50 protein-coding genes and 1 pseudogene (1 of these 51 running past the window's edge) are annotated in these 56,087 nt (G+C 71.3%); 27 read left to right on the forward strand and 24 right to left on the reverse strand.

Annotation, left to right across the window (positions count from 1 at the left end; translation table 11 throughout):
* Nucleotides 1–180: 180 nt before the first annotated feature.
* The 3 genes from ACIBTS_RS19880 to ACIBTS_RS19890 form a co-directional block, all read right to left on the reverse strand.
* Complete coding sequence (locus ACIBTS_RS19880) at nt 181–1,518, reverse strand: ABC transporter substrate-binding protein (RefSeq protein WP_399320879.1); 1,338 nt, start codon at nt 1,516–1,518, stop codon at nt 181–183.
* Nucleotides 1,519–1,606: 88 nt separating this feature from the next.
* Nucleotides 1,607–2,530: a carbohydrate ABC transporter permease gene (locus ACIBTS_RS19885; RefSeq protein WP_399320880.1), complete on the reverse strand. Its 924-nt coding sequence runs from the start codon at nt 2,528–2,530 to the stop codon at nt 1,607–1,609.
* A 4-nt stretch (nt 2,531–2,534) separates the two neighbouring features.
* Entirely contained in the window at nt 2,535–3,461 is a 927-nt protein-coding gene (locus ACIBTS_RS19890; RefSeq protein ID WP_319670690.1) for a sugar ABC transporter permease, read from the reverse strand.
* 291 nt (nt 3,462–3,752) lie between these two features.
* Here ACIBTS_RS19890 and ACIBTS_RS19895 point away from each other — a divergent pair, with 291 nt between their 5' ends.
* The gene (locus tag ACIBTS_RS19895) at nt 3,753–4,745 is read left to right on the forward strand and encodes a LacI family DNA-binding transcriptional regulator (protein WP_399320883.1); all 993 of its coding nucleotides are present in this window, start codon (nt 3,753–3,755) and stop codon (nt 4,743–4,745) included.
* A gap of 626 nt (nt 4,746–5,371) precedes the next feature.
* Nucleotides 5,372–6,223: a hypothetical protein gene (locus ACIBTS_RS19900; RefSeq protein WP_399320884.1), complete on the forward strand. Its 852-nt coding sequence runs from the start codon at nt 5,372–5,374 to the stop codon at nt 6,221–6,223.
* A gap of 11 nt (nt 6,224–6,234) precedes the next feature.
* Here ACIBTS_RS19900 and ACIBTS_RS19905 read toward each other — a convergent pair whose 3' ends face one another.
* The 9 genes from ACIBTS_RS19905 to ACIBTS_RS19945 are packed head-to-tail and all read right to left on the reverse strand — an operon-like array spanning nt 6,235 to nt 17,468.
* Nucleotides 6,235–8,748 carry a glycosyl hydrolase 2 galactose-binding domain-containing protein gene (locus ACIBTS_RS19905; protein WP_399320886.1) on the reverse strand — a complete coding sequence of 838 codons (2,514 nt, stop codon included), beginning with the start codon at nt 8,746–8,748 and terminating at the stop codon, nt 6,235–6,237.
* Complete coding sequence (locus tag ACIBTS_RS19910; RefSeq protein ID WP_399320887.1) at nt 8,735–9,736, reverse strand: DUF1839 family protein; 1,002 nt, start codon at nt 9,734–9,736, stop codon at nt 8,735–8,737. The genes ACIBTS_RS19905 and ACIBTS_RS19910 overlap by 14 nt, the downstream gene beginning before the upstream one ends.
* Nucleotides 9,733–10,665 carry a hypothetical protein gene (locus tag ACIBTS_RS19915; RefSeq protein ID WP_399320888.1) on the reverse strand — a complete coding sequence of 311 codons (933 nt, stop codon included), beginning with the start codon at nt 10,663–10,665 and terminating at the stop codon, nt 9,733–9,735. The genes ACIBTS_RS19910 and ACIBTS_RS19915 overlap by 4 nt, the downstream gene beginning before the upstream one ends.
* Nucleotides 10,665–11,783 (reverse strand): acyl-CoA dehydrogenase family protein, encoded by a 1,119-nt coding sequence (locus ACIBTS_RS19920; protein ID WP_399320889.1) that lies wholly within the window; start codon nt 11,781–11,783, stop codon nt 10,665–10,667. Before ACIBTS_RS19920 ends, ACIBTS_RS19915 begins: the two co-directional genes overlap by 1 nt.
* A gap of 20 nt (nt 11,784–11,803) precedes the next feature.
* On the reverse strand, nt 11,804–12,079 hold the full coding sequence (locus ACIBTS_RS19925; protein WP_319670697.1) for an acyl carrier protein: 276 nt from the start codon (nt 12,077–12,079) through the stop codon (nt 11,804–11,806).
* On the reverse strand, nt 12,076–13,905 hold the full coding sequence (locus ACIBTS_RS19930) for a carbamoyltransferase (RefSeq protein ID WP_399320891.1): 1,830 nt from the start codon (nt 13,903–13,905) through the stop codon (nt 12,076–12,078). The genes ACIBTS_RS19925 and ACIBTS_RS19930 overlap by 4 nt, the downstream gene beginning before the upstream one ends.
* Nucleotides 13,902–14,846 (reverse strand): hypothetical protein, encoded by a 945-nt coding sequence (locus ACIBTS_RS19935; protein ID WP_399320893.1) that lies wholly within the window; start codon nt 14,844–14,846, stop codon nt 13,902–13,904. The genes ACIBTS_RS19930 and ACIBTS_RS19935 overlap by 4 nt, the downstream gene beginning before the upstream one ends.
* The gene (locus tag ACIBTS_RS19940; RefSeq protein ID WP_399320894.1) at nt 14,843–15,118 is read right to left on the reverse strand and encodes a hypothetical protein; all 276 of its coding nucleotides are present in this window, start codon (nt 15,116–15,118) and stop codon (nt 14,843–14,845) included. Before ACIBTS_RS19940 ends, ACIBTS_RS19935 begins: the two co-directional genes overlap by 4 nt.
* 7 nt (nt 15,119–15,125) lie before the next feature.
* Nucleotides 15,126–17,468, reverse strand: coding sequence for a WD40 repeat domain-containing protein (locus ACIBTS_RS19945; RefSeq protein WP_399320895.1), 2,343 nt, complete (start codon nt 17,466–17,468; stop codon nt 15,126–15,128).
* A gap of 229 nt (nt 17,469–17,697) precedes the next feature.
* Between ACIBTS_RS19945 and ACIBTS_RS19950 the strand changes: the two genes are divergently transcribed.
* Nucleotides 17,698–19,743, forward strand: coding sequence for an AAA family ATPase (locus ACIBTS_RS19950; RefSeq protein WP_399320896.1), 2,046 nt, complete (start codon nt 17,698–17,700; stop codon nt 19,741–19,743).
* Nucleotides 19,744–19,757: 14 nt separating this feature from the next.
* Here ACIBTS_RS19950 and ACIBTS_RS19955 read toward each other — a convergent pair whose 3' ends face one another.
* Nucleotides 19,758–20,411 carry a lysophospholipid acyltransferase family protein gene (locus tag ACIBTS_RS19955; protein WP_399320898.1) on the reverse strand — a complete coding sequence of 218 codons (654 nt, stop codon included), beginning with the start codon at nt 20,409–20,411 and terminating at the stop codon, nt 19,758–19,760.
* A 181-nt stretch (nt 20,412–20,592) separates the two neighbouring features.
* On the opposite strand from ACIBTS_RS19955, the gene ACIBTS_RS19960 reads away from it, so the two are divergent.
* The 4 genes and pseudogenes from ACIBTS_RS19960 (at nt 20,593) to ACIBTS_RS19975 (ending at nt 24,610) form a co-directional block, all read left to right on the forward strand.
* On the forward strand, nt 20,593–20,769 hold the full coding sequence (locus tag ACIBTS_RS19960; RefSeq protein ID WP_099935254.1) for a hypothetical protein: 177 nt from the start codon (nt 20,593–20,595) through the stop codon (nt 20,767–20,769).
* A gap of 113 nt (nt 20,770–20,882) precedes the next feature.
* Nucleotides 20,883–22,523: a phosphoglucomutase (alpha-D-glucose-1,6-bisphosphate-dependent) gene (pgm, locus tag ACIBTS_RS19965; protein WP_399320900.1), complete on the forward strand. Its 1,641-nt coding sequence runs from the start codon at nt 20,883–20,885 to the stop codon at nt 22,521–22,523.
* 205 nt (nt 22,524–22,728) lie between these two features.
* Nucleotides 22,729–23,256 (forward strand): annotated as a pseudogene (locus ACIBTS_RS19970) (HAD-IC family P-type ATPase); the annotation flags it as partial.
* A 238-nt stretch (nt 23,257–23,494) separates the two neighbouring features.
* Nucleotides 23,495–24,610: a substrate-binding domain-containing protein gene (locus ACIBTS_RS19975; protein WP_399320901.1), complete on the forward strand. Its 1,116-nt coding sequence runs from the start codon at nt 23,495–23,497 to the stop codon at nt 24,608–24,610.
* On the opposite strand, the gene ACIBTS_RS19980 is transcribed toward ACIBTS_RS19975, so the two are convergent.
* Nucleotides 24,567–25,046, reverse strand: a complete 480-nt coding sequence (locus tag ACIBTS_RS19980; protein ID WP_399320902.1) for a MarR family winged helix-turn-helix transcriptional regulator — start codon at nt 25,044–25,046, stop codon at nt 24,567–24,569. The genes ACIBTS_RS19975 and ACIBTS_RS19980 overlap by 44 nt on opposite strands.
* A gap of 220 nt (nt 25,047–25,266) precedes the next feature.
* Between ACIBTS_RS19980 and urtA the strand changes: the two genes are divergently transcribed.
* The 5 genes from urtA (at nt 25,267) to urtE (ending at nt 30,146) form a co-directional block, all read left to right on the forward strand.
* Nucleotides 25,267–26,523, forward strand: a complete 1,257-nt coding sequence (urtA, locus tag ACIBTS_RS19985) for an urea ABC transporter substrate-binding protein (protein ID WP_399320904.1) — start codon at nt 25,267–25,269, stop codon at nt 26,521–26,523.
* Nucleotides 26,524–26,636: 113 nt separating this feature from the next.
* Complete coding sequence (urtB, locus tag ACIBTS_RS19990) at nt 26,637–27,524, forward strand: urea ABC transporter permease subunit UrtB (RefSeq protein ID WP_399320905.1); 888 nt, start codon at nt 26,637–26,639, stop codon at nt 27,522–27,524.
* Complete coding sequence (urtC, locus tag ACIBTS_RS19995) at nt 27,521–28,666, forward strand: urea ABC transporter permease subunit UrtC (RefSeq protein WP_399320907.1); 1,146 nt, start codon at nt 27,521–27,523, stop codon at nt 28,664–28,666. Before urtB ends, urtC begins: the two co-directional genes overlap by 4 nt.
* Nucleotides 28,663–29,448, forward strand: coding sequence for an urea ABC transporter ATP-binding protein UrtD (gene urtD, locus ACIBTS_RS20000; RefSeq protein WP_399320909.1), 786 nt, complete (start codon nt 28,663–28,665; stop codon nt 29,446–29,448). Before urtC ends, urtD begins: the two co-directional genes overlap by 4 nt.
* A 5-nt stretch (nt 29,449–29,453) precedes the next feature.
* Complete coding sequence (urtE, locus tag ACIBTS_RS20005; RefSeq protein WP_399321088.1) at nt 29,454–30,146, forward strand: urea ABC transporter ATP-binding subunit UrtE; 693 nt, start codon at nt 29,454–29,456, stop codon at nt 30,144–30,146.
* Between the two features lie 49 nt (nt 30,147–30,195).
* Here urtE and ACIBTS_RS20010 read toward each other — a convergent pair whose 3' ends face one another.
* Nucleotides 30,196–31,374, reverse strand: coding sequence for an FAD-dependent monooxygenase (locus ACIBTS_RS20010; RefSeq protein WP_399320911.1), 1,179 nt, complete (start codon nt 31,372–31,374; stop codon nt 30,196–30,198).
* Between the two features lie 222 nt (nt 31,375–31,596).
* Here ACIBTS_RS20010 and ACIBTS_RS20015 point away from each other — a divergent pair, with 222 nt between their 5' ends.
* The 3 genes from ACIBTS_RS20015 (at nt 31,597) to ACIBTS_RS20025 (ending at nt 34,389) form a co-directional block, all read left to right on the forward strand.
* Complete coding sequence (locus tag ACIBTS_RS20015; RefSeq protein ID WP_399320913.1) at nt 31,597–32,445, forward strand: PP2C family protein-serine/threonine phosphatase; 849 nt, start codon at nt 31,597–31,599, stop codon at nt 32,443–32,445.
* Nucleotides 32,446–32,495: 50 nt separating this feature from the next.
* Entirely contained in the window at nt 32,496–33,485 is a 990-nt protein-coding gene (locus ACIBTS_RS20020) for an MASE1 domain-containing protein (RefSeq protein WP_399320915.1), read from the forward strand.
* A gap of 94 nt (nt 33,486–33,579) precedes the next feature.
* On the forward strand, nt 33,580–34,389 hold the full coding sequence (locus ACIBTS_RS20025) for a TetR/AcrR family transcriptional regulator (protein ID WP_399320916.1): 810 nt from the start codon (nt 33,580–33,582) through the stop codon (nt 34,387–34,389).
* On the opposite strand, the gene ACIBTS_RS20030 is transcribed toward ACIBTS_RS20025, so the two are convergent.
* The 5 genes from ACIBTS_RS20030 to ACIBTS_RS20050 form a co-directional block, all read right to left on the reverse strand.
* A complete protein-coding gene (locus ACIBTS_RS20030; RefSeq protein ID WP_399320918.1) occupies nt 34,383–34,955 on the reverse strand; it encodes a hypothetical protein in 573 nt (190 codons plus the stop codon). The two genes, ACIBTS_RS20025 and ACIBTS_RS20030, sit on opposite strands and share 7 nt — an antisense overlap.
* 406 nt (nt 34,956–35,361) lie before the next feature.
* Nucleotides 35,362–36,342, reverse strand: coding sequence for a phosphotransferase enzyme family protein (locus tag ACIBTS_RS20035; RefSeq protein ID WP_399320920.1), 981 nt, complete (start codon nt 36,340–36,342; stop codon nt 35,362–35,364).
* Between the two features lie 41 nt (nt 36,343–36,383).
* Nucleotides 36,384–37,190 (reverse strand): SAM-dependent methyltransferase, encoded by an 807-nt coding sequence (locus tag ACIBTS_RS20040; protein ID WP_319676928.1) that lies wholly within the window; start codon nt 37,188–37,190, stop codon nt 36,384–36,386.
* Between the two features lie 95 nt (nt 37,191–37,285).
* Nucleotides 37,286–37,504, reverse strand: coding sequence for a DUF397 domain-containing protein (locus ACIBTS_RS20045; protein WP_319676931.1), 219 nt, complete (start codon nt 37,502–37,504; stop codon nt 37,286–37,288).
* A gap of 74 nt (nt 37,505–37,578) precedes the next feature.
* The gene (locus ACIBTS_RS20050; protein WP_099935230.1) at nt 37,579–38,454 is read right to left on the reverse strand and encodes a Scr1 family TA system antitoxin-like transcriptional regulator; all 876 of its coding nucleotides are present in this window, start codon (nt 38,452–38,454) and stop codon (nt 37,579–37,581) included.
* A 314-nt stretch (nt 38,455–38,768) separates the two neighbouring features.
* Here ACIBTS_RS20050 and ACIBTS_RS20055 point away from each other — a divergent pair, with 314 nt between their 5' ends.
* The gene (locus ACIBTS_RS20055) at nt 38,769–39,209 is read left to right on the forward strand and encodes an ATP-binding protein (protein WP_399320922.1); all 441 of its coding nucleotides are present in this window, start codon (nt 38,769–38,771) and stop codon (nt 39,207–39,209) included.
* A gap of 31 nt (nt 39,210–39,240) precedes the next feature.
* Here the strand turns inward: ACIBTS_RS20055 and ACIBTS_RS20060 are convergent, their stop codons facing one another.
* Nucleotides 39,241–40,500 (reverse strand): PP2C family protein-serine/threonine phosphatase, encoded by a 1,260-nt coding sequence (locus ACIBTS_RS20060; RefSeq protein ID WP_399321090.1) that lies wholly within the window; start codon nt 40,498–40,500, stop codon nt 39,241–39,243.
* 425 nt (nt 40,501–40,925) lie between these two features.
* On the opposite strand from ACIBTS_RS20060, the gene bla reads away from it, so the two are divergent.
* The 8 genes from bla (at nt 40,926) to ACIBTS_RS20100 (ending at nt 49,159) form a co-directional block, all read left to right on the forward strand.
* The gene (bla, locus tag ACIBTS_RS20065) at nt 40,926–41,864 is read left to right on the forward strand and encodes a class A beta-lactamase (RefSeq protein WP_399321092.1); all 939 of its coding nucleotides are present in this window, start codon (nt 40,926–40,928) and stop codon (nt 41,862–41,864) included.
* Between the two features lie 310 nt (nt 41,865–42,174).
* On the forward strand, nt 42,175–43,101 hold the full coding sequence (locus ACIBTS_RS20070; protein WP_319677585.1) for a PmoA family protein: 927 nt from the start codon (nt 42,175–42,177) through the stop codon (nt 43,099–43,101).
* Complete coding sequence (locus ACIBTS_RS20075) at nt 43,095–43,856, forward strand: cupin (protein ID WP_399320924.1); 762 nt, start codon at nt 43,095–43,097, stop codon at nt 43,854–43,856. Before ACIBTS_RS20070 ends, ACIBTS_RS20075 begins: the two co-directional genes overlap by 7 nt.
* A 47-nt stretch (nt 43,857–43,903) precedes the next feature.
* Nucleotides 43,904–45,187 (forward strand): ABC transporter substrate-binding protein, encoded by a 1,284-nt coding sequence (locus ACIBTS_RS20080; RefSeq protein WP_399320925.1) that lies wholly within the window; start codon nt 43,904–43,906, stop codon nt 45,185–45,187.
* On the forward strand, nt 45,184–46,128 hold the full coding sequence (locus ACIBTS_RS20085; protein WP_399320927.1) for a carbohydrate ABC transporter permease: 945 nt from the start codon (nt 45,184–45,186) through the stop codon (nt 46,126–46,128). The genes ACIBTS_RS20080 and ACIBTS_RS20085 overlap by 4 nt, the downstream gene beginning before the upstream one ends.
* Nucleotides 46,125–46,997 (forward strand): carbohydrate ABC transporter permease, encoded by an 873-nt coding sequence (locus ACIBTS_RS20090; RefSeq protein WP_399320928.1) that lies wholly within the window; start codon nt 46,125–46,127, stop codon nt 46,995–46,997. The genes ACIBTS_RS20085 and ACIBTS_RS20090 overlap by 4 nt, the downstream gene beginning before the upstream one ends.
* 5 nt (nt 46,998–47,002) lie before the next feature.
* Entirely contained in the window at nt 47,003–47,596 is a 594-nt protein-coding gene (locus tag ACIBTS_RS20095; protein WP_319674635.1) for a hypothetical protein, read from the forward strand.
* A 138-nt stretch (nt 47,597–47,734) separates the two neighbouring features.
* Nucleotides 47,735–49,159, forward strand: a complete 1,425-nt coding sequence (locus ACIBTS_RS20100) for a hypothetical protein (protein ID WP_399320930.1) — start codon at nt 47,735–47,737, stop codon at nt 49,157–49,159.
* Nucleotides 49,160–49,206: 47 nt separating this feature from the next.
* On the opposite strand, the gene ACIBTS_RS20105 is transcribed toward ACIBTS_RS20100, so the two are convergent.
* Genes ACIBTS_RS20105 through ACIBTS_RS20115 form a run of 3 tightly spaced genes read right to left on the reverse strand, consistent with a single transcriptional unit; the run spans nt 49,207 to nt 53,385 of the window.
* Nucleotides 49,207–52,599, reverse strand: a complete 3,393-nt coding sequence (locus ACIBTS_RS20105) for a CHAT domain-containing protein (protein WP_399320932.1) — start codon at nt 52,597–52,599, stop codon at nt 49,207–49,209.
* 13 nt (nt 52,600–52,612) lie between these two features.
* On the reverse strand, nt 52,613–53,098 hold the full coding sequence (locus tag ACIBTS_RS20110; protein ID WP_399320933.1) for a hypothetical protein: 486 nt from the start codon (nt 53,096–53,098) through the stop codon (nt 52,613–52,615).
* Nucleotides 53,077–53,385, reverse strand: coding sequence for a hypothetical protein (locus ACIBTS_RS20115; protein ID WP_399320934.1), 309 nt, complete (start codon nt 53,383–53,385; stop codon nt 53,077–53,079). The genes ACIBTS_RS20110 and ACIBTS_RS20115 overlap by 22 nt, the downstream gene beginning before the upstream one ends.
* Nucleotides 53,386–53,458: 73 nt before the next feature.
* On the opposite strand from ACIBTS_RS20115, the gene ACIBTS_RS20120 reads away from it, so the two are divergent.
* The 3 genes from ACIBTS_RS20120 to ACIBTS_RS20130 form a co-directional block, all read left to right on the forward strand.
* On the forward strand, nt 53,459–54,217 hold the full coding sequence (locus ACIBTS_RS20120) for an IclR family transcriptional regulator (RefSeq protein WP_399320935.1): 759 nt from the start codon (nt 53,459–53,461) through the stop codon (nt 54,215–54,217).
* A 130-nt stretch (nt 54,218–54,347) separates the two neighbouring features.
* Nucleotides 54,348–55,496, forward strand: coding sequence for a PP2C family protein-serine/threonine phosphatase (locus tag ACIBTS_RS20125; RefSeq protein ID WP_399320937.1), 1,149 nt, complete (start codon nt 54,348–54,350; stop codon nt 55,494–55,496).
* Nucleotides 55,497–55,526: 30 nt separating this feature from the next.
* On the forward strand, nt 55,527–56,087 hold the 5' portion of the coding sequence (locus ACIBTS_RS20130; RefSeq protein WP_399320939.1) for a hypothetical protein. It continues 246 nt past the right edge of the window; the window shows 561 of its 807 coding nt (coding positions 1–561); it begins with the start codon at nt 55,527–55,529; its stop codon lies beyond the right edge, outside the window.

Below are 56,087 nucleotides of genomic sequence, written 5' to 3' on the forward strand. Positions count from 1 at the left end.
AGACGCGGAGCGGGGACACCGCCCCCCCCGCCCAGCATGCGGGACTGTCGGGTGCAGAACATGGCGGCCCTTCCGAAGGGGGGGCCGGGGGGCGGCGCGGCCCGGGTGCCGCGCCGCCCGGCGTTTTACTGCATGCCGACTTACTGCGTGCCGACTTACTGCGTGTCGACTGCTTCCCGACTACTTCTCGATCGTGAAGCCCTGCTCGTCGCCGTACTTGATCGAGGCGTCCTGCCAGGCCTTCAGACCGTCCGCCAGCTTGGTGCCGGAGACGTAGGCCTTGCCGACCGTGTCGTTGAAGATCGAGTTGGCGTACGGCTGGAACGGGAGGTAGGACCAGTCGCTCGCCACGTTCGCGGCGGACTCGGCGAAGATCTTGTTGGCTTCCTGGCCGCCGAAGTAGTCGAACTTCTTGTTCTGGAACGACGGCGACTGCAGCTCCGCCTTGGTGGCGGGGAAGGCGCCCTCGCTGACCCGGGTGGCGACACCGGCGCCGGAGTTCGCGTACTCGGTGAAGGCGTAGGCGAGTTCCTTGTTCTTGCTCAGCGCCGGGACCGTCAGCGAGCTGCCGCCGTTCTCCGCGCTCGCCTTGTCGCCCTTGGTCCAGGCCGGCATGGGGGCCGCGCGCCAGTCACCCTTCGCGTCCGCCACGCCGGTCACGAAGTTGGCGGGCATCCAGGCGCCGGTGGTGAGGGTGGCGAGGGTGCCGTCGCCGAGGCCCTTGTACCAGTCGTCGGTCCAGCCGTTGATGGGCGCGAGCAGCTTCTGGTCGATGAGCTTCTGCCAGGTGTCGGTGTACTTCTTGGCGCCCGCGTCCGCGAAGTCGATCTTCACCTTGGTGCCGTCGACCTTGTACGGACGGGAACCGGCCTGCCACAGCATGCTGGTGGTGAAGCCCGCGTCACCGGCGTCGTTGGCGATGTAGACCTTCGGGTCGGCCTTGTGCAGCTTGGCGGCCGCGTCGACGTACTCGTCCCAGGTGGTCGGGACGGCGATCTTGTACTTGTCGAAGACCGTCTTGTTGTAGAACATCGCCATCGGGCCGGAGTCCATCGGCAGGCCGTAGACCTTGGCACCGTCACTCACGGCGTTCCACGGACCCGCGGTGTACTTGGACGCGAGCTTGTCCGCGCCGTACGGGGCCAGGTCCGCGAGGCCCTTGGTGAGGGAGTACTGGCCCAGGGCGAAGTACTCGACCTGCGCGACGTCGGGCACGCCCTTGCCGGCGGATATCGCGTTGGACAGCGCGGTGTAGTGCTTGTCGCCGGACCGCTCGCCGACCAGGTTGATCTTGACCTTCGGGTACTTCTTCTGGAAGTCGGCGGCCACGGTCTTCAGGGTGGGCTCCCAGGCCCAGACCGTGATGCTGCCGCCCTTGTCCAGGGCCGCCTGGATGTCGCCGGCCGAGACGGCCTTCGTGTCGGAGTCGTCGTCCGAGCTGCCGCAGGCGGTGACGCCCAGGGCGAGGGTGGAGACGAGGGCGATGCCGCGCAGGATGCGGCTCGTTGTTCTGCGCATGGTGCTTCCACTTCTTCGTGGGTGGGACAGGTGAGGGGTGGGGGTGGTGCCGGTGTTGCTCACATGTGGGGCTCGGGGCCGCCGTACGTCACTCCTTGACACTTCCGGCGGCGAGGCCGGACTGCCAGTACTTCTGGAGGAACAGGAAGGCGGCGATCAGCGGAAGAATCGTGAGCAGGGAGCCCGTGATCACCAGGTTGAAGATCACGTCACCGCCGATGGTCTGGGCCTGGGAGCTCCAGGCGCTCAGACCCAGCGTCAGCGGGTACCAGTCCGGGTCCTTCAGCATGATCAGCGGGAGGAAGTAGTTGTTCCAGGTGGCGACCGTGGTGAACAGCAGCACGGTCACGATCCCGGGCGCCAGCAGCGGCAGCGCGACCTGGAAGAAGGTCCGCACCTCGCTCGCCCCGTCCATCCGGGCCGCCTCCAGCAGCTCGGTCGGGATCGCTTCCGCGGCGAACACCCACATCAGATAGAGGCCGAACGGCGACACCAGCGACGGGATGATCACCGCCCACGGGGTGTCGGTGAGCCCCATCTTGCTGAACATCAGGAAGGTCGGCACCGCCAGCGCCGTACCCGGCACGGCCACCGCGCCGATCACCACGGCGAAGATCGCACGCTTGCCGGGGAACTGGAACTTGGCCAGCGCGTACCCGCCCAGCACCGCCAGCAGCGTCGCGCCGCCCGCACCGAGCACCACGTACAGCAGGGTGTTCAGCAGCCAGCGGCCGAAGATGCCGTCGTGGTAGGTGAAGGTGTCCCGGATGTTGTCCCACAGGGCGAAGTCGTGGGCGAACCACAGGCCGCCTGAGTCGGCCAGGCCCGCCTGGGTCTTCGTGGAGTTGATGACCAGCCAGATCAGCGGCACCACGGTGTAGAGGACCATCAGGGCCATCAGCACCGTCAGCAGCCGACTGCGCTTCGGCTTGCTCGGGGTGTGCTTCTTACGGGGGGTCCGCAGCTTGGGCGCGGTGCTCTTCGCGGGGGAGGCGGTGACAGAGGTGCTCATCGGGTCACGCTCCCTTGCGCATGCCGCGCAGCTGGACGGCGTAGGCGACGATCATCGTGATGACGCCCATGATGATGGCGACCGTCGCGGAGTAGTTGTGCTGCTGGCCGTTGAAGGACAGCGAGTACGTGTAGAAGTTCGGCGTGTAGTCCGTGGTGATGGCGTTCAACGCCAGCGGACGCAGGATGCTCGGCTCGTTGAAGAGCTGGAAGCTGCCGATGATCGAGAAGATCGTCGCGATGACGATCGCGCCCCGGATCGCGGGCAGCTTGATCGAGCTGATGATCCGCCACTGACCGGCGCCGTCGATCTCCGCCGCCTCGTACAGCGAGGTCGGGATGACTCGCAGCGCCGAGTAGAAGATCAGCATGTTGTACCCGACGAACTCCCAGGTCACGATGTTGCCGATGGAGGCGAGCACCCAGTCGGGGGAGAGCAGGTTGGGCAGTGTGGTGCCGAACGCGGAGTTGATGTCCCCCACCAGGCCGTACTTGGTGCCGTACATGAAGCCCCACATCAGGGTGGCGACCACGGCGGGCACGGCGTACGGCAGGAAGATCGTGATCCGGAAGAAGCTCTTGCCGTAGAGCCGGCCGCTGTCCAGCGCCAGCGCCACCAGCAGGGCGATGCCCAGCATGATCGGCACCTGGACCGCCAGGAAGAGCGCCACCCGGCCGACGGCCGACCAGAACTGGCCGTCCTGGAGGGCCTGCGTGTAGTTGTCCAGGCCGACGAACTGGTTGCCGCCGATCAGCTTGTCCCGGAAGAGGCTCAGGTAGATCGAGTATCCGATCGGCGCCAGGAAGACCAGCGCGAACACCGCCACGAAGGGGCCGATGAAACCCCACCCCGTCCAGGAGCGGCGGTCCCGTTTCGCCGGAGGAGGTGCCGGCCGCGGCTCGGCGGCCACCGGCGGTTGCAGCGTCGTCATGTCGTTCCTCGCTCGTCCAGTCCTGGAACCGGCGGTGTTGCGCGGAGATTTCCGAGCACCCCACCGCCACCATGATGTTTGCGTAAACATCGGCCACGCAAGAGGCTGGGCAAGCTGTTATGTTTACGTAAACATCTGATGGCGGCATGTCTACACTGCCCCGATAACGATGGTCAAGGGTCCTCTGGGGAGACCGTGACACCTGAGTCGACAGAGAGGTGGGCACACCGAGTGGACATGGCTGAAAGAACACCCGCGAAGGTGCCGAGACGCCCCCGGGCGACGGCCTCCATGGCTGACGTCGCCCGGCTCGCCGGGGTGTCCTCGCAGACCGTCTCGCGGGTCTCCAACGGTTACGCGGGCGTGAACGAGGAGACCCGGCAGCAGGTGCTCGCGGCCATGCAGGAGCTCGGCTACCGGCCCAACAGTGCCGCGCGCGCCCTCAAGCGCGGGGAGTTCCGCACCATCGGCGTCATCACGTTCACGCTGTCCACCACCGGCAACGTGCGCACCCTGGAGGCGATCGCCACTTCGGCGGCCGCCGAAGGGTATGCGGTGACCCTGCTGCCGGTGGCCGTGCCCACCACCGACGAGGTGCGCGGCGCGTTCTCCCGGCTGGAGGAACTGGCCGTCGACGCGGTGATCGTCATCATGGAGGTGCACCTGCTGGACGCGGCGACCGTCAAACTGCCGCCGCACGTCCAGGTCGTGGTCGTGGACTCCGACGCCGGCGACCACTACACCGTCGTCGACACCGACCAGGCCAGCGGCACCCGCACCGCCGTCCAGCACCTCCTCGACCTCGGGCACCGGACCGTCTGGCACCTGGGCGGCCCCGACGGCTCGTTCGCCGCGCAGCGCCGCGCGGACGCCTGGCGGGCCGCCCTCACCGAGGCCGGCCGCACCGCACCGCCCCTCGTCAGGGGCGACTGGTCGGCGGAGTCCGGCTACCGGGCCGGCCTTGACCTCGCCGCCCGCGAGGAGTGCACGGCCGTCTTCGCGGCCAACGACCAGATGGCCCTGGGCCTGCTGCGCGCCCTGCACGAACGTGGCCGCCGGGTGCCGGAGGACGTCAGCGTCATCGGCTTCGACGACATCCCCGAGGCGAGCTCCTTCCTTCCCCCGCTCACCACCCTGCACCAGGACTTCGCCGAGGTGGGCCGTCTCTGCGTGCAGGCCGTGCTGCGCAAGATGCGCCCCGACGGCTCGGAACACGGAACGACGCTCGTGCCGACGCGCCTGGTGCTGCGGGACAGCACGGCACCACCGCCGGCGGCACGGTAGCGGCCGCTCCGGCGGAGTGCGGTCGCCGCTGACGCGTCCGGCGTTCGTCCATGGCACGGGTCGCCGCCCCGCCGGGCCGCGCCCGCCGAGCCGAACGAGCAGCCGGACGGCGAGCCGGACGCCGTCAGCCCGCGCTCCGTCTTCGCGTGGCCGCGGTGACCCGACCCACCGTGCCGGACGCTCCGACCCGGACCCCGGACCGACGTCATGCACGTGCCCGCCAGTCCCTTCGCGGTCGCCATACGGCGATGCGCCGGGGCCCCCGCGCTCCCACCGTGCCGGTCTGCCGCGCCGGACGGCCGAGCCCGGGGCAGAACGGCTCGGGCGGTACGGCGGCCGGTGTCTGCGGCGCCGTGGCCTGCCCTCGTCGCAGAGGTACGTGCCGCCCGGCGTCTCGGCGACGGCGCCGGTAACCGTCACGCGTGTGCCGGGCCGGCGGTGCACCGGGAGGTGTCCGTCGCGGCTCCCCACCCCGCGGCGTCTTCGGAGTGCGCCCGGTCACCGCCGTGCGGGTCGGGATCATGCGGAGCGCGTGGCGAGCAGGGCGGTGGCTTGCGGGCGGAACCAGGTCCCCGGACGGCTGCGATCGGCCACACTGAGGAGACTCTGCGGCAGAGAGGGCAGGCATGGCGGCTTTGACGGGCGTACATGGCATCGGTCTGCACCATCGTGGTCGACATCAGCTCCTGAGCACATGGGAGCCCGCACTGGCCGACGGTTTGGAGCGCGCCCTCGGGCAGCGCGTGGAACGCCCCGAACTGGATCTTGCTTTCTACGGGGACCTCTACCTGCCCGATGGCGGCGACCGTCTCAAGTCCGGGCACGGGTCTCTTCAGCCGGACCTCGAGGACCTGGCCGAGGGAGAGCTCGACGAAGTGAGCGCCTGGTTGTCCGAGGCGATGGATCCGCAGGACGGCCCGGCCGAGAGCGCCGGCGGGGACAAGGGTTACACGCGCGTTCCCCGCCCGCTGCAACAGCTGCTCAGGGCCTTCGACCGGCGCTTCGGGGCGGCGGCGGCCGTGCTGTACATCGGGGTTCTGCGGCAGGTACGCCGGTACCTCACCGACACTGAGCTGAAAGCGGCCGTCGACGCTCGCGTGCGTGAGGCAGTGGCCGACGACTGCCGGGTACTGGTCGGACACTCACTCGGCTCGGTCGTCGCCTACGAGTACCTCCGGCAGAATCCCGGGCACGGAATATCGATCTTGGTGACGGTGGGGTCGCCGCTCGGCCTCCGCATGGTGCGTGACCGCATTGCTGTACACGCTCTCGACGTGCCCGTGTGGGCCGCGGTGCGCGACGTGCGCGATCCGGTGGCCTGCGCCGGACCGTTGCGGGCGTGGTGGCCTCAGATCCGAGGCGATGACGAGCCGGAGGTGAACAACGGCGGTGATGCGCACGCGGCGGAGCGGTACCTCAGCCGTCGGGCGACGGGCGGCCTCGTGCTGCGCGGACTGCCGGGTCTCGTGGGCGGCTGACCCGCACCGGGTCAGGCATCGCGGTACGCGTCCGCCGACGCGGCGGACGTGGGCTGCACGTTGAGTGCGCGTACAACGGCGGCGGGAGGAACCGCGCTGCTGGGTTCCTCGGGGGTCAGACGCAGCGATCGCGTTGTTCCCGGAGCCATATGGAACCAGGAGTCCTCGGCACGGTAGCCGGGCGCGGACACCACGACCCACTGGGCCAGTTCGTCGGCTGTGACAGCTATCTGCCAGTTGCCGGAGACGTAACGCAGCGTGCCGCGCAGTCCCCCTCTGCGGGCAGGCAGCGCTCGTCCGTCCAGTAGGACCACTTGTTCCGCCAGCACGCTGTCGTCGGCAGCGGCGGTGAAAGCCAGGTGCAGCACTTCGCGGGTCCGGGGTCCGAACCGGTAGGCGTGGTTGACATCGGTGAAGACGCCCAGAAACCGGTCGAGGTCGATCTCCGTCGCGCCGCGTGCGGCCACGGTCAGTGCCGCCTGCCGGTCGTCCAGCAGCATTCCCTGAGCGGTCCAACTCCTGACCGTGAGGTTGCCGGCCAACGGGGTGGCAGTGTCGTTCACCACCGTCACGGTCGTTCCGTTCAGGCCCTCGTCGTGCACAAGGATCGCGGTGGGCGCCAGCACACGGCGCACGGCGTACCACGGGGCTTTGGGGCGGCCATATGCGTCGACCAGCCCCCAGCCCGCACCCGGGAGCAAGTCGCGCAGCGCCAGCACGACGGCACCGGAACAGGGGTCGCGGGGGCGCCGCCACTGGCTCAGGACCTCGGTCATGGCGGCGCACACAGCGGCCCGCCCCAGGTCGAGATAGCGCTCGGGATCAGTGCGGCGTACCTGGGCGGGGTCGACGCCCAGCAACGTGCCGACGTAGTGGTCCCGGACGTCTTCGAAGTCCCAGGAAGCCGTCCGGTCCCGGGGAACGGCGGCTTTCCACTCGGGGTGATGGCCGGCCACGTGCGCCCCGCCGAAAGCACGCAGTACGCTCTGTTCCTCGGGCGGGATGCTGAACGCGAGGCACTCGGCGGCGAAGCGTACGCCCGCGACACGGATGTCGGAGAGCGGACGCAGATACGCGCCGACGCCGAAGTAGTGGGCGATGCCGGCCCTGGGATGTGAGGGGAATCCTCCGCCCATGGGGGTCGAGGTGACGTACGGAACGTCCAACGCGCTGGAGCGCAGCACCTTCGGAATGATCTCGGTGACGGCCCGCACCTCCCAGCTGCTGGACGGAAGCCCCAGGAGGACGGGCTGCTGCTCGGTTTCGTTGCCCCCGCTGACGACCGCGGTGCTGGGCCTGCCGCCCAGTCTGTCCGCGAGTTCCGACACCTCGGCCGCGAGTTCTTCCGCGAAGTCGTCGTCGTCCGGGGGGTCCAGGGTGGCCAGCATGCAGTCCTGCCAGACCAGCATGCCGAGCTGGTCGCAGGCGTCGTGGAAGGCGGCTTCCTCGTAGAGTGTGCCGCCCACCAGCCGGATCAGATTGAATCCCGCTTCCCGGGCCTGCCGGACGCACTCCGCGGCCGTCTCAGGTGGGGTCTGCACCGAGAAGGGATCCGGAGGCATCCAGCAGGTACCCGCGACGAAGACCGGCACGCCGTTCACCCGCAGCCCGAACGCGCCGTCGCCGTCCGTCGCCTCGACGGTACGGAAGCCGACTCTGCCCAGAAGGACGCGCACACCGTCGGCCTCGACCTCGACCGGATAGAGGGGTTGGTCACCGTGCGAATGCGGCCACCACCGCCGCACTCCGGGCAGGCGCACGCTCACCGTGTGGTGCGTGGGCGAGGCCGCTTCGCAGTCCACCACGACGTCCTTCACGTGCACACGGCTGCGGGAGGCGGCCGTGGGGGCGGCGAAGAAGATGTCCGCATCGAGGATTCCGGTGCTCCCCTCCAACCGAGTCCTCAGTCTTCGTCCCACCACGACAGGTCGGTCCAGGGGAGCCAGAGTCAGCGGACGCCAGGGCCCCACCACCGCGACCCCACCCGGCCATCCAGGGGCGCGGCCGAGCAACGAGGTACGCAGGTGGCGCCATGCCTGGTGGGTGACGAGCGGGGACTTCCACCGCGGTCGCGGACGGCGGCGGCCCGCCACCACAGGTGTGCTGGCGGCGCATCGGACGACGACCTCGGTGGGCCCGGCCAGGCCTTCGAGCGGCACGCCCACCGACCGGAACATGTTCCGGCTGTGTGCGACGTGCTCACCGGCGACCCACACGTCGGCGATGGTCGCCAAGCCGTGAAGGGCGAGCCACCAGCCGGCCGGCCGCGGGTCGAGATCGACGACGCATCGCCACCACCAGTCCTGGCCGTCGTAGTCCTCCGCCCTGGCTTTCCGTTCGCCGTAGGCGCGACGGACGGCGTCCGCCGCGGTGCCCGGAACCCGGGCAGGGATCCACGCGGCTTTTCGGGGCAGCGAGTCCGGGCCCTCGACCACGCCTGGTGCGGTGCCGAGCAGAGTCCATCGAGCGGTGGCGAGGAGGTCCGGGGCCGCGCCGAACGGGTCCGGGGGCTCAGCCGGTGACATCGGCGCGCTCGTCGGCCGGATGCCGGGACCACACAGCCAGGTGCGCGGTGCCTTCCGCCCATGCTTCGGCCACCGTGTCCAGCACACCGTGCACATCGCGGGTGCCACGTCGCCCTGCGCGCGCCAGCTTGAACTGCGCGCTCTTGGCCGCGGCGGCCGCAGCGGCGAACGCCGCTGCGGCAGGGGACAGCCGACCGGCCCCACGGTCGGCCAGCCAGCCGAGAGCAGAGGCGGCCAGTTCCGCGGTCGCGCCGCACTGCCGAAGGCTGCCGAACGCGTACTGGTGGAAGGCGGCGATTCCCTGCCGGGCAAGCCACTGGGCATCGGCCTCGACCCGCCGAGCGAGCCGGACCACCGGGTTGTCGGGGGGCCGCCGGCCGATGTGCTCCCGTGCGAGCTGCTCGGCGCTCACGGTCAGGTCCGCGTCACGGCGCACCAGACGATCCAACGTCACGACCTCGGCGTAGGGCGGCAGCATCCAGCGGGAGTCGGCGACACCGCTCTGCAGAACGGCGTCGCAGTCGGCACCGGACAGCTCCCAATAGCCCGCTCCGTGAAAGTACGCCAGCCGCCGTCCCGCGATGTCCACGGCGTTGGCAACGATCGTGGACTTCATGTGCGTGCGTCGATAGGCGGTGCCCGCCGTGTCGGGGAGGAAGAACGCGTCGGCCTCCACGGTGACGAGCCGGCCAGCGGCGAGATGCTCCTCGATGTGTTGCCCCAGCGGGCGCCAGACGTTGATCTCCTCCACGTGGAGGCCGTAGAGCCGCCTGAGGTCCTCGACCGGGAATTTCAGAAAACGCCACTGATCGCCGATGAAATCCGCCGACAGGGCACAGACCGCCGCCGGAGTCGGGTCCAGCCCCAGGGAGTGGATGACCTCGATCCAGACGTCGAGACTGCAGTTGGTCTCCGTCCACACACGGTCGGGACTGTGCAGGGAATGCCGTGTGTAGGTCTCGGGGCGCAGGGAGATCACCGGTTTCACAGGAACAGCGCCTTCCGCACGGATACGGGCCACCGCACGGGATCCATGCCGTGCGTGCCCAACAGCGCCAGTGCCAGCCGCTCCAGCCCGAAGCCCACGCACGCGGTGTGGGCGGGGGCGCCACCGCTGCTGATTCCGAACGAGAGCCCGAAGTGGTCGCCGTGGTAGTTGCAGGAGGCCACCGCCCACGAGGTCCGCCGTCCATCCGTTCCGGTGGCGTGGAGCGGGACGGTCAACTCCGTTTTGGCGCCCGCGTCCAGTTGGTTGGCCGCGAGCAGTCGTCCCGCGCGTCCGAAAAAGGGGTCGCTGGCAGCCAGCGGCGAGGCCGCCAGACCCATCTCCCGCAGCAGTTCCACACCGCGCGCCCGCCATGTGTCGAGATGGGTGCGGGCGCCCGCGGCATCACCCAGATACACATACTCACGCTGGCGGAACGTCTGCATACGGAAGGGATCGCAGGACGGTTCCCGCCGGAAACACTGGGCGAGCACGTCGAGGACGCGTCCCCTCTCGGGCAGGTCGCCCCGCTGCAGGGCGTACACCGGCTGGCAGGCGGCGGGTACGAGCACCAGGTCGGAGGGGACCAGGGACGCCGTCCACTCGTCCCGCGCAGCCTCGTCCCCCGCGTCGGCCGACGCAGGACGGCGCCGTCGCTCGGCCTCGCGGAACGTGAACACCGCGCCGCCGAGGTGGGGAAAGGAGACGGGATACCCCGTTCTCGCGAAGTCCGCCGCAGGGTAGACGGGTGGCAGGCGCATGCTGGTCGCCCGCTGATCGGCGCCCCGCTCGGTGATGGCGTGCTGGACGCCTTCCACGATCGCCTCGAACGCGGAGCCGTGGCCGTACACACCGTCGGCGCCCAACGGCAGCAGATGCCCGCTCTTCACCAGGGCCGTGAGAAAGGCCGAGGACGGCATGTCATCCGCCATCACGCCTCCCCGGCGGCCAGCAGGAGCAGGGCGGTGTTGGCGGCTATGCGGTCGTTGTTCACCATCACCAGACCGCCGTACGCATCCCGCAACAGGCGGCCCATCGAGTAGGGCCCGTCGTTCGCGTAGCCGGCCATACCGGTGACGACCAGCGCGCCATGGACGACATCCACCGCCAGCTCGGATGCCGAGACCTTCACATTGTTCGAGGCTGCCGCGGACCGGGGTTCGGCCAGTTCCTCCGCCGGCGTCTCATCGAAACGGCGTGCCTCGCAACGCACCAGAGCGGCCAGGCGCTGGTGCTGTCGCGCTACTTCGACCAGTCGGTACCCACCCGGCGGAAGGGCGCCGGACGAGCGTCGCGCGCTCTCCCGGACGAAACGTCTGGCCTTGCCGAGGGCCTGGGTCGCGAGGCCCAACCATACGCAGGCCCACAGCACATGGGAGACCGGCAACATGGTCCGCGCCAGGATGTCCGCGAACCCGTCCTCCAGGACGTGATCGAAGGGACCCTGACCGCGCAACCTGTACGGCGGTCCGCACGTGCCTCGGAAGCCGAGCGTGTCCCACCCGCCGGTTTGTTGCAGTTCGGGCCGTCGGCACAGCACGAGGACCTGGTCCGTGGGCGAGTTGGACGATCGGGCCGCGGTGACGAGGACGGCGTCGGCGTGGGCGCCGTAGGAGATCACCGGGACGCTCTTGTCCAACCGGAATCCCCCGGCTCGGCGTTCCAGCACGCATCTGCTGGAGGAGGCGTCTCCGCCCGTTCCCGTCTCCGACGTCGCGGACGCGATCAGGAGTTGCCGCTCGGCCGTCTCCTGGAGGAAGAGACGCAGGGCGGCGCTGCGCGCATGCCGAAGCAGGCACGCGACCTGGATCTGATGCATGGCGTAGATCAGCGCGGTGGAGGCGCACTGTTGAGCCAGCGCCTCCACAGCTCCTGCGATCTGCGCCACTCCGGCGCCGTCACCGCCCAGGTCCACAGGCACCATGGCGGACAGCAGACGCGCCTCGCGCAGACCTGCCAGGGCCTCGGAGGGAAGACGTGCGTGACGGTCGACGTCGGCGGCGGCCGGTCCCGCCCACGTCCGCGCCACGAACGCCGCCCGTTCGACCACATCCGCTCGGCACGGCGCCGTCACAGAACGCCTGCCGAGCGCATCTCGTTCACAGCGGCACGCATGGCTCGGATGCTCGCGAACGTACTCTTGCGCAGCAGATGGTCGGCGAACTCGATGTCGCAGGCGTTCTCCAGCGCCAGCATCACGGTGACGCTGGCAAGCGACGTCATCCCCCGCTCGTACAGGTCGTCGGAGTCGGCGAGTTTGTCCACCGGCACTCCGAGACGCGCGTGTTCCTGGAGTACATGACGGATGACCGCGTCGTCGTCCGGCGCGGCTGCGGTCTGCGTCACGACGTGCTCTCCCCTCTTGCGCCGAGGTGCGTCTGCGGCCGTGGAACGTCGTTCCACGGGGTGAAGGAGAGCGCACGTGGCCGCCGCTCCCGCGCTCGGGCCGGTACCGCTCTGTCGGGCTTTCGGATCAACAGGTCGTCCATGACGAGGACGTCCAGTGCGCTGCGGGCGAACGTCTCGAGGGCGTCGCCGCGAGACAGGACCATGGGGCGGCCCGCGAGATTGAAGGAGGTGTTCACCAGACACGGAACCCCGGTCAGTTCATGGAAGGCCCGCAGGATCGCGTGGAACAGTGTTTGCCGCGCGTGGACCACCTGTGGCCGCGTCGTTCCGTCGACGTGAACACCGGCCGGCACACCGGCCCGCATGGATTCGCGCACCGGCACCGCGACCAGCATGTAGGCGGAGGGCGCGGGAGCCTCTCCCTCGAAGTATTGTCCCCAGTGCTCCGCGGGGACCGCGAGCGCCAACGGGCGCCAGCCCTCACGCCCCTTGAGTTCGTTCACCCGGGTCAGGGCTTCTCTGCGACGCGGATCGCACAGGATGCTGCGTGCGCCCAGGGCCCGTTGTCCGATTTCCGCACGGCCCTGCCACAAGGCGACCACCAGCCCGTCCGCGAGGTGCTGCGCCGTCTTCCGCGCCAGGAGTTCCTGCGCGCACTGCTCCACATGCCACTTCGACAGTCCGGTCCGCTCCTCGTCGCGCAGCGCGGCGGACCGCGGCGCCCGGAAGGCGTGGCGCATCCTTTCGGGCGGCCGCCACCGGGGGCCCCGCAGTTCCCGGTCCGCGAGGAGGGCGGCGCCCAGGCTGACGCCGGCGTCGTTGGGCACCGGGGGTATCCACAGGTCCGCGAACAGCCCGGACCTGCTGAGCCGGCCGTTGGCGGCGCAGTTCAACGCGACTCCACCGGCCAGCGCCAGCGTGTCGGCCCCGGTGATGCGTCGTGCGGCGCGAGCCAGGGCGAGGAGGGCCTCCTCCAGTCCGTCCTGGACGGATGCCGCGAAGTCGGAGTACGCCATGACGTCGGCGACCTGGGCTTCACGGAAGGGGAAGTTGGCCTTCCGGAAATGCGCCCGCAGGCGGCTCCTGCTCAGCGCGTAGTGCATCCGCACCGGTGCTTCAGCGGGCGGTGCGGCGCTGATGGCGTAGTCGTCGGCCTCGACGACCAGGGGTACGGACTGCCGGGGGCGGCCGTAGGCAGCCAGTCCCATGAGTTTGCCGGCCCCCCAGACCGTGAGACCGGCCCACTCCGCCGCCCAGCCGTAGAAATGGCCGAGTGAGTCCCGCGTACCCCAGGACTTGACCACGTCGATGCCTTCAGGAGTGCCCACCGCCAGCGTCGTTGCGGCCGACTCCCCACGGCCGTCCGCCACGATGACGGCGGCCGACGGCACCCCACTGGTGTAGAAGGCGCTGGCCGCGTGGGCGAGATGGTGGTCGTAGCAGCGGATGGGCACGGACCGGGACCGGTCGGCGCTCGCCGGACCCAACAGCCAGGATCTGAAGCGATCTTCGTCGAAGTCCGCGCCCTCGGTCGCGGAGAGCCTGGGCAGGTCCCAGCCCACGGCGATCACGTCGAGTGAGTCCGCCCGGAGGCCCGCGTCCGCCAGACAGGAGTGCACGGCCTCGCGGGGGGACTCACCCGGCGCATAGCGGTTCCGGCTCAGCCTCTCCTGTTCGACCATCGAGACGACAACCCCGTCCCGGAGCAGTGCCGCCGACCCGTCGTGGGGCCCGGCGTTCACCCCGAGGACATGGACGGGGCGCTGCGTGAAGCCCGCGAAGCCGGCCGACGCGGCCTCCGTCCCAGGGCGTTCCGTGCTCATCCGAGGACCGTCTCCGCGGCGGACGACTCCTTCTCGGCGAGATGCTGCAGCATCCGGATCAGCCTCCCGCGATGACTGGACCGCGCCGAGCCTTCGTGCTCGGCGAGCATGTGCAGCATGTACCAGGCGTCGGTCAGGTCCGTGAAGCACCCGGCCATCGAGCCGGCCGCACGGACGCCGTGAGCATGCAGGTACTCGAAGAATCGACTTGCCTGGTAACGCTCCCCGGCCACCCGGCACACATCGATGGGCGCGTCGCTCTCCCGCGCCCACGCCGTGTACGCCCGCAGCGCCTGTTGCGAACGTTCGTGGGTGCTTCGCAGCTGGGCGCGGACCAGGGTCAGCAATTGGGCGGGCGAGCCGCTTCGATCGGGGTCGCGCAGGAGGGCGTAGAGCTTGTACGGTTCGGCCCGCCCTTCGCAGGGGGCGGACCGCATCCGTTCGTAGCTCGGCGCGGGGAGGGCCATCACGTGCCTGCCCAGGTTCAGGTCGACGATGCGGACCCACTCGGGCCCCCGCTCGACCACCAGCACGGCGTGGACGACATGCCTGGAGCCGCTCTCGCCACCGGACGCGGGCGCAGGCAGGTGAAACGCGTCGACCTCCGTGAGGAACGGCACGCCCCTGGCCGACAGGTCGAGCTCTCTCGCCCTGGCAGCCTCAGCGGTGGCGAACGTCTGGATGGACACGACGATGCCGGTCGCCTCGGCCAGGACGTCGTTCCACGTCATGGAGCCGAAGAGCACCGCCCCTCCACGCCACCGCACTCCCCAGGCGAGACCGAGTCTCTCCCAGTACCCCGGGTGCCCCCGCAGGGCAAGCACGTTGGCGATCAACTGCCAGTGGCAGGTGGCGATCGGAGTGGTGTCGGTGTACGCCAGGTCGAGCGCGCCCTCGGCCTCGATCGTCGCGCCGAGCCGGTGTTCCTGACGACCGTTCACGACTCACCACGCTCCAGGAGATCCCAGACCTCTTCCCGCAGTCGTGTGACGGACAGGGAACGGGTGGCATTCGCCATTGTCGTGGCCGGCCACAGAAAGTTGAATTCCTCCTCCATATCCATCATCAATGCCAGGGTCCGAAATGAGTCCAGGCCTGCGTCGGCGAGGGTCGTTCCGTCCTCGGGAACATCCTGTGCGGCCAATGCGGCCGTCAGCAGGCGATGGAAAACGCGTTCGAACTGCGCCCGGGAGAGTGATCCGCCATTTTTCATCTGCGGCTCAATGGGTCATCTCGTCGAACAATTGGTCCTGCAGGCTCACGGCCAGCACATGGCGACCGGTACCGATGGCCATCTGTCCCTCCTTCAAGTCCACGGAATAGCCCGGAGAGGTTTGGGGAATCGCAAGTGACCGCTGGGTGGCGACATCCCACAACCGCACTGAGAGATCGTCACTGGCCGACGCAATGATCAGACGGTCCTGGAAGGTGTCCGCCGTAATGCCCCAGACGCCGTCGCTGTGTCGGCTCAGCGTCGCCAGTTGGCTGCCCGTGGTGTAGTTCCACACCCGGACCTCGCCGCTGGCGCTCGAGGCAGCCAGGACGGGCTGTCCGCGCAGCTCTCCGAACGCCACGTAGCGCACGCCGCGCGCGTGGCCGTAGAGGCGACGCAGATGCTGGCCGGTGTGTGCGTCCCAGATCCAGACGCTTCGGTCGGTGCTCGCGGCTGCGATGACCGTCCGGTCTCCGCGGGTGTCGCAGGCGACCCCCCAGATCCGCTCCTTGGACCCCTCCAGCACCAGCAGTGCCTCGCTGCTTGCCACGTCGTACACCCGGACGGTTCGGTCACGGCTGCCGGAGACCGCGATGGGCCGGCCGTCGACGACTCCTGCGGCCACGCCCCAGACGCTTCGCGTATGCCCGTGCAGCGCCCGGAAAGGTGTTCCGTCGCGCGCGTCCCACAACCGGACGAGACCGTCGTGGCCTCCGGATGCCACGAGCAGACGGTCACCGAACGGGAGGGCGGCCAGGGACAGTACGCCCCCTTCGTGCCCGTGCCACCGCATGAGCAGCTCTCCCGTGCCGGCGTCCCGCACATGGATGGAACCGTCGAGTGACCCGGAGATCAGCGTGCGGCGTCCGTCCACGTCGGCGAAGGCGACACCACGTACCGGTCCGGCGTGGGTGTCCTTCGCCAGGACGGTCGATTCGCTGTCTCCCCACAGCCAGACGCTGCTGACCGCGTCGTCCGTGGGGGACTCGGGCGCCAGGCTCTCCCGGGTCGCAGGGTCCCAGACCCGGATGGAGCGATCAGCGCTCGCGGACACCAGGACACCGCGGTCGTTGAGATTGGCGAAGGTGAGGGCACGGATTCCGCCGAGGTGCCCGGCGAGGACGGCCAGACGCTCGCCGGTGCGGCAGCTCCACAACCGAATCGTCATGTCGGCACTGCCCGAGGCGATGACGGGTTCCCCGTCGACCCTGCCGAACGCCACGCACGTGGCGACGGCCTGGTGTTCGGTGAAGCGGTGGAGCTTCGCCCCGGTCACCGCGTCCCATACCCAGACGGATTCGTCGGAGTTCGCCGTGGCGAGGATCGACCTGTCGTCGACGGTGCCGACGGCCACACCGAGGATGCTGCCCGTCGGGCCGGTGAGACTGAGCAGGTTCTCCTGGCTGACGCGATGCCACACGCACACCGTGCGGTCCATGCCGCCGGAGATCAGCGTCGGGACATCGCCGATGTCCGCCGCCGTGATACTCGCGACCGCGTCACGGTGGGCCCGCAGCTCCCTGATCAGGGAGCCCGTCGTGACGTCCCACGTCCGCAGGAAGCCGTCCTCGCTGCCGCAGGTCACGAGGGGACTGTCCCCGTCCGTGTCGAACGTCAGACAGGTCGGTGCGGAGGGCGCGGCGATGCGCCGGACCAGATTGCCCGAAGTCATGTCCCAGAGGCGGATCGTGGCGTCCGCGCCACAGGACACGATGTGGTGGATCCCCGCGAAGCGGCCGATCCGAAGACCTCGGATCGCACCGTGGTGGGCCTTGAACGCGAGTGAGACCCCACCGGTCGTGCCGTCCCAGACCTGAATGTGATGGTCGAGGGTGGCAGTCGCGATCAGCGGGCGGCCCTCGACCGGTGCGACGGCCAGCGCGGACAGGTCCTGTGAGCCGATACGCGGCCGGGCGGGATGGGCGGCTGGACGGCCCTGGGCGAACCGCAGGAGCCATGGCTGCAGCGCCTGGCTCAGGACGTCGGCGTGCCACTGCACCGTCGGCTCTTCACAGGCGCACTCGAGGGCCAGGTTCGCGATCCGCTGGGCGAATGTGCCGCCGACGCGGGACACGCCGAGCCGCATGTACGACCTGGCGATCCCGGCACTGACGGGGTCACCGTGTGCGGCAATGGGAAACAATTGCGGAATGAGGCGCTCCGGCTCGGCGGCGCCGAGAAAACCTATGTCCCGCATCAAATCACCGAGAAGCTCACCGAACGACGCATGCGTCGGCAAGTGCTGACGGATGTAGCTGTTGACCGTGAGCCAGCCGAGACTTCCCTGTCTTACATAGACGGCGAGTAACTCCGCGATGCGGCGCTGAACATCCCGCTCGGAGTCCACCATCCGCCGCCTCTCCACCTTAGGCGCACCCGTCGAATGAATCGGCAGCTACGCAGCAGCGACTGTTGCTCCGCCCGAGAGAGCATCGTACGATTCCCCGGCGTTGCCCATCAAGACGTGGTGCCACCCAGGCTTCCGAGTGGCTGATGCCGGATGTTCGAGGCACGGTTGATCGAATATGGAGGGGGCGTCGTATGGACCCTCTCGTTGACTGGAGGTATGGCGCCCGCTCATGACGGATATTGATCAAGAGGTCCTGCGGCGGCACTTTATCGCGATCACCACCGCCACCTACGGCGATCCGGTGTGGCCCGCGCTGCCCGGTGTGCGGGACGAAGTCGCCACCCTGAAGAAGTGGCTGTGTTCGGGCGCCCTGGCCGAACGTCGATTCCAGGAGCGCTGGCCCGAGTTGGCAGGCGACCCGCCCGAGGCCGAGGTGCGCGGCCGGTTGACGTCACTTGTCCGAGAACGCGCGTGGACCGACGCCGATGCCGCCGTCGTCTTCGTCTCCGGCCACGGCGTCCAGGCCAACGGCACGCACTATCTGGTCTTCAGCGACAGCGACAGCGACATGGTGTCGTCGACGGCGCTGCGTACCTCCGATCTGATTGCCTGGCTCGCCGACACTCCCGTCCAGCACCTGCTCCTCATCCTCGACGCGTGCTTCGCGGGCGAGGTCGCCGGTGACGCGCTCAGACTGAGCAATGGGTTGGGTCGGCAGTGGCTGGTGCTTCCCAGTGCCACACGCGAACAGCGGGCCGTGGAAGGCGCCCTGACCACCGCCATCGCCCGGTTCCTGAAAGAGCTGCGCGAACCGGAGGGCCGGCGCTACGGCGAGGGCCCTTACATCGACGTGGCCGACTTCCTCCAGGACGTGCAGAAGTTGCTGGGTGACGAGCAGTCACTCCATCCCCTGTACGGCAGCCGCCTTGCCGGGCCGCATGTGTGTCTGCCCAACCCTCACCACAAACGCGAATTCGTTCTCGAACTGGACGCCCACCACCAGGAACTGGCTCTGCCGCGGGAGGATTTGGAAGCCCACTGGTCGCCCCGCTCGCGGGGAGTGGCCACCGCAAAGGAGCCGGGATGGCTGTTCACGGGGCGCCGTGCGCTGATGCGCAAGCTCATAGCGGCGGCATCCGGCGAGCCCGGCGCGATGATCGTGACCGGCGGCGCGGGCAGCGGCAAGTCCGCCGCGCTGTCACGGCTCGTCACATTGAGCGACAAGCACTTCCTGGAGCGCTACACCCAGGAGGTCGAGCTCATCCCGGCGACTCTGCGGCCGCAGGTGGACGCCGTGGACGTGGCCGTCCTGGCCACCGGAAAGCTGCACAGTCGAGTTCTCTCACAGATCTGCAAGGCGCTTGAGGTGCCTGTCCACAGCGCGACCGAGCCCACTGTCGATGAGCTGCTCACCGCCTGGCACGGGTGGCTCAAGTCCCACGGCAGGCCCGTGACCATCGTCATCGACGCGCTCGACGAGGCGGCGGATCCGCAAACCCTGGTCCGGGAGGTCCTTGCCTACCTGGAGCCCGATCCGGCCGCGCCGCGGCTACGGCTGTTGGTGGGCGTTCGCTCGTTGGCCGCCACGGACGGCACGCGAACTGCCGGCACGGTGCAGCCCGAGGCGCAGGTGCTGGCAGATCTCACGGAGAAGCTGCTGGCCGCGAAGCGCGTATCCGTGGACGAGGAGCCCTGGTGGGATCAGCGTGACGTGGTTTCCTACGTACACGGGATCCTTCTGCGAACCCCCGGTTCCCCCTACGCCGAGGCCGAGGCGGAGATCGCGTCCTCCGTGGCTCACGCGGTGGGGGAACGGGCCGGACGATCGTTTCTCGTGGCGCGGATCACCGCCAAGTCATTGGCCGATCGCGGCAAGGTCGTTCTCGCCGACGACGAGACCTGGCTCAGGGCACTCAACGACGGGCTGGTCGGAGTCTTCCGGAACGACCTGCGCGACAGTCTGGGAAATCCGGCCGAGCGCCGCCGCGCCCTCGTCCTGATGCGCGCGGTCGCCTTCGCCCTGGGATCAGGCATTCCCTGGCGGGGGATCTGGCCCTTGATGGCGCACGCGGTGGACGACGACGGTGACCACTACGGTGACAGCGACATCGCCTGGCTGCTGGGCACCCGCCTGAGCGCCTACCTGGTCACCGACCGCAGTGACGGCACGACGGTGTACCGGCTCTTCCACGACCTCCTGCGCACCACGCTCAAGCACCGCTGGCAGGATCTCCTCACCGACCGCCTCCCCGCCGGCAGGGCCGTCGACGTGTAGCGCGGGTGATCCGGCTACTTCGGATGTTCGCCCACGGCGCGGGCCGCCGTTCGCCAGGCCGTCGTGACCGCGAGCCGGGCGGCCGTCGTCCCGCTCTCCGTCTCCGCGGGCAGGCGCATCGGGGCGCCGAGGTGGACGTGGCAGTGCGGGCGCCGGACCGGGGCCGTCAGTGTGCCCGCCAGTTGCTTGGCCGCCGAGCCCGACGCGATCCGCCGGGCGCCCGCGTGACCCACCGGCACGACCAGCGCGCCGGTCGCCTGCGCCAGGCGGGCGAGGCCGGTGCGGAACGGCTCGGGCGCGGTGGCGGCCGCGTCCCTGCGGCGCGGCAGCCCGCCCTCGCCGTAGAGGAGCACGTGTCGGCCGCCGGCCAGGGCCTCGGCGGCGGCGTGGAGGGCCAGCGCCGCGTGCGCCGTCCGGCGGTGGACCGGTATGTGCCCTTCGCGGGACAGCGCCCTGCCGAGCAACGGGATGCGCCACAGGCCCGCGGTCGCCATCACCACCGGCTCCAGCTCGTACCGCCGCAGGGCGGTCATGACGACGGCCGGGTCGGCCATGGAGTCGTGGTTGGCCACGAAGATGGTCCCCGCGGGCAGCCGCAGCTTGATCTCGCTGGTGACGGTGAGCCGCCCGAAGAACGGCGTCAGGGCGGTGACAGCACGGCTGAACACGGGAGCCTCCGGTATGGGCGGTCGGGGCCCCAGTCTCGTGCGAGGGGGACAGCCCACGCCTGAGTACGGCTACTCAGATCCCGGCCGGCGCACGACCGGTTCCGCGGTGTTCGGCGCCTGGTCGGGGGCATCCGCAGAACAAGAGACACCGAACGGCCCGACACCCGAAGGGACGGACCCCATGCTCGCCATCATCTCGGCGGTGCTGTTCTTCTTCGCCTTCCTGATCAACGCGGCGGAGATCTCGACCAACGACACCTTCACCTCCACCAATGTCATGCTCCTCGGCCTGACGGCGCTCGCCCTCCACCTGGCGGGAGTCGGCAGCGGCTGGTCGGTGCGCGGCCGCCGACGCTGAGCACACCTGCGGAAAACCGCCCCGTACTCTCGTCCCGTACTCGCGGACAGTCGCTCCCACAAGGGAAGATGGGACCGCAGGTCCATGGTCAACCGATGTGGAGGAGCGGGCACATGCAGCACGAGCGAGCGGGCCGGACGGCCGGCCCCGAGGATCTCGTCGACGTCGCCCGGCTGGTCACCGCGTACTACGCGCTGCACCCCGACCCGGCCGACCCGGGACAGCGCGTGGCGTTCGGCACCTCCGGACACCGGGGATCGTCGCTGAACACGGCGTTCAACGAGGACCACATCGCCGCGACCAGCCAGGCCATCTGCGAGTACCGCGCCGCCCAGGGCACCGACGGCCCCCTCTTCCTCGGCGCCGACAGTCACGCCCTGTCCGAGCCCGCCAGGGTCACCGCCCTGGAGGTGTTCGCCGCCAACGCAGTGACGGTGCTCGTCGACAGCGCCGACGGCTACACGCCCACGCCCGCCGTCTCCCACGCGATCCTCACCCACAACCGGGGCCGCACCGCCGCCCTCGCCGACGGCGTGGTCGTCACGCCGTCGCACAATCCGCCGGCCGACGGCGGCTTCAAGTACAACCCGCCGAGCGGGGGACCGGCGGGGTCGGACGCCACGTCCTGGATCCAGGACCGGGCCAACGAGATCATCGCGGCCGGCCTGAAGGACGTCCGGCGCGTCCCCTACACCCAGGCCCTCGCCGCGCCCACGACCCACCGCTACGACTTCCTCGGCACGTATGTCGCCGACCTGCCGAGCGTCCTCGATCTGGACGCGATCCGCGCCGCCGGCGTCCGGATCGGCGCCGACCCGCTGGGCGGGGCGTCGGTCGCCTACTGGGGCCGGATCGCCGAACAGCACCGCCTCGACCTCACGGTGGTCAACCCGCTCACCGACCCCACCTGGCGTTTCATGACGCTCGACTGGGACGGCAAGATCCGCATGGACTGCTCGTCGCCGTACGCGATGGCCTCGCTCATCGAGCGGCGCGACCGGTTCGACATCGCCACGGGCAACGACGCCGACGCCGACCGGCACGGCATCGTCACCCCGGACGCGGGCCTGATGAACCCCAACCACTACCTGGCCGCCGCCATCGCCTACCTCTACGCGCACCGCGAGCAGTGGCCGGCCGACGCGGGCATCGGCAAGACGCTGGTGTCGTCGTCGATGATCGACCGGGTCGCCGCCGACCTCGGGCGGCGGCTGGTCGAGGTGCCCGTCGGATTCAAGTGGTTCGTGGACGGTCTGGTCGACGGATCGCTCGGCTTCGGCGGCGAGGAGTCGGCCGGCGCGTCCTTCCTGCGCCGCGACGGCTCCGTCTGGACCACCGACAAGGACGGCGTCATCCTGGCGCTGCTCGCCTCCGAGATCACGGCCGTCACCGGGAAGACGCCCTCCGAGCACTACGCCGGGCTGACGGACCGTTTCGGCGCGCCCGCCTACGCCCGCATCGACGCGCCGGCCACGCGGGAGGAGAAGGCGCTGCTCGCCAAGCTCTCGCCCGCGCAGGTCACCGCCGACACCCTGGCCGGGGAGGCGGTCACGGGCGTGCTCACCGAGGCCCCGGGCAACGGCGCGGCCGTCGGCGGCATCAAGGTGACCACCGCCAACGCCTGGTTCGCGGCCCGCCCGTCGGGCACCGAGGACGTCTACAAGATCTACGCCGAGTCCTTCCTCGGCCCGGACCACCTCAGCCGGGTCCAGGACGAGGCCAAGGACGTGGTCGACGCGGCCCTCGCCGGCTGAGGGGCGGTCCGCCGGGTCGCGACGCAGGGACTCAGGAGCCTCACGTGACGCGGGCCGCACGTCGGCCACGGAACTCGGCTCCCGGCCGGTTCGACTACTGAACCGGTGCGGCGCGATTCCGGCGACGCCGTACGACGTGACCTGGAGACACGGTTGATGGACGAGTCCCGGCAAGCCTCCCTGCCCGGTACGGGCGCGGCCTTGCAGAAGGCGGGCCTGCCGCCCGCGCTCTGCGGGCGGCGACCGTGAGGCGCCCGCTCTGGCCGTCGCGCAGGCGCTCGGCATCGAGGAGGTGCACGCCCGCCGCAGCCCCGAGGACAAGGCCGACCTCGTACGGGAGTTGAGGGAGGAGGGCTACCGGGTCGCGGTCGTCGGCGACGGGGTGAACGATACGGCCGCGCTGGCCGGAGCCGACCTCGGCATCGCCATGGGCAGTGGCACGGACGTGGCCATCGGCGCGGCCGACGTGACCCTCGTCCGCGGTGACATCGAGGCTCTCGCGGACGCGGTCCGGCTCGCCCGGCGCACGCTGGGCACGATCCGCGCCAACCTGGTGTGGGCCTTCGGCTACAACATCGTCACCGTCCCCCTGGCCATGGTGGCTCTGCTCAACCCGATGCTCGCCGCGGCGGCCATGTCGGCCAGCTCGGTGCTGGTGGTCGCCAACAGCCGGCGGCTGTGCGCCTGGCAGCCCTCGGTGTCGCCCACGCCCGGGCGGAGGCACACGCGATGACCGAACGCGCTCTCCCGCGGGCCTCCCGCCGCCGGCTCACCGACACCCTGCTCGCCGCGCTCGCCCCCGTCGCCGCCTGCGCCCTCGCCCTCGGCGCGCTGAGCACCTGGACCGCCTACGGTCGTCGCGCCCGCCGGCCGGGTTCCCGAAGAAGCGGCCGGTCGCCGTATCTCTACGAATCGGTCTCGATCCGGGCGGCTGCTTGGGGGCCGCAACCGGGGCGGCAATCATGGGGGCCATGCACCGGCCCGTCCGCCTCCGCGCCCCCGAGTGGGTCACGGTCGACGACTCGACTCTGAACGTCGCGCTCGTGTACCCGATGCAGGGGCCCGCCGGCGTGTTCGGCCCCACCTGCGAGACCTGCGCCCGGCTGGCCGCCGAGGAGGTCAACAAGGCGGGCGGGGTGCTGGGCAGGGAGCTGCGGCTCCTGGAGGTCGACGGGGGCGCAGAGCCTTGGCAGGTCGCGCGGGACGTGGAGGCCCTGGTGGCCACGGGCGTGGTGCAGGGGGTCACGGGCTGGCACATCTCCTCGGTGCGGCAGGCGATGGCCCCACGGATCGCCCACCGCGTGCCCTACGTCTACACCGCCCTGTACGAGGGCGGCGAACGCACCGACGGCGTCTACCTGACCAGCGAGACCCCCGCCGGGCAGCTGCTGCCCGCGATGCGGCTGCTCACGGAGGCCCGGGGCGTGCGCCGCTGGTTCGTCGTCGGCAACGACTACGTCTGGCCCCGGCGCACCGCCCGGGCCGCCCGCCGCTACGCACGCGACTCCCGGGGCCGGGTCTGCGGCGAGGCGTACCTCCCGCTCGACGCCGACGACTTCCATGACGTGCTGCGCCGGATCGAGCGGACCGACGCCGACGCCGTCCTGATGCTGCTGGTCGGCAGCGACGCGGTCCGTTTCAACCGGGCCTTCGCCGCGGCCGGACTCGACCAGCGTTGTCTGAGGCTGAGCACGCTGATGGACGAGAACATGCTGCTGGGCAGCGGCGCCGAGGCCACCGCCGACCTCTACAGCACGGCCGGGTTCTTCGCCTCGCTGGCCGACCGCAACACCCTGGACTTCCACGGGCAGTACGCCGACCGCTACGGCGTGACGGCCCCGACCCCGGGCAGCCTCGGCGAGTCCTGCTACGAGGGTGTGCTGCTGCTCGCGGCGCTCATCGAACGGGCCCGCACGCTGGACGTGTCCGCCATCGGCGCCGCCGCCGGCACCGTCTCCTACGAGGGTCCGCGGGGCCTGCTGAGCCTGGACGGCCGGCATGTGCGCCAGCGCATCTACCTGGCGCAGGCGGACGGACTCGACTTCAACGTCCTCGCCCAACTGCGCGCTCCGCACGAGTTGTCGTGACGTCCCGGCCGTCCTCCAGGACCCCGGCCAGCCGGTCCAGCAGGCCCTCCAGCCGTTCGCCCCGCTCGTCGTCCACGAGCAGCGGCTCCAACTCCGCCCAGTCCGCTTGCACTTCGCGCACCAGCTGCTCCCGGCGCCGGGCGCCCCGAGGGGTGAGGTAGGCCAGCACGCGGCGGCGGTCGGCCGGATCGACTCTGCGGAACACCAGGTTCTGGTCGACGAGTTGGTCGACCAGCTTGGTGGCGCTCGGGGCCGGCAGGAAGGCATGGTCGGCGACGGCCGTCATGTGGTGTCCCTGGCCGTCCGAGAGCAGGTCGAGGACCCGCCACGCCTCCACCGAGCAGTCGAACTCGTCCAGTACGGACTGGACCCGGCGCACGGCGAGGCGCTCGGCGCGGGTCAGCAGCCGGAGCAGTTCCTGGGGCCGGCTCGCCATCGCACTCCTCCGCTCGAAGTCCTGTTTCCCGGTGCGGGGTTGGCGGGAGGGAGCCTACCGCAAAAGTCCTTTTCCCCAGGAAGTATCAATGCTCGCTTCATTACTTCCAGCAGAAACTATTCTTCAATTGCGTGGAAACGCCGGGGTAACACTCTCCTCGCAGGCTGAGCGCGCTTCATCCGTTCCTCTCGCACCGCCCTTCGGGCCATGGAGGTTTCGTATGTCCGGGTTCAGCATCAGCAGAAGAGGCCTGTTGGCCGGCATCTCGGCCGTCGGCGCCTCCGCCGCGCTCAGCGCCTGTGGCGCCAAGACCGGTGACGCCTCCTCCACGGACGCGGCCGGCGCCTCCGCCGACACCTCCGGCAGCACGGTCAAGGTGGGGCTGCTGAACTCGCTGTCGGGCACGATGGCCATCAGCGAAGTCACCGTCCACAACGCCCTGTTGCTCGCCATCAAGGAGATCAACGCGGCCGGCGGCGTGCTCGGCAAGAAGCTCAAGGCCGTCAGCCAGGACGGGGCCTCCGACTGGCCCACCTTCGCGGAGAAGGCCGAAGCCCTGATCAAGGACGACAAGGTCGCCGCCACCTTCGGCTGCTGGACCTCGGCCAGCCGCAAGGCCGTGAAGCCGGTCTTCGAACGGTACAGATCGCTGCTCTTCTACCCCGTGCAGTACGAGGGCCTGGAGCAGTCGCCGTACATCTTCTACATCGGCGCCACCACCAACCAGCAGATCGTCCCGGCTCTCGACTACCTCAAGAAGCAGGGCCTGACCAAGCTCTACCTCGTCGGCAGCGACTACGTCTTCCCGCGCACCGCCAACAAGATCATCAAGGCGTATGCGAAGGCCAAGGGCATGACGGTGGTCGGCGAGGACTACGCGCCGCTCGGCTCCACCGAGTTCGGCACCATCGTCAACAAGGTCAAGGGCTCCGGCGCGGACGCCGTGTTCAACACCCTCAACGGCGACAGCAACGTGGCCTTCTTCAAGGAGTACAAGTCCTCCGGGCTCACCGCGAAGAGCATGCCGGTGCTGTCGGTGTCCATCGCCGAGGAGGAGGTGAAGAGCATCGGCACCCAGTACCTCCAGGACCAGCTGACCGCGTGGAACTACTACGAGACCACGCCCGGCGCGGCCAACACCAAGTTCGTGGCGGCCTACCAGGCCGAGTACGGCAAGGACAAGCCGACCAGCGACCCGATGGAGGCCGCCTACATCTCCGTGTATCTGTGGAAGGCGATGGTCGAGAAGGCGGGTTCGTTCGACGTCGCCAAGGTGAAGGCGGCCTCGGCCGGCATCACCTTCGACGCCCCCGAGGGCAAGGTCACCGTCGACGGAGCCACCCAGCACGTGTACAAGACGGCCAGGATCGGCAAGGTCGGCGCCGACGGCCTGATCACCGAGGTCTGGAACTCGGGCGGCCCGATCAAGCCGGACCCCTACCTCAAGGGCTACGACTGGGCCTCCGGCCTGTCCTGATCCCCGGCCCCTCCCCGGCGGGACCCGGCCCCCGTCACCGGGCCGGTCCCGTCACCGGGCCGGGTCCCGCCCCTGGCAAGCCCGCACTCCCGTCCCCGACCAGGAGCCGCTTCATGACGGTCATCCTCAACCAGTCCTTCACCGGCATCAGCATCGGCGCCGTCCTCCTGCTCATCGCGCTCGGCCTGACCCTGACCTTCGGTCAGATGGGCGTGATCAACATGGCGCACGGCGAGTTCATCATGGCCGGCGCCTACACCACGTACGTCCTGCAGAAGTCCGTCAGCGACGCGGGCGTCTCCCTGCTCGTCGCCCTGCCACTGGCCTTCCTCGTCGCCGGGGCCATGGGCGCGCTGCTGGAGTGGCTGCTCATCCGGCGCCTGTACACCCGACCGCTGGACACCCTGCTGGTCACCTGGGGTGTCTCCCTGATGCTCCAGCAGCTCGCCAGGGACGTCTTCGGCGCGCCCAACGTCCAGACCCGCGCCCCCGACCTGCTCACCGGCAACATCTCCCTGGGCGGCGGCATCACCTTCGCCAACAGCCGGCTGTTCATCCTCGGCCTCGCCCTGCTCTGCGTCCTCGCCCTCACGCTCATCCTGCGGCTCACGCCGCTCGGCCGCCGTATCCGGGCCGTCGTGCAGAACCGCGACCTCGCCGAGGTGTCCGGCATCGCCACCGGACGGGTGGACCGCACGACCTTCTTCATCGGCTCGGGCCTCGCGGGCGTGGCCGGCGTCGCGCTCACCCTCGTCGGGCCGATCGGCCCGACCATGGGCACCAACTACATCGTCGACGCCTTCCTGGTCGTCGTCGTGGGCGGCATCGGGCAGCTCAAGGGCAGTGTGATCACCGCCTTCGCGCTCGGCGTGCTCCAGTCGGTCCTCGAGTACTCGACGACGGTCAGCGTCGCGAAGGTCATGGTGCTCGTGGCGATCGTCGCCTTCCTCCAGTGGCGACCCCAGGGCCTGTACACACTGCGCACCCGGAGCCTGGCATGACGACGACCCCCACCGTGACCCCCTCGACGGTCACCACGGTGACCCCCGCGCCCCTGCTGGAGCGCCTCCGCGTCCCCGGCGCCTTCGCCCTCGGCGCCGTACTCCTCCTCGGCGTCGCCCCGCTCGCCCTCTCCGACTTCCGCCTCTCCCTCCTCGCGAAATACCTGTGCTACGCGATCGTGGCCGTCGGCGTCAGCCTCGCCTGGGGTCGGGGCGGACTCATGGTGCTCGGCCAGGGCGTCTTCTTCGGCATCGGCGGCTACGCCATGGCCATGCACCTCAAGCTCGCCGACGCCGCCGCGACCGGCGAGACGCTGCCCGACTTCATGCAGCTGTACGGCACCGGCGACGCCCTGCCCTGGTGGTGGAAGCCCTTCGCGAACCCGGCCTTCGCGCTCGCCATGACCGTCCTGCTGCCCATGGCGGTCGCCGCGCTGCTCGGCTTCTTCGTCTTCCAACGCCGGGTCAGGGGCGCCTACTTCGCGATCCTCAGCCAGGCCCTCGCCGCCGCCCTGTCCATCTGGCTGATCGGCCAGCAGGCCACCACCGGCGGCACGAACGGCCTCACCGACATCCAGGGCTTCTTCGGCTACTCGCTGGACGACCCGGTCAACCAGCGGATGGTGTACTTCGTCATCGCCGCCGTCCTGCTCCTGCTGGTGGCCGCCGCCCGCCAGTTGTTCGTCAGCCGCTACGGCGAACTCCTCGTCGCCGTACGGGACTCCGAGGAGCGGGTGCGTTTCCTCGGCTACAACCCGGCGGTCGTCAAGCTCGTCGCGTATGTCCTCGCGGCCGGGATGGCGGGCCTGTCCGGAGCCCTGTTCGTGCCCGCCGTCGGGATCATCTCCCCGGCGCTGATCGGGATCGTGCCGTCCATCGGGTTCGTCATCGGCGCGGCGGTCGGCGGGCGGGCCTCGCTGGTGGGGGCGGTGCTCGGCGCGATCACCGTGGCCTGGGCGCAGAGCACGCTCTCCGACGCCTTTCCCGCCGCCTGGACCTACCTCCAGGGCCTGCTGTTCGTCCTGGCGGTCGGCTTCCTGCCCGGCGGCCTCGCCTCCCTCGGCGTGGTCCTGCGACGCCGCCGTACCCGTGCCCGTACCGGCATGCGTACCGGCATTCCTGCGACTGGAGAGACGGCATGAGCGGCGAGGGACTGACCGTCCGCGATCTACGGGTGACGTTCGACGGGTTCACCGCCGTCGACGGCGTCGACCTGGACATCCGCCCCGGCGACCTGCGTTTCCTCATCGGTCCGAACGGCGCGGGCAAGACCACCCTCGTCGACGCGGTGACGGGCCTGGTGAAGGCGGCCGGCTCGGTCCGCTTCGGCGACCAGGAGCTGCTGGGCAGGCCCGTGCAGAAGATCGCCCGGCTGGGGATCGGCCGCACCTTCCAGACCGCCACGGTCTTCGAGGAGCTGACCGTCCTGCAGAACCTGGACATCGCCGCCGGCGCGGGCCGCGGCGTGTGGACCATGCTGCGGCGCCGCAAGGACGTTCCCGAGCCGGTCGACAGGGCCCTGGAGACCATCGGCCTGACCGGGCTGCGCGACCGCCCCGCCGGGGTGCTGGCCCACGGGCAGAAACAGTGGCTGGAGATCGGGATGCTGCTGGTCCAGGACGTACGGCTGCTGCTGCTCGACGAGCCAGTCGCCGGCATGAGCCACGACGAACGCGAGGCCACCGGCGCGCTGCTGCAGCGGGTGAGCGAGGACCACACGGTCGTCGTCATCGAGCACGACATGGACTTCATGCGCTCCTTCGCCCGCAGCGTCAGCGTCCTGCACGCCGGCACGGTCCTCAGCGAGGGTTCCGTCGCCGAGGTCCAGGCCGACGCCAGGGTCCAGGAGGTCTACCTCGGACGCGTCTGCGAGCCCGCGCCGGAACCGGCCGCCGCTTCCGTACCCGTCGCCGAGGAGGCATGACGCCCATGCTGGAGATCAACGACATCCGGGCGGGCTACGACCGCACCACCGTCCTGCACGGAGTGACCGTGGCGGTGCCGAGGGACGGTGTCGCGGCCGTCCTCGGCCACAACGGCGCCGGCAAGAGCACCCTGCTGCGCGCCGCCATGGGCCTGATCAGACCGACCGGCGGGACCGTCCGGCTCGACGGCGAGGACATCACCCGCCTCGCCCCGCACCAGCGGGTCGCGCGCGGGATGGCGTACGTCCCGCAGGGCCAGCAGTCCTTCCCGCACCTGACCACCGCGGAGAACCTGCGACTCGTCGCCGACGGCCGGCCCGACGGGCGGGAGGCGATCGCCGAGGCCCTGGACCTGTTCCCCGTCCTGCGCGAGCTGTCCGGCCGCCGCGCCGGGCTGCTCTCCGGCGGGCAGCGCCAGCAACTCGCCGTCGCCCGGGCCCTGGTGACCCGGCCGCGGCTGCTCCTGCTCGACGAACCGACCGAGGGCATCCAGCCGTCCGTCGTCGCCGAGATCGAGGAGACGATCCTGGCCCTCGCCCGGCGCGGGGGACTCTCCGTCCTCCTCGTCGAACAGCACGTCGGGTTCGCCATGCGCGCCGCCCAGCACTACCACGTCCTGGAGGCGGGCCGGGTGACCTCCTCGGGCGAGGGCGGAACGGCCGCCGAGCAGAGGGTACGAGCGGCGCTCAGCGTGTGACACCGGCCGGCTGCCGGGGACCGCGCCGACAAGGTCGGTTCCGACGAGGTCAGTTGCCCCGGTCGGCGTCGGCCGCCCAGGTGGCCGCCAGCGGACCGAACTCGTTCTCGGCGGTCTGGGCCGCCATTCGGGCGTTGCGGGCCCGGGCCTCGGGGCCGTCCGGCAGATGGAAGTCCTCCCCGGCCCGCGCGGAACCGGCCTGCACGCCGGTGGCGGTCGTGAGCCGCCGCCGCACGTACCGGTCGAGCGCCTCGGGAACCTCGGCCGGCGTCGCATCCATGAGGGCGTCCCCGAGCACGGCCGCGTCCAGGATCGCCTGCGCCGCGCCCTGCGCCTGGAACGGCACCATCGCGTGGGCGCTGTCACCCAACAGGGTCACCCGCCCGACGTTCCACCGCGCGAGCGGGGCACGGCTGTAGATGCCGTGGCGGAACACCCGACCCGCCCGTTCGAGGACGCCGAGCACCCGGGGGTTCCAGCCGGCGAACGCGTGCAGTTGCTCCCCGGGTTCCGCCCGGGCCGTCCATGACTCCCGCGCCGCGGCCCGCGTCCCGAACACGGCGACGACGTTGAGCAGTTCCCCTCGGCGTACCCAGTAGTGGACGAAGTGCCGGCCCGGTCCGAGCCAGACCCCGGTGTCCGGCAGGCGCAGATCGGCCACCCGGTCGGCCGGGAGCAGCGCCCGGTAGGCGGCGGTGCGCGAGAAGACCGCCTCGTCGGCGCCGAAGAGCCACCGGCGGGCCGCGGACCGTATCCCGTCCGCGGCCACGACCAGGTCCGCGCGCAGCCGCTCTCCGCCCGCCGTGGTCACATACGCGCAGTCCTCGTCCTGGTCGATGCCCACGACCACGGTGTTCAGGCGCAGCGCCCCGGGTTCGGCCGGGAGCGCGGCGGCCAGGGCGTGGTGCAGGTCGGCCCGGTGGACCTGGAGATAGGGCGCCCCGAACGCGTCCTCAGCCGCGCGCCCGAGCGTCCAGCCGCAGATCTCGGCCCCGTCGGACCAGGTGCGGAAACTGAAGCGGGCGGGGCGGGCGGCCTGCCCGGCGACGGCGTCGAGGAGGCCAAGGCGGCGCAGCACGCGCGTGGCGTTGGGCGCGAGCTGGATCCCGGCGCCGACGTCGCCGAACCGGGAGGACTGTTCGACGAGCGTGACCTCGTGACCGGCGCGGCGCAGGCTCACCCCCGCGGCCAGCCCACCGATGCCCGCCCCCACGACGATCGCCCGCATGCCCCGCCCCCTTCGCCGTCCCGCCGGCATGGCGCAGACGCCGGTGACCGGACACCGCACCGCGTTTTCTCACGTCGATCCTGCACCAGGCGCCCGCACGCAGCAGCCACTGGGCGACCGCCCTCGCGCGTCCGGGCCGCTATCATCCTCTAAAGGTAAAATAAGTGCTTTGCCCGTTTGGGGCTACCCTTCCGACGAGTTGCCGTCCTGCCGGAGTGATCCATGTCCCGCAAGCGCCCCACGGACGACGGCGACGAGCTGCTGGCCAGACTCGGTTCGCTGACCGCCCAGGCGCGCGAGCGCGCGGAGCTGCAACGCTCCCGCGTCGAGCTGGCCCTCGCCCTCCAGCGCGGCATGCTGCCCAGGGACCTGCCCGTGGCCCCCGGCTACCGCCTGGCCGTGAAGTACGCCCCCGCCTGCCACGGCCTCAACGTGGGCGGTGACTGGTACGACGCCTTCACGATGCCGGACGGACGCATCGGCCTGTCCATCGGCGACGTCCAGGGCCACAACATAGAAGCGACCGCGTTCATGGGGCAGGTCCGGGTCGGCCTGCGCGCCCTCGCCTCCGTCACCGGCGAACCCGGCGAGCTCCTGGCCCGGACCAACGACCTGCTCCTCTCCCTGGGCAGCGAGCTCTTCGCCACCTGCACCTTCATGCGGCTCGACCCCGCCACCGGGGTCCTGGAGAGCGCCAGGGCCGGGCACATCCCGTGCGTGTGGGCCACGGCGGACGGCAAGTCCGGCGTCGCCGAGGACGAGGGCGGACCGCCCCTCGGGGTCCAGGAAGGCATGGACTACCCCGTCACCCGGTACCGGCTCACCAAGGGCGGAGTGTTCGTTCTGCTCACGGACGGTGTGGTGGAGGGGCCGACGCTGAGCGTCGAGGAGGGCCTGGACCAGGTCGTACGGCTCGCGGGCGGCGCAGCCGTCGCGGGCATGTCGGCGGGCTCGCTCGCCGCCGCGGTGATCAATGGCGCCGACCGTGTGGGGCACGAGGACGACGCCGCCGTGCTGGTCGTCGGACACGACGGGCTGGTGGGTCCGCAGGTCCCGCGGGTTCAGCCATAGGGCCGGACCTCGCCCCACTCGCCTCGCCGACAGTGCCGCACCGGTGTCTGATGGCTGCTGTGGTGGGTACCTCGGATCTGCGCCGATCAGCCGTCTTCGCCATCGAGACGCTGGCCGTCGCCCTCAGCTACTACGCGGCGGGGCGGCTGGGGCTCATGCGGGAGCTCGTCGTCGAGGGCGCCGTCTTCACCCCCATCTGGCCGCCCACGGGCGTGGCCGTGGCCTGTCTGCTGATCTTCGGGCTCCGCGCCTGGGCCGGCATCGCCTTCGGCGCCCTGCTCGTCATCATGTCCCTGACCTCGCTGCACCCCACCGTGATCGGCACCTTGGTGGGCAACACCGCCGCCCCCGTCTGCGCGTACCTCATGCTCCGCAAGGTGGGTTTCCGCAACGACCTCGCCCGGTTACGCGACGGCCTCGCACTGGTGTTCCTGGGCGCCCTCACCGCGATGCTGCTCAGCTCGACCGTCGGCGTCGGTCTGCTGGTCCTCACCGACAGGCTCGACGCGCGCAGCTTCTGGCCCGTCTGGTCGGCCTGGTGGGTCGGCGACACGATGGGCGTACTGATCGTCACCCCGGTCCTGCTCGTGCTGCACCAGGTGCGCAGGCCCCTGCGCCTGTCCCGTTGGAAAGAGGCCTCGGGCATGGCCCTGATCGCCTGCGTCCTCGTCCCGCTGGCCACGCAGAGCCCCGTCAGCCTGCTGTTCCTCGTCTACCCGCTGCTGATCTGGGCGGCCCTGCGCTTCCAACTCGCCGGCAGCATGCTGTGCGCCCTCTTCACCTCGGTCATGGCCACGGTCGCCGCGACGGACGCGGGCGGCCCCTTCGAACACCTGACCCGCGTCGAAGTGATGATCAAGCTCCAGGCCTTCAACGGGACGATGGCCCTCACCGCCCTCCTGCTCTCCGCGGTGATCACCGAGCAGCACAACACCAGACGCTCCGTGGAGCGCGCCTGCCAGGAACTGGTCGAGGTCCTGGAACACCTCACCGCAGGAGACGCCCCGCCCGGCCGGCCCACGAAGGACGCCGAGGACTGAACGACGGCGCCCGGCCCCTCCCGGAACCCGTCAACCGGGCCGTCCGCCGGCACCGCCTGTGTCACGCCGGCGCGCGAGCCTACGGCCGACGGCCGTGCCGACCGCATCGTCGCCCCGTCCCGCGACGGCGCCGGGCCGACCATCACCTTCGGCGTCGGTTCCGCACACGAAGCGACCGTCGGCGTACGCGCGCGCCGCCGTCGCGGGCTTCGACGGCGACGGATGGACCGACCTCGTCATCGTCGCCGGGGAACGACAGGCGGGCGACGACCCGATCCCGCCGAAGGTCTCCGAGTCGACAGGATCCCCGCGCAGACGTCGCCAAGGGGCCGAGTTGGAGGCCGCACTCCTGGAGGCGGTCTGGGACGAGCTGGTCGCGGTCGGCTACGAGAAGCCGACGTACGAGGCGGTGGCCGACCGGGCCGGCACCAGTCGGCCGGTGCTCTACCGCCGCCGGCCGTCGAAGCGGGAGCTGGTCCTGGCCGCGCTGGCCCGTCAGGCGCCTCCCCTGCCGGACGGGCCGCCCGACACCGGCGACCTGCGCGGCGACGTCCTGGCCCTGCTGCGTCTCGTCGTCGCAGGCACGCGGGAACTCGCCCCTGTGCGCGAGGTGCTCGCCGCGGAGGAGGGGCGGACGGCGGAGCTGTCCGCCTGTGCGGCGGCACGCAACCAGGGGCCGGGCCACGACTGGATGCGGACGATGCTGGAGCGGGCGGCCCGGCGCGGCGAGATCGACGCCGTCGAGTCCCTGCCCGACCGGCTGGTCACATTGCCGGTGGTGCTGGTCGTCCACGATCTCTTCATGGCCCGCCGCACGCCCGCGGACGACGAACCGGAAGAGATCGTGGACCGGTTGTTCCTCCCGCTGGTCCGCCACGGGAGGGGCCGCCCGACCGGTCAGTGACCCCCCGAGGGGCGGTCGCAGCCGGTGTGGTCGGGGTAGCCGTCGAAGGCGTCCGCCTCGGTGCTCGCGCGGTTCATGGTGCCTTCCAGGCACATCGGTTGGCCGTCGATGAGGAAGCTCACCCCGGTGGGGCCGTTCTGGTACGCCTGTACGCTCCCGGCGGAGTAGCCGAGGCCGGTCAGCGCGCCGCGCGTGCTGTCCGGGGCGAAGTCGCCGCGCTCCCGCAGCGGTTCGAGGGCGGCTTCGATCCGCCGGGCCGCCGCGAGCCCGTCGCAGCGCTGCCGGCCGTGCAGGGGGATGGGGACCATGAAGCCGTGGTTCTCGGCGTAGTGGTCGCCGGGCTCCGCGGCCGGGGCGGACGGCTCCGCCGAGGGCGTCGGGCTGGGACTCTCGCCGGGACACGGGAAATCCACCGGCGCGCTCGGCGTCCGGGCCGTGGCCCGCGCGGACGCGTCGGCGTTGGCGTCGTCCCCGGCCCGATCGGTTCCGCACCCCGCGGCGACCAGCGCCAGTACGGCCAACAGCGGCATACCGAGCCGGACTTGGGTCCGTCTGCTCTTCTTCATGTACTGATCCTCGCGCCCGTCGCGGCGGACGGCATGAGTATCCCTACTCATGGGACTGAACGGCCACACACCCGGCGCACGGCTCAGACCCGGATGAGCACCGGTACCCATTCCCGGCCGCCGGACCCCCGGAGAACGTGGAGCCGCCGCCTCCCCGCCGTTCCACGACGGCGGAAAGACAGCTCTCGGCCCCGACCGGCGAAGGACCGATCGCCCACGAGGTAGGCGAGGCGGACCTGCGCGCCTGTATCGGGGCCTCGACCTGCTGCCGGGGGCCGTCGAGACCGTCATCGGCACCGACAGCACCCTGGCGCAGACCGTCGACCGCATCGTGCGCGAGACGGACCTGGACCGCCTTCCCGCTCGGGAGTAACACGGGAAGACGGCCGGCGGGCGGCCTCACTCCTCACTCCTCGGCCTCGAGCACCTCCGCCAACCGCGAGACGGCCCTCAGGTCCGGCACAGCGTCCAGCGACGCGACGACCTGTTCGCTCGCGAACGCGCGCTGTGCCGCCGTCACGGCCGGATCGACGGCCTGCTCGGCCTGGACGCGAACGTAGTTCAGGGCCGTCGCGAAGAGCATCGAGAACGAGTCCAGGCCCTTGACGACCGGACCCCCTCCGGCATCCCGGTACGCCCGCATCAGCCGCCGGGCGGAGCCGGCGTCGAACCGGTTCCGGCCCGACCACACGTACACGGCCTGTGCGAGCTCTCGCCCCGCCGATGTCGGTCCGGCGTTGTCCCAGTCGAGGAGAACCGGTCCGGACCGGCCGACCAGCACGTTCTGGGGCTGCACATCGAGATGCGACGTCACCAGGTCTGCGGCGCCGGACGGAGTGACATGGGGCGCCAGTTCCACGGCCGACGTGGCGATGAACCGGCCCAGCGAGTCGGCCCACGGCAGGCCGGCGCGCCGGACCTCCTCGTGGAGCTTCGCCCAGTCGGCCTCCCCGGGACACTGTTCGTACCAGGAATCGGGCGCCTCCTCCGGGCCCGCTCCGGCCGTGTGCAGCAGGGCCAGGGTGCGGCCGCACCAGTTAAGGATCTCCGGATCGGACGCGTCCGCCCGACTCCCGTCGACCCACTCGTACAGCTTCACGGCGGACCCCTCGGGTGACGGGCCGAGCCATGAGACGTAGGCGCCGTCGCGGTTCGGCAGCAGCCGCGGCGAGGCGATTCCCCGCTGCTCCGAGGCGTTGCGCAGCGCGGCCTCCCGGAGCACCTGCCCTTCGTCACAGCCGAAGAGAAGCTCCTTCACCGCCCAGGAAGAACCCTTCCCGGACAGCTTCCAGATCTGCCCCAGCGCGCCACGGGTGACCCGGTCGACGGTCCACGGCCCCGCGCCGAGCGCATAGGCGTCCGCGATGCTGTCGGCCATGTTCTGCATGTATGTGCCTTTCCGGCCGTCGGCCACGTCAGGGGAGCTCTCTACGGCTTGATGCCGACCCCCGTCCAGAGGCTGACCTCGGCGTCCGTGGCCTCGACGGGGCCGTCCGGGCGCCAGCGGTGGCCGACCGAGACGCCGGGGTCGAGGAGCTCCAGGCCGTCGAAGAAGCGGGCGACGTCGTTCCGCGAGCGGAACTGCACCGGAGTGCCCGCGCCCGTGTAGATGTCGGTGACCTTCTGCCAGGTGCCCGGGTCGAAGTCGGGCGTGCAGTGGCTCAGGGCCAGCGCGCTGCCCGAGGGGAGCGCGGCCAGCAGCCTGCCGACGAGCCCGTACGGGTCCTGGGCGTCGGTGACGAAGTGCATGAGGGCGTTCAGCGACAGGGCCACTGGCCGGTCCAGGTCCAGCACCTCGGCGAGCGCGGGCGCGTTCAGCAGCGCGTCGGGGTCGTTGACGTCCGCCTCCAGATAGGTCGTGCGGCCCTCGGCGGTGCTGCGCATCAGGCGTTCGGCGTACTTCAGCACGAGCGGGTCGTTGTCGGCGTAGACCACCCGCGCCTCGGGGACCACCGACTGGGCGACCTGGTGCAGGTTCGGCTCGGTGGGAATGCCGGTGCCGATGTCCAGCCACTGGCGTATGCCGTGCTCCTGGGCGAGGACCCGGGTGGCCCGGTGCATGAAGGCGCGGTTCTCGCGGGCGCAGGTGAAGATGCCCGGGTAGGCCGCCGCGACGGTCTCGGCCGCCTGCTCGTCGACCTCGAAGTGGTCCTTGCCGCCGAGGTAGTAGTCGTACATCCGTGCGGAGTGCGGCCTGCTGGTGTCGATGTCCCGCGCGGCGTTCGAGGTGGTCATCCTGTGCCTTTCGGTGGGTCCGTGGGGGGTTGTCGGGCGGTCCCGGGGCCGTAGGTGGCCGGTTCCCGCCCGTCCGTGCTGGGGCGCGCCCGGTGTCAGCCGGCGGCGAGGTGGTCGGCGAGGCCCCGTTTGACGCCCGCGACGAACGCGGCGATCTCCTCGGGGGTGTAGATCAGCGCCGGACCGGCGGGATCGGTCGACTGCCGCATCGCCACGCGGCCGTCGGCGAGCTGTTTCGTCTGCACGCACTGTCCCCCGTTGGGGCCGCTCCACGGGGACTCCCAGCCCTGCTCGCCCAGGTCGGCCGCGGGCATCCCGTTGTAGACGTCGTGAACGTGGTGAGCGTGCGGAATTCGGTGGACGCGGCCGTCCTTGCCGCCGATGCCGGTCATGAGTACTCCTTGCGCATCCGGTTCAGGAGTGACCTGCTGTCCGTGTCCGAGGTCAGCAGGGACATGCGGTTGTGGGCCTCCAGATGCGCCGCGACGTCGGAGCGCTGGTCCAGGTACACGGCACCGGAGAGGATCTCGGTGTAGACGATGTCGGGCAGTTCCGGTTCCTCGAACCGGAAGTACGTGAACGGCGCGCACGCGCCCACGTGGGCGCCGGCGGTGAACGGCACGACGTCGACGCTCACGTGCGGGAGTTCCGAGACCTCCAGCAGCCGGTCGATCTGCTCCCGCATCACCTCGGGACCGCCCACCACCCGGTGCAGCACGGCCTCCTCCATGACCACCCACAGCGTGGGGGCGTCGGCTCTGTCCAGCAGGCTCTGGCGGCGCAGCCGCAGGTCCACGCGCCGCCGCAGGTCCTCGTCACGGTCGTTGGGGAAGCCCCCGCCGAGGACTCCGCGCGCATACCGGGGCGTCTGCAGCAGCCCCGTGACGTAGTGGGGTTCGTAGGCGCGCAGCGTCCTGGCAGCGGTCTCCAGGCTGACGTAGGCGCTGAACCAGTTGGGCAGCACATCGCGGTACGGGTGCCACCAGCCGGGCTCGTTGGCCCGCTCGGCGAGGGCGACGAACTCCTCGATCTCCTGCCGGCCGGCCCCGTAGAGCGCCAGCAGGATCTCCACGTAGAGCGGCTTGAGGCCGACCTCCGCCTTCTCCAGACGGCGGATGGTCAGGGGCTTCACCCGCAGGGCCTGGGCCGATTCCTCCAGCGACACCCCCGCGTTCTGCCGCCGCTCCTGCAGCCGTCGGCCGAGGATCATGCGCAGCACGGTGGGCGCGCTGGTGCTGCCCGTGCCCGAACGGCCTTCGCTCACGCCCACCTCCTGAGGGACTGTCACCGCCATGAGTCTGACAGCGGCTCGATGACGCGACCAGATGGATACTGGCTTGTTGAAATTATCAGGCAGTTGGTTGCAGCTTGAACTTGGGTGCGAGCATAGTTACTTGTGTGAACCCCGCCGCCGAACCCGAGCGTTCCCCCCGTCAAGCTCCCGCATCCTCACTGGAGTTGGACCGCCCGGACGTTCACGGTGCAGTGTGGCCCGTACGGAACACCCCCTCCTCGTGGGCCCCTTACTCACCTTCCCCGGCCTCTGGCTGCTCCCGCCCCCCACGGAAGGCGATCGCCGTGTCCCCCCACACCACTTCCTCCCCCCAGCCCTTGGACACCTGGAGCCCCGACCGGACGCACTGGCTCGAACTCCCGGCCCACCGCTCCAGCGTGTCGCTGGCCCGCCGCTCCATGAACGAACGGCTGGCCGCCTGGCGGCTGCCGGGCGAGCTGTGCGCGGACACCGTCCTGCTCGTGTCCGAGCTGGCCACCAACGCCGTACGGCACACCCTCGGCAGCCGGTTCCTGTGCGGCGTCGGGCTCGTCACCGCCGGGTGCCTGCGCCTGGAGGTGCACGATCAGGACCGTACGGGCCGCGGCCTGCCCCGCTGCGAGCCCGGACCGGACGACGAGGGCGGCCGGGGACTGCTCCTTGTGGAGCAGCTCGCCGAGGCCTGGGGAGTCGACCGGTCCAGACTCACCGGCGGCAACGCGGTGTGGGCGACCCTGACGGGCTGAGCAGGCCCCACGGTTGAGGCGGCGGCCGAACTCAGGCGCCGGCAGGCGTCAGTTCGGCCAGCAGCAGGGTGCGGTCGTCGGAGCCCGCCGTGCCGGAAGGGGCGTGCAGGAGCCGACGGCACAGGGACGGCAGCGCGTCGTCGGCGTCGCCGTGCACGGGCTCGACGGCGGCGGCCGCGTCCACGGTGCGCGCGAGGCGGGTGATCTCCTGGTCGATGTCGGCGTCGCGGGACTCCACCAGACCGTCGCTGTAGAGCACGAGCAGCACCGGGTCCGGCACGGACAGCACGGTCTCCTGGTAGCTGCCCGTGCCCAGCCCGAGGGGCAGACCCGCCCCGGCCAGCGCGACCGGGGCCGTCGGGCCGTCCGGGCCGCGCAGCAGCGGTGGCGGGTGGCCCGCGCCCACCAGGGTGCAGGTGCGCCGCCGGGCGTCCCACTCGGCGTAGATGCAGGTCGCCAAGGAGACACCGGGGGAGTCCCCGGCGAGCGTGTCGAGTCGGCCTATGAGGTCGGCCGGGGAGATGTCGAGGCCCGCCAGCGTACGGACCGCGGTGCGCAGTTGGATCATCGCGACGGCGGACTCCGGGCCGTGCCCCATCGCGTCCCCGACGATCAGACTGACCCGGTCGCCCGGCCGTTTCAGCACGTCGAACCAGTCGCCGCCGACGAGGTTGCCCTGCCCGGCGGGCAGCCAGCCGTGTGCGGTGCGGCACCCCTCGAACTCCTGGGCCGTGCCGGGCGGCAGACTGTTGCGGATGGCCAGCGCGGTGCGCCGCTCACGCTCGTAACGGCGGGCGTTGTCCAGGGCCACGGCAGCCCGCGCGGCCAGCGCCTCCACGGCCGCGATGTCCGCGGGTGCGAACGGCGCCCGACCCGCCCCGCGCGTGCAGATGACGAAGCCGATGGCCACGTCCCGCAGCCGCAGCGGGACGATGAGGAACGACGCCACGCTCAGGAGGTCGTCGAGGCGCGCGCCGCCGTCTCCGGAGGCGGTGAGCCGCTCCGAGGTGTGCGGGTCCACCGCGTCGAGCACCTGCGCCCGCCCGGCGGAGAGCGCACGGGCGTGCGGCGTCTCCCGGGGGAAGGCGATCACCTCGCCGACCGGCAGCACGCCCTCCCAGTCCTCGAGCGCGCCCGGCCCGACCCGCAGCGCCGTCCGGCGCGCCTCGATCCACGGCGTGTCCGCGCCGACATGCGCGTTCTCCTCGACGCGCCAACGTTCCAGCAGGTACACGGAGGCCGCTTCGCAGAACCCGGGGGTGAGCGCGTGCACGACATGGCTGCCGGTCATACCCAGATCGAGTTCCGAGCCGATCACATCGGCCGCGGGGGAGAACGCCGACCGACGGGGCGAGGACAGGGCGGCGGACGCGTCGTCGGTGCGGCTGTGCGGTTCGTTCCGCAGGGTCGTGCCTTTCCAGAGGGGGATCCGGCCGCGCGGCGGGCTACAACGGATCACCGCGCGCCGTCGGCAACTATATGATGGCGCGTCAAGTCACCGTTCAGTGAGGTGAGTTGCGTGCGTCGATCGCCCGGTAACTCCTGATGCGGATGTGGTCGGAGTGACATCGCAGTGAAACCGGTCCTCCTGTCGCGGCGTCCTGGGTAGGTGAAGCAAAGATCACGACCGCAGGACCGAAGGGGACGGATCGGATGGATCGCATGAACCGGATGGACCGTATGCAGCAGATGGGCCATATGCGGCAGATGGGCCGGATGCATGTAAGGGACAGCACCGGCGGGGCAGGCACGGGGTCCCACCCGGGCCGCCGCGCGGTACTGGGCATCGGCGCCGGAGCGGCTCTGGCGGCCGCCCTGCCGGGCGCCGCGCATGCCTCGACCGGCCGCGGCGCGGGCCTCCCGGGGCGGTTGAGCGACCTGGAGCAGGAGTACTCCGCGCGGCTGGGGATCTTCGCCCACGACACCGGCACCGGGCGGACCGTGGCCTACCGCGCCGACGAGCATTTCCCCATCTGCTCCGTCTTCAAGACGCTCGCCGTCTCGGCGGTCTTACGGGACCTCGACAGGGACGGTGAGTATCTCGCCCGCCGCATCCACTACACCGCGAAGTACGTGACGGACTCGGGGTACGCGCCGGTCACGGGCACGGAGGAGAACGTCGCGGCCGGTATGACCGTCGAGGAGCTGTGCGCCGCCGCCGTCTCCCGGAGCGACAACGGCGCGGCGAACCTCCTGATGCGGGAGCTGGGCGGACCGACCGCGATCACCCGGTTCGCCCGCTCGGTCGGGGACGCCACGACCCGCCTCGACCGCTGGGAGCCCGAGCTGAACACGGCCGAACCGTGGCGGACGACCGACATCACCAGCCCGCGGGAGATCGGGCGCACATACGCGCGACTCGTGCTCGGCCGGGCTCTGCCGGCGCAGGACCGCACACGGCTGACCGGCTGGCTGATCGCCAACACCACCAACATCGAGCGCTTCCGCGCCGGACTGCCCGCCGACTGGGTACTCGCCGACAAGACCGGCGGCGGTTCGGCGTACGGGGTCGCCAACGACGTGGGCGTCGTCTGGCCTCCGGGACGGCCGCCCCTGGTGCTGGCCGTCCTGTCGACGAAATACGCTCCCGAGGGGCCCACGGACAACCCGCTGGTGTCCAGGGCCGCCGCCCTGGTGGCGGACGAGCTGACCTGACGACCAGCCGGCCCGCTCGCCCCTAGAGGCCGTGTCCGCAAAGTCCCGTCTGGCTCGCGACGCCCGGCATGCTCCCCCCGAGGGGGCACCTCCACCCCCAGAGGGGGACCCCCATGACGCCGCGAGCCCTGCCCTCCGGGCAGACGGCGCTACTCTGCGGACACGACCTGGCACGCGACACACCCTCTTCTCCCTGCACAGGGGTTGTCCTGACATTCACTGCGCACCTAGGGTCACTCATCGGAGCAAGCGCTTTCACCGCTTCATGACCCTGCACGGCGACCACCCCACTGGCCCCCGAGGAGCGCGCATGGGCATCCGAGTCAGTCACGCGTACGGCGAGCACATCGCGGTCGCGGCGGCGGACGGGACGGAGATCCTCCGGTACGTCTACCGTCCCGACCCCGAGGCGTTCGAGGCGCGCAAACCCTACGCCCACCCGGTGCGCACCCTCGGCGGGCGCACCGTGACCGGCTACCGGCCCAGCGACCACCGCTGGCACAAGGGCCTGCAGATGACGGCGAGCCATCTGTGCGGCCAGAACTTCTGGGGCGGCAACTCCTACGTCCACGGGCAGGGCTACCTCGCCCTGCCCGAGCGCGTCGGGTCGATGCGGCACGACGGCTTCCCCGAGTTCACGGTCGAGGACGACCGGCTCGCCGTCACCGAGGAGCTCACCTGGGTTGCGTACGGCGGCGAGGAGTGGGCGCGCGAACGGCGCGGCCTCGCCGTCCACTCCGTCGACGAGGAGGCCGGAGCCTGGGTGCTGGACTGGTCGATCCACCTCACCAACATCCGTGCCGTGCCGCTCGTCTTCGGCTCCCCGACCACCGCGGGCCGCGAGCTGGCCGGATACACCGGTCTGCAGTGGCGCGGCCCCCGCGACTTCACCGGCGGCACCGCCTTCGCCCCGGATTCCGGCGTCGACGCCGGGAAGCTGATGGGCACACAGGGGCCCTGGCTCGCCTTCACCGCCGAACACGACGACGTCGACGGGCACTCCACCCTCGTCTTCGCCCATGCGCCCGAGAACCTCGACGAGGAGCGGGCGATCCACGCCTCGCACTGGTTCGTGCGCACCGAACCGATCCCGACGGTCGCGTTCTCCTGGGCGTTCTTCGAGGAGTTCGAGCTGCCTCCCGGCGAGTCCTTCGCCTACCGCTACCGGGTCGTCGTCGCCGACGGCGCCTGGGACCAGGGCCGCGTCGGCACCTACCTGGAGGGCCTGCCGTGGTGAGCGGACCGGGGCCCGCCCTCCGGCACCCGCTGCCCGGCGCCGTGGGCCTCTCACACCTCACCGCCTACGACTGGGAGGCCGCCGACGGCGTCTGCGGCGGCAGCCCGCACCTGCACCTGGTGTGCACGGAGGCCTACGTCGTCACCGGCGGCCGGGGCGCGGTGCAGACGCTCAGCCCCGACGGCTACCGGGACATCCCCCTGCAGCCCGGCTCCGTCGCCTGGTTCACGCCGGGCACGGTGCACCGCATGGTGCAGGGCGGCGATCTGCGCATCACCGTGCTGATGCAGAACAGCGGCCTGCCCGAGGCCGGCGACGCCGTCTTCACCTTCCCGCCCGAGGTGCTCGCCGACTCCGAACGGTACGCGGCCGCGGCGACCCTGCCACCCGGCGCCGGACCGGAGACCGCGTCGGCCGCACGGCGTCGCAGGGACCTCGCCGTCGAGGGCTACCTCGTCCTGCGCGAGGCACTGGCCGCCGGCGACGGCGGCCCGTACCTGGAGTTCCAGCGGGCGGCGGCCCGGCTGGTGCGCGACAAGGTCCCCGCCTGGCGGGAGCTGTGGCGGGGCGGCGCCCTCGCCGCCGCCGAACGCACGGGCGCCCAACTCGACGCCCTCCACAGCGGCGACCCGGCCTACCTGGCCGAGGCGACCGCGTACGAGACGGCGCCCACCCGTGTCGGCGGCTACGGCATGTGCGGACGCCGCGACGAGTACGCGCTGCCGGGGACCACGCTCCCCCACAAGCCCGAGTAGCGAGGCAGTCAACAGCGGATCCGAGGAAGGGAAGAGGTGACCTCGGCATGCCCGGACACAGGACAAAGGGGTTCTGCGCGTCGGCCACCGCACTCGTGCTGTGCGCGGTGCTGGCCGGCTGCGGGGGATCCGGGGAGTCGGTCGGCGGCGGGAAGGTCGTACTGCGCTACACGTGGTGGGGCAACCCCGACCGCGCGGCCCGCACCGAGCAGGCAGTCGCCCTGTTCGAGAAACAGCATCCGAACGTGCGGGTGCAGACGTCGTTCTCGGGCTACGACGCCTACAAGCAGAAGCTCGCCATCCAGGCCACGGGAGGCGACGCCCCCGACGTGATGCAGCTCGACTACCGCCAGATCGACCAGTACGCCTCCGGACACGTCCTGTTCGACCTCGGCAAGGTCAAGGACGTGCTGCGCACCGGCGAGATCGACCCCGGCCTGCTCGCGACGGGGCGCGTGGAGGGCACCCAGTACGCGATCCCGCAGGGCCGCGGCACCGAGACGGTCGTCTACGACGTCAAGGCCTGGAAGGCGTCCGGGGTGCCGCTCCCGAGGAAGGGCTGGTCCTGGAACGACTGGGCGGACGCCGTGCGCACCCTGGAGAAGCGGACCGGCAGGCCCGGAGCCACCGACCCCGGCCAGAGCGAGGACGCCTTCGAGGTGTGGCTGCGCGGCCAGGGCAAGGCCCTCTACACCAGGGCCGGCGGCCTCGGCTTCACCGCCGACGACCTCACCCGCTGGTGGACCTTCACCGACCGGCTCCGCCGCGAGGGCGCCGTCTCCCCGGCCGAGCAGACCACCCAGCTCGACGGCTCCGTCGAGAACACCCCGCTCGGCCGCGGCAAGGCCACCGCCGACTTCAACTGGGACGCCCCGTCCAGCGGTTACCAGGCCCTCGTGCCCACCGGGGTCGCGCTCGCGCCGATGCCGTCCGGCGAGGACGGCACGCCAGGCCAGTACTTCAAGCCGTCGATGTTCCTCGGCGTCGGCGCCCACACCGGCCACCCGAAGGAGGCCGCCGCGCTCATCGACTTCCTCCTGAACGACGAACAGGCCGCGAAGATCCTCGGCGCGACCCGGGGCATCCCCGTCAACGAGACGATCCGGGAGGAGACCGCGGCCCAGCTGAAGGACTTCGACAGGACGGTCGCCGACTACCAGGCGTCCCTCGAAGGCACCCTGAAGGACCCGCCGCAGGCCCCGCCCGCGGGCGACAACGCCCTGCAGACCACCTTCCAGCGCGACTACGACCAGGTCTCCTACGCGCGCATGTCGCCCCGCGAGGCGGCCGAGAACTACGTCACCGAGGCGAAGGCGGAGCTGAGGTCATGACCACCACCGACGTCCCCGCACCCACCGCACGCCCGCCCCGCCCCGCGCCCGCGGCGAAACGACGCCCCAAGCGTGAACGCGAGGGCGCCGCCTGGGTGTTCCTGTCCCCCTGGGTCCTCGGCGCGAGCGTCCTCACGCTGCTGCCGATGGCCGTGTCGCTGTACCTGTCGTTCACGGACTACGACCTGTTCAACGCGCCGCGCTGGGTGGGCCTGCGCAACTACACCCAGATGTTCACCGAGGACCCCCGCTACTGGCGATCGGTCCTGACGACCCTGACGTACGTCGTCGTCGCCGTGCCCCTGCAACTCGTGCTCGCACTCGTCGTCGCGCTCGCCCTGAAGAACATGAAACGCGGCAAGGGCTTCTACCGGTCCGCGTTCTACGCGCCCTCGCTGCTCGGCGCGTCGATGTCCATCGCTCTCGTCTGGCGGGCCCTCTTCAACGACGGCGGCACCGTGGACAACGTCCTCGGCACGGGCGGCTGGATCAACAAACCCGGCTGGGCCCTGCTCGCCGTGGCCCTGCTGACGGTCTGGCAGTTCGGCGCGCCGATGGTCATCTTCCTCGCCGGGCTGCAACAGATCCCCGCCGAGCTCTACGAGGCCGCCGCCGTGGACGGCGCCGGGAAATGGCGGCAGTTCGTGTCCGTCACGGTGCCCATGCTGTCCCCGGTGCTCTTCTTCAACCTGGTCCTGCAGACCATCCAGGCCTTCCAGGTGTTCACCCCCGCCTTCGCGGTGAGCGCGGGCAAGGGCGGCCCCGCCGACTCCACCCTCGTCTACACCCTCTACCTCTACGACCGTGGCTTCGTCGCCTCCCACATGGGCTACGCCTCCGCCATGGCCTGGGTGCTCCTGCTGGTGATCGGCGCCGTCACCGCGGTGCTGTTCCGCACCTCCCGCTCCTGGGTCTTCTACGCCTCCGAGGGGGACCGATGACCACCACCACCGCATCGACCGCCGCTCCCCGCAAGCCGGTTCGCTGGGGCCGGATCGCCGTGCACCTCGGCTGCCTCGCCGCGCTGCTCGTCATGCTGTACCCGCTGGCCTGGCTGCTCGCCACCTCGCTCAAGCCCGCCGACGAGGTCATCGCGAGCCTGAACCTGCTGCCCAGCCACCTGGAGTGGTCCAACTACAAGACCGCCTTCCAGGGCGTCAACGACGTCTCCGTCTGGCGGCTGCTCGGCAACTCCCTGCTGATCGCGGGCGGCGCCGTCCTCGGCAACGTCATCAGCTGCTCGCTCGCCGCCTACGCCTTCGCGCGGCTGCGCTTCCGTCTGCGCGGACCGCTGTTCGCCTTCATGATCGCGACGATCATGCTGCCGCACCACGCGGTGCTGATCCCGCAGTACATCATCTTCAACAAGCTCGGCCTGGTGAACACCTACTGGCCGCTGATCCTGCCCAAGTTCCTCGCCACGGAGGCGTTCTTCGTCTTCCTCATCGTGCAGTTCATGCGCGGACTGCCCCGCGAACTGGAGGAGGCGGCCCGCATCGACGGCTGCGGCCCCTTCCGCAGCTTCTTCCAGGTCATCCTGCCGCTCACCCGCCCCGCGCTGATCACCACGGCCATCTTCACCTTCATCTGGACCTGGAACGACTTCTTCACCCAGCTCATCTACCTCTTCGACCCGGACAAGTTCACCCTCACCCTCGCCCTGCGCTCCTTCGTGGACGCCTCCAGCCAGTCGGCCTTCGGACCGATGTTCGCGATGTCGGTGATCGCGCTGCTGCCGATCGTGCTGTTCTTCCTCGCCTTCCAGCGGTTCCTGGTGGAGGGCATGGCCAGTTCCGGACTGAAGGGATGAGCGCTATGACCGGGAGCCGGCAGCGCGAGGCGGGCGAGGTGTTCGGCCCGCGGATGACCCTGTTCGCCGACATGCTGAGCGTCGGACTCGCCACCGCGGTGGCCTGTCTGCCGCTGCTGAGCGCACCGGCCGCGCTGTCGACGGCGTGCGCCGTGCTGCGGGGCGCGGGGGAGGACCGGCCCGCCACGGCGGGGCGGTACTTCTCCGCGCTGCGTCGGCGGATGCGCGTCGGCGACCTGACGGCGGGGGCGGCCGTCCTCGCGGGCGCGCTGTTGTTCGCCGCCGATCTGGCCCTTGCCGGGGCGGGTCTGCCCGGCGCGCCGCTCTTCGCCGCACTGGCCGCCGCGATCGGGGCGGTGGCCGGCGTCGTGGCCCTGCGGGCCTGCGCCCGCCCCGAGTCGCTCACCGACTGGCCGGCCGCCCTGCGCGAGGCCGCCCGTGACGCCGTAGGGGACTTGGGCGGCAGTGCTCTGGTGCTGCTCGCCGTGGCGACGGCGGTACTGTGCGCCTGGATGCTGGTGCCGCTCGCGTTCCTGGCCCCCGGGCCCCTGGCGCTCGCGCTGACCGCGGTCGACGTACGGCGCCTCGCTCGTCGGTGAATTCGAAGCCTCCTTCGCCCAGGCGATCGGCGCCCCGCACACCGCCTTCTTGTCGTAGGAGGGCGGTCGTGGCCAGACTCGTCGGAGGAAGGTTTCTCTGGCTCGTCTGGTTCGGGGGACAGGATGAAGCGAACAGTGATGACCGACACGGTGGGGGCCGGGAGGCCCCGGTTACGGACGTGGTTCCAGCGCAACGGTGAACCGCCGCGCAAGGACGCCGGCCCGTACCTGTCGGTGCTCGATGCCGGGCCCTCGCTGGCGGAAGCCGTCGACGTCGTGGGCGGTCTGCCCGAGGAGTCGGTGCTGAGGATCGCCGCGGGAGTCGCCGGCGCCCTGGCCGGGGTGCACGAGAGCGGTCGTGGGCACGGCGACCTCCAGCCCTCCAACGTGCTGCTCACCAGGGACGGGATCCGGTTGACCGGCTTCGGCGGCCACCGGGCGGTCGCCGGCTGCGTACCGGCCCTGCCGCCGGGGAAGGCTGTCGGGCCGCACGAGCCGTCCGGTGACATGGTCGCCCTGGGGACGCTGCTCGTCACGGCGTACACCGGCAGACGCGGGGACACCGGCCCCTGCGCCGATCCCGATCCCGACGGCGGCGTGCTCCCGGTGAGGCTGCGTCAGGTCGTCGCCCGCTGCCTCACCGAGGAGCCGGGCGCTCGGCCGACCCCCGCCCAACTGCTGGAAACCATCGGGCCCCTCACCTCCACACCGCGCCCCTGGCCGCCCGCGGTCAACGAGTTGATCGCCCGTCGGCACAGCGTCGCCACTGAACTCCGGCTCGCTCCGACCGAGTTGACGCAGGCGCCGGAGCCCGGCGTGAGCTCGCGCACCCGTCCGCCGGAGCCGACCGACCTCGTCCCGCCGGAGCCGACCGACCTCGTCCCGCCGGAACGGACCGACCTCGTCCCGCCGGCCCCCGTCGAAGTGCCGCCCACGCCGACGCCCACGCCCGCGGCGCCGCGCCTTCGGCTCGCCGCCCTCATGGTCGTCGTCCTCGCCACCGTGATCGCCGTGGCCCTCGTCGTCCTCACGCCGGACCGGGACAGCGGCCCCCTCACCATCGTCACTCCCACGCCGAACCTGCCGTCCGTCCAGGAGCCGCCGGAACCGACCTGGAGCGAGGAGAGCGAAACGCCGGAGCAGTCGCCCTCGGCCCCGCCGCAGGAGGAAGTCACGGATCTGACGGCGCCCAGCGAGGAGCCGCCGACGCCCGTCGAGACGCAGCAGACCAGGCAGCCGGGCGCCATCGCCGACTGTGCGGGCAAGTCCCTCGTCGAACCGGAGGAACTGCTGGTCGCCTGCGGTGACGGCGGAGCCATGCTCGACAACCTGACCTGGACGAACTGGGGAGAGGAGACGGCGACCGCCACCGGCTGGAAGTGGGAGCGGGTCTGCAACCCCAGCTGCGTCAACGGCACCCAGGCGCGCTCGCCGGCCACGGTGACCGTCTTCGGGCTGACCGGCGGGCGTTACACGTTCATGCAGGTCAGCACACCACAATCGCCGGTCAGCCCCTATTCTCGTTACACGCTCGACGAGTTCGGGCCGACCTTGAGAAGCTGACAGGCTGAGGGCCGAGTTCCCGTCGTCGTCGCCGTCCCGCCCCGTGCTCACGCCCCCCACGCCGTGAAGGCGGCCCAGTGGACGGGGGAGGCGAAGGGACGGGCGTCCCGGCCCGTCGCGGGCGGTGTCAACCGCCGGGTCAGGTCCGCGAGATGGGGGTGGGCGGCGGTGTACCGGGCGAGGTCGTCCCAGGTGAGACGGCGCAGCCAGGTCCGGGTGTGGCGCAGCGCCGGTGCGGGGAGTTCGCCCGGCGCGGCACCGGTGGGGGCGAGCAGCTCGTAGAGGCGGGTCATCAGCAGGGCGGTCGCCACGTCGTTGACCTGCCACAGACTGGTCACCACGCAGGCGGCCCCCGCCTGGAGGAAGCCGGCCGGGAGTCCGACGAACTCGTCGGGGGTCTCGACGATCTCGTAGTGGCCCGACTGGCAGGCGCCGGCCACCGCGAGCCGGCAGTGCGGGAGCCGGCGCCGCACCAGCGTGTCCATGTCCAAGGCGCCGTCGGCGAGTGTCAGTGTGCCGCCCCGGCTGCCGATGTCCGCGCTGCCGTGGCAGCCCAGGTGGAGGTGTGTCGCCTCGGCGAGATGGTCGAGCAGCCAGTCCACGGTGGCGTCGGACCCCAGCGCGGCGACCGTCTCGCCCCGCGGTTCGAACTGGGTCCGGATCTCGGCGAGTTCGCTGCGGGCGCCGGGGAGCGAGCCGTCGGGGTCGGTGACGGCGACCAGGCGTGGCGCGGGAGCCGCCGGGCGCACGGCTGCGGCGCGGGAGGCGGCGTACACGGCGGCCGACGGGGCGAGCAGCAGTGTCCCGATGTCGTCGAGCACCTCGTCCGTCTCCGGGCCGAGCGGCACGGCGTTCAGCGGTACCTGCCCCAGCAGCCCGGTCGGCACGACGACGGCCTCGTGCCGTGGATCCTCCGCCAGGAGCCGGGCGACGGGCCGCAGAAGCGGGGCCAGACCCCGCAGCCGGTCCAGGGCCGCCGGGAGCGTACGGCGGCGCTTGAGCACGCCGAACTGCTGGATCAGCAGCAGCCCCACGCCTGCGTCGTCCGGAGCCAGGGTGAGGAGGTGGACGATCGAGGTGCTGCTGACCTCGGGTACGGGGACGGCGCGTACGACCGGCGTGTCGTCCGGGGCGCCCCGCTCGTCCGGCTCGCCGGGCGCGTCGCGGACGACGAGGACATAGCTGCCCCAGGGCGCGTTCACCAGGTAGGCGAGCGGAGTGCCGTCGGCGGCCCGCGCGATGTCCGCCAGTTCGGTGGTGCGCAGGAACGCCTCGAAGCCGGGGATCGCGCGGATCTCCTCGATCACCGTGCGCACGGCCCGTTCCGCCGCCGCCTGCGCATCCGACACGGGCGCGAACCCCGCGGACGGACCGCCGGACGGGGTCGTGGGCGGCTCCGCGACCAGAGAACGGTAGCGCTCGCGTGCCTGCCGGTAGCGGTGGACCAGGGCGGGGTCCAGCTGCTCCAACGCCGCCAGATCCACCGCGCCGCGCCCGGCCACCACCGACAGCTCGCAGGCCAGCCCCCGTTCCATCGCTTCGACCGCGCGCTCCGGGCGCCCCGCGCGGGCCAGCAGGTACGCGGCCCAGCGGGCGACGCGCTTCGCCTGGGAGAGCACGCTCCGCCGGCCGGAGGCGGTGACCTGGGCGTCGTAGAGCGCGTGGACGGCGGTCAGCATGTCCGCCGCGACGTCGGCCGCGCCGGTCCAGTCCTGCGCCGCGGCCAGCGCGTCGACGACCTCCCGGGCGAGGGAGAGGTGCAGGGACGGGGCGACGAGCGGCGGCGTGGCCGCCAGAGCCGCACGGCGCAGCCGCAGGCTCTCGGCGCCGCCCGGTCCGTCGAGGAGGTCGGCGACCCGGGCCAGCAGCCAGGTGACGCGACCGGTGTCGACGAGACCCGGGTGCGAGGCGTCCAGGGCGAGCACGGCGCCGACCGCTTCCCGGGCGCCCCGCGGGTCCGGAGAGTCGCCGGACAGCAGCACGTCGGCCAGATTGCACTGAAGTCGGCACCACAGCACGGGGGCGTCCGCCGGGCGCAGTACGCGCAGGGCGTCCCGGTAGCAGCGCTCCGCCTCCCGGACGTCGTCCGACTCGGCGCGCCGGTGCAGCAGCAACCCCAGGTTGAGCAGGGAGTACGACCAGTCCACCCGACCGCGTTCGGGGGAGCGTTCCCGCAGCCCGGCCCTGATGTGGTCGATGCCCAGTGTGAGGTCGGCGGAGCCGCCGCCCGGGCGTTCGGCCAGCAGCAGCCCGTAGTTGGTCTGGATCCGCGCCCAGAATTCAGGATGCGCGCGGCGGTCCAGCGCGGTGGCGCGGGCCAGCAGATCGCAGGCGGCCTCCCAGCACTCCACGCGGTCGCCGTCCTCACGCAGATGCTGGGCGGCGGCGAGGTTGGTCGCCACCTCGACCCACTGCAAGGTGCCCTCGGGCAGCCGACGCAGCGCATGCTCCAACACGCGCAGCGCCTCGGACAGTTCGACGTCGAGCCCGGCCTGCACGGCGCGGACGAGGCGTTCGCCGAGCCGGGCGGCGAGCTCCGTCTCCACCGGCTCCTCGCCGAGCTGCCCGGCGAGCGCCAGTGCCTCACGGTTGAGCGGGATCGCCTCCAGACCGTCAAAGGCGCGCACCGCGTCGTACATCGCGTACAGCCGGGCCCGCAGATCGCCGGCGAAGTCGCCCAGGGACGCGAAATAGCGCTCCAGTACGGCCCCCGGAGGCAACTCGCTGTCGCACAGGTCGTCCAGGAGCCGCTGGCGCAGGCGCAACGTCGGCTCCAGCGGGGTGCCGACGGCAGCGTTGAGCTCCTTGCGGCCGGCGTCGCGGACCCGGGTGCCGGCGGTGAGCTCCGGGTGGGTGCGGACCAGCTCGGCCAGCTGGTCCGGCAGGCTGCCCGTGACCGCGCGCAGCAGCTCGCCGACCCGTGCCTCGCCCGACTCCTCGGCCAGGTACTGGAGGAAGGCCCGGTGATTGGCGACCGTCGGCTTCCCGTACGACTCCAGTTCGCGGGCGGCCCGCTCGGGATCGGCGAGGTCCCGGTCGAGGTCGCGGGACAGCACGAACGGCAGCAGTCTGCGCGGCAGCGGGATCACCTGTCCGGGGACGGGGTCGCCGCGGAAGGCCCCGGCGCTCGCGGCCTGCTCCAGCAGGGCCAGGGCGGACGTCGTCACATCCCCCTGGAGCTCCGTGACGGAGGTCGCGTAGAGCGCCGGCGCGGTCGTCCCGGGGCGCAGGACCAGCACCGGCGCCTCGATGTGCGCCCGGGCGCCGCAGTCCGGGCAGTCCACCCAGGTCAGGCCGGGACCGAAGCCCTCGGGATCGCCGGGGCTCCGAAGGACGTCGGCGCGCTCACGGGCGTCGACGATGCGCCAGACCGGAGCCCGGCGAGGCCGGTCGCACTCCTCGCAGCGCCAGGTGTAGGACTCCCTCACCGAAACCGTCACGGCCGGCCCCGGTCTACTTGCCGCTGGTGAAGTGGGAGAGCAGTGCCGTCAGCAGCCGACCCATGGCCGCGTCCCGCAGGGCACGCTTGTGCACGGTCAGACTCCATCTGCCGCGCGGATCCCGCTTGACGACCACCTCCGTCTGCAGGAGCGTGACGACGAGGACCCCGACCGGGACGAGAACGGGGTCGAAGCGGTCGATCGACGACGACGCGTACTCGACGGCCTCACCGACCACCCCTCTCCACTCCTCCTGCGCCGCCGCGTACTCCAGCGCCACGCGCGCCAAGTCGCCCTCGGATACCGGGGATTGCCCGGGAGGCAGATACTCCGCCGCCTCCTGCGCGTCCACGGCGCCCTTTAACTCCTCGTCGGTCGTGGGCATGTCCTCGGCCGTGGAAAGAAGCCCGCGGTCCTCGAGGAACGCCGTCAGTGCCCGGACGGCCTCAGCGTCGGAGAGGGTGTCGATCGCCTTCGTCAGATCATCTCGTTGTGACATGGTCCGATTGTTGCTCTTCGAGGGGCGGTAGTGGGCGTTGTCGGACACATGACATACGCAAGCCGGTTGTTCGGCCGCGGCCGACCCCCGAAGAGGCCGTACCGCAGGGAGACGATGCCGGCCTCGCGCGGGGTCAGCTCGGCCAGGATGCTCCGGAGAGTGTGCTGCAGGAGGCCGAAGGCGACCGTCTCCCAGGGGGACGGCGAGTCGCTGTCCATGATGAGATCGCCGAACTCGGTGTCGCCGTCCTCGGAAAGGCTGATGTCGAATCGAGACCGGCCCGGCATGAGGTTGCCGCTGCGAGATACGCCCGGCCCCGCATACCTTGCCTGCGCCGTGCGTCTGGCGCACGCTGGTCGTATGAGTGCGCGGGACGGCCCCACGCTCATCACCTCCGTGCAGCGGGCCTTCCGCCTGCTGGAGGCGACGAGCGCGCACGAGAACGGCGCGCCGGCGAAACAGCTGGCACGCGAGACCGGGCTGCCCCTGGCCACCGCCTACCACCTGCTGCGGACCCTGGTCCACGACGGCTACCTGCGGAAACTGCCCGACGGCGGGTTCATCCTGGGGGACCGGCTGCAGAACCTGCACACCACGGGCCGGGGGCAGGCGCTGCTCAGCCGGGTCCGCCCCACCCTCGCCGCGCTCCGTGACGAGCTCGCGACCGCCGCTTACCTCACCTTCTACGAGGAGGGCGAGATCAGGGTCGCCGAGATAGTCGACGGCCCCCGGACGCCCCGGGTCGACCTGTGGGTCGGGTTCGAGGACGCGGGGCACGCCACCGCCCTCGGCAAGTCCGTGCTGCGGGAACTGGACGACGACGCCCGCAAGGACTACCTCTCCCGACACCACCTCGCCGACCTCACGCCGAGGACCATCACCAGGGCCGCCGAACTGCTGCGGCACCTGGACGCCTCGCCCGCGGCCCCGGCCGTCACGGACCTGGAGGAGTACGCCCTCGGCACGGTCTGTGTCGCCGTTCCCGTCTACAGCGGCGACACCCTCGGCTCGCTCGGCGTGTCCCTGCCGACCGGCCGGCTCTCCCACATCGAGGAGATCCGGGCCCGGCTGATCCCGGCCGCCGGCCGCGTGACCAGGGGTCTTTCCCTCGCCGGCTGATCGTTCACTATCTGAAAATCTGCTCCTTGTGAGCACCCGGGCCGACCCCTTTTCCTAGACGAAACGGACATTTCAGGAGTGGCCGGCGTGCAGACCGGCCCCGCGCACAGGTGAGGACTGCGGACGAAGTATGAGTCAGGCCCGGAACCACGGCGGCGACCACCTCCCGACGCGGCTGTTCAGAAGCCGAGTGGCAGGCCCCCTCCTGCCCGTCCTGACCGTGCTCGGCATCGTGCTCGCCGACCTCGTCGGCGGGGCGGGGATGATCTGGCTGCCCCTGCTGGCGGCCGGGCCCGCGCTGGCCGCCACCACCAACGGGCCGCGCGGAGTCCTCTGCGTCGGCCTCCTCGCCACGGCCCTCGGCGCGACGCTCGGCACCCGGGACGGCGCTCCCGGCCATGAGGTCGGAGCCGTCCTGGCCGCCCTGGTGGCCGTCACCCTGGCGAGCGCCCTGGCCGGCGCACTGCGCACCCGCCGGGAGCGGGTCCTCGCGGCCGTCCGGTCCGTCGCCGAGGCCGCCCAGCACGCACTGCTCAGGCCGGTCCCGGCCACCGTCGGCCCGTTCGAGGTGGCCGTCCGCTACAGCGCCGCCGCCGCGGAGGCCCGGATCGGCGGGGACCTCTACGCGCTGGTGCCCACCCCGTACGGCGTACGGCTGATCGTCGGCGATGTGCGCGGCAAGGGGCTGCCGGCGGTGGGGACCGCGGCGCTCGTGCTCGGCGTCTTCCGCGAGGCCGCCTACGACGAACCCGATCTCCTCGCCGTCGTCGACCGCATCGAGCGCAGCCTTGCGCGCAACCTCGGCGCCGACGACTTCGTCACCGCCGTGGTCGCCGGACACCCGCAGCCCGGGCAGCTGGAAGTGGTGAACTGCGGACACGCGCCCCCGCTGCTCATCGACGCGTCGGGCAGCGTCACGGCGGTGGAGGCCACGCACCCGGCGCCGCCCCTCGGCCTGCGCGCCCTGACCGACCAGACCCCGAGCCTGCAGGTGCTGCCCTTCGCCGACGGAGACCAATTGCTGCTGTACACGGACGGGGTCATCGAGGCCCGTGACCGCGACCGGGAGTTCTACCCGCTCGTCGAGGGCCTGGCCCGGCACCTCTCGGACGAACCGGCGCGCACCCTCGATGCGATCCACGACGAACTGCTGGCGCACGTCGGCGGCCGACTGCACGACGACGCGGCGCTGCTCCTGATCCGCAAGCCGGCCGGCTCCGACCCCGCGCTGCCCCAACAGGCCGTCGGCGGACGGCTGTTGGGGGACCGGGCTGTGTGACCCCTGTGGCGGATGTTGCAGACTGGGCCCATGACACGCATGCGGAAGATCGCCGCCGCGCTGTTGGCCACCTCGGCCGCGCTGCTCGCGATACCCCCCACCGCCTCGGCCGCCTCCGTCCCGCAGGGACTGGAGCACACGTACGGAAGACCCGGCACCCTCGTCAGGGAGAGCTTCGACCGCCTCCCGCTCGGCCCGGTCACCGCGGGCCGCGGCTGGACCACCGACACCTCCAACGGTTCGCTGAGCATCGAACCCAGCTCCACCGGCCACGGTCGCGAACTGCGGCTCCACACCGAAGGCAACGGCCGCGCCTTCCTCGTCCTTTCCGACCTCGCGCCCGCCGGCAACAGCTTCTGGGCCCGGCTGCGGCTGCGCGTGGACCGGTTCCCCACCGCTCCCGACTGGGCGCACTGGACCGTCGCCGAGGCCTCCGGCGCCGACGCCCCCACGCTGGTACGCCCGTTGGGCGGCCAGTACGCCCCCACCGACCGCGGCAACTTCTGGGGCGTCGGCTCCGACCTCGGCCCCACCGGTGACTGGACCAACTGGAAGACCTCCGCCCCCGCTGCCGCCGGCGTCTGGAGCTGC

Source organism: Streptomyces sp. NPDC050121 (assembly GCF_044460385.1).
GTDB lineage: Bacteria > Actinomycetota > Actinomycetes > Streptomycetales > Streptomycetaceae > Streptomyces > Streptomyces soliscabiei.

Excerpts from the sequence above, each read along its gene's own strand:
- ACIBTS_RS19880 (WP_399320879.1), bottom strand. The coding sequence starts at position 1,518 with ATGCGCAGAACAACGAGCCGCATCCTGCGCGGCATCGCCCTCGTCTCC.
- ACIBTS_RS19885 (WP_399320880.1), bottom strand. The coding sequence starts at position 2,530 with ATGAGCACCTCTGTCACCGCCTCCCCCGCGAAGAGCACCGCGCCCAAG.
- ACIBTS_RS19890 (WP_319670690.1), bottom strand. The coding sequence starts at position 3,461 with ATGACGACGCTGCAACCGCCGGTGGCCGCCGAGCCGCGGCCGGCACCT.
- ACIBTS_RS19895 (WP_399320883.1), top strand. The coding sequence starts at position 3,753 with ATGGCTGACGTCGCCCGGCTCGCCGGGGTGTCCTCGCAGACCGTCTCG.
- ACIBTS_RS19900 (WP_399320884.1), top strand. The coding sequence starts at position 5,372 with ATGGCGGCTTTGACGGGCGTACATGGCATCGGTCTGCACCATCGTGGT.
- ACIBTS_RS19905 (WP_399320886.1), bottom strand. The coding sequence starts at position 8,748 with ATGTCACCGGCTGAGCCCCCGGACCCGTTCGGCGCGGCCCCGGACCTC.
- ACIBTS_RS19915 (WP_399320888.1), bottom strand. The coding sequence starts at position 10,665 with ATGGCGGATGACATGCCGTCCTCGGCCTTTCTCACGGCCCTGGTGAAG.
- ACIBTS_RS19930 (WP_399320891.1), bottom strand. The coding sequence starts at position 13,905 with ATGAGCACGGAACGCCCTGGGACGGAGGCCGCGTCGGCCGGCTTCGCG.
- ACIBTS_RS19940 (WP_399320894.1), bottom strand. The coding sequence starts at position 15,118 with ATGAAAAATGGCGGATCACTCTCCCGGGCGCAGTTCGAACGCGTTTTC.
- ACIBTS_RS19945 (WP_399320895.1), bottom strand. The coding sequence starts at position 17,468 with ATGGTGGACTCCGAGCGGGATGTTCAGCGCCGCATCGCGGAGTTACTC.
- ACIBTS_RS19950 (WP_399320896.1), top strand. The coding sequence starts at position 17,698 with ATGACGGATATTGATCAAGAGGTCCTGCGGCGGCACTTTATCGCGATC.
- ACIBTS_RS19960 (WP_099935254.1), top strand. The coding sequence starts at position 20,593 with ATGCTCGCCATCATCTCGGCGGTGCTGTTCTTCTTCGCCTTCCTGATC.
- pgm (WP_399320900.1), top strand. The coding sequence starts at position 20,883 with ATGCAGCACGAGCGAGCGGGCCGGACGGCCGGCCCCGAGGATCTCGTC.
- ACIBTS_RS19975 (WP_399320901.1), top strand. The coding sequence starts at position 23,495 with ATGCACCGGCCCGTCCGCCTCCGCGCCCCCGAGTGGGTCACGGTCGAC.
- ACIBTS_RS19980 (WP_399320902.1), bottom strand. The coding sequence starts at position 25,046 with ATGGCGAGCCGGCCCCAGGAACTGCTCCGGCTGCTGACCCGCGCCGAG.
- urtA (WP_399320904.1), top strand. The coding sequence starts at position 25,267 with ATGTCCGGGTTCAGCATCAGCAGAAGAGGCCTGTTGGCCGGCATCTCG.
- urtB (WP_399320905.1), top strand. The coding sequence starts at position 26,637 with ATGACGGTCATCCTCAACCAGTCCTTCACCGGCATCAGCATCGGCGCC.
- urtC (WP_399320907.1), top strand. The coding sequence starts at position 27,521 with ATGACGACGACCCCCACCGTGACCCCCTCGACGGTCACCACGGTGACC.
- urtD (WP_399320909.1), top strand. The coding sequence starts at position 28,663 with ATGAGCGGCGAGGGACTGACCGTCCGCGATCTACGGGTGACGTTCGAC.
- urtE (WP_399321088.1), top strand. The coding sequence starts at position 29,454 with ATGCTGGAGATCAACGACATCCGGGCGGGCTACGACCGCACCACCGTC.
- ACIBTS_RS20010 (WP_399320911.1), bottom strand. The coding sequence starts at position 31,374 with ATGCGGGCGATCGTCGTGGGGGCGGGCATCGGTGGGCTGGCCGCGGGG.
- ACIBTS_RS20015 (WP_399320913.1), top strand. The coding sequence starts at position 31,597 with ATGTCCCGCAAGCGCCCCACGGACGACGGCGACGAGCTGCTGGCCAGA.
- ACIBTS_RS20020 (WP_399320915.1), top strand. The coding sequence starts at position 32,496 with ATGGCTGCTGTGGTGGGTACCTCGGATCTGCGCCGATCAGCCGTCTTC.
- ACIBTS_RS20030 (WP_399320918.1), bottom strand. The coding sequence starts at position 34,955 with ATGAAGAAGAGCAGACGGACCCAAGTCCGGCTCGGTATGCCGCTGTTG.
- ACIBTS_RS20035 (WP_399320920.1), bottom strand. The coding sequence starts at position 36,342 with ATGCAGAACATGGCCGACAGCATCGCGGACGCCTATGCGCTCGGCGCG.
- ACIBTS_RS20040 (WP_319676928.1), bottom strand. The coding sequence starts at position 37,190 with ATGACCACCTCGAACGCCGCGCGGGACATCGACACCAGCAGGCCGCAC.
- ACIBTS_RS20045 (WP_319676931.1), bottom strand. The coding sequence starts at position 37,504 with ATGCCCGCGGCCGACCTGGGCGAGCAGGGCTGGGAGTCCCCGTGGAGC.
- ACIBTS_RS20060 (WP_399321090.1), bottom strand. The coding sequence starts at position 40,500 with ATGACCGGCAGCCATGTCGTGCACGCGCTCACCCCCGGGTTCTGCGAA.
- bla (WP_399321092.1), top strand. The coding sequence starts at position 40,926 with ATGCATGTAAGGGACAGCACCGGCGGGGCAGGCACGGGGTCCCACCCG.
- ACIBTS_RS20070 (WP_319677585.1), top strand. The coding sequence starts at position 42,175 with ATGGGCATCCGAGTCAGTCACGCGTACGGCGAGCACATCGCGGTCGCG.
- ACIBTS_RS20080 (WP_399320925.1), top strand. The coding sequence starts at position 43,904 with ATGCCCGGACACAGGACAAAGGGGTTCTGCGCGTCGGCCACCGCACTC.
- ACIBTS_RS20085 (WP_399320927.1), top strand. The coding sequence starts at position 45,184 with ATGACCACCACCGACGTCCCCGCACCCACCGCACGCCCGCCCCGCCCC.
- ACIBTS_RS20090 (WP_399320928.1), top strand. The coding sequence starts at position 46,125 with ATGACCACCACCACCGCATCGACCGCCGCTCCCCGCAAGCCGGTTCGC.
- ACIBTS_RS20095 (WP_319674635.1), top strand. The coding sequence starts at position 47,003 with ATGACCGGGAGCCGGCAGCGCGAGGCGGGCGAGGTGTTCGGCCCGCGG.
- ACIBTS_RS20100 (WP_399320930.1), top strand. The coding sequence starts at position 47,735 with ATGACCGACACGGTGGGGGCCGGGAGGCCCCGGTTACGGACGTGGTTC.
- ACIBTS_RS20110 (WP_399320933.1), bottom strand. The coding sequence starts at position 53,098 with ATGTCACAACGAGATGATCTGACGAAGGCGATCGACACCCTCTCCGAC.
- ACIBTS_RS20115 (WP_399320934.1), bottom strand. The coding sequence starts at position 53,385 with ATGCCGGGCCGGTCTCGATTCGACATCAGCCTTTCCGAGGACGGCGAC.
- ACIBTS_RS20120 (WP_399320935.1), top strand. The coding sequence starts at position 53,459 with ATGAGTGCGCGGGACGGCCCCACGCTCATCACCTCCGTGCAGCGGGCC.
- ACIBTS_RS20125 (WP_399320937.1), top strand. The coding sequence starts at position 54,348 with ATGAGTCAGGCCCGGAACCACGGCGGCGACCACCTCCCGACGCGGCTG.